Origin of the sequence: Kitasatospora sp. NPDC098652 (genome assembly GCF_044760155.1) — a bacterium.
In the GTDB taxonomy this organism is placed as follows: Bacteria; Actinomycetota; Actinomycetes; order Streptomycetales; family Streptomycetaceae; genus Kitasatospora.
The window spans coordinates 1-57,462 of sequence record NZ_JBIWAQ010000028.1 but is presented as its reverse complement, the minus strand read 5'-3'; the positions used below and the strand labels follow the sequence as shown (position 1 = coordinate 57,462).

At 74.6% G+C, this 57,462-nt stretch carries 47 protein-coding genes and 2 pseudogenes (1 of these 49 only partly in view); 27 read left to right on the top strand and 22 right to left on the bottom strand.

Annotated features, from left to right (window positions below):
• Together ACIQWA_RS36305 and ACIQWA_RS36300 are read left to right on the top strand one after the other, a co-directional pair.
• Positions 1-4,700 carry the 3' portion of a DNRLRE domain-containing protein gene (locus ACIQWA_RS36305; protein ID WP_402490182.1) on the top strand. It extends 3,352 nt beyond the left edge of the window, so only the last 4,700 of its 8,052 coding nucleotides appear in the window; its start codon lies off the left edge, out of view; its stop codon occupies positions 4,698-4,700.
• A gap of 83 nt (positions 4,701-4,783) precedes the next feature.
• The gene (locus tag ACIQWA_RS36300) at positions 4,784-5,245 is read left to right on the top strand and encodes a hypothetical protein (RefSeq protein ID WP_402490180.1); all 462 of its coding nucleotides are present in this window, start codon (positions 4,784-4,786) and stop codon (positions 5,243-5,245) included.
• A 24-nt stretch (positions 5,246-5,269) separates the two neighbouring features.
• On the opposite strand, the gene ACIQWA_RS36295 is transcribed toward ACIQWA_RS36300, so the two are convergent.
• The 3 genes from ACIQWA_RS36295 to ACIQWA_RS36285 all read right to left on the bottom strand — a co-directional run bounded on the left by ACIQWA_RS36295 (position 5,270) and on the right by ACIQWA_RS36285 (position 8,314).
• Positions 5,270-6,508 (bottom strand): GTP-binding protein, encoded by a 1,239-nt coding sequence (locus ACIQWA_RS36295; protein ID WP_402490177.1) that lies wholly within the window; start codon positions 6,506-6,508, stop codon positions 5,270-5,272.
• Positions 6,505-6,759: a 30S ribosomal protein S18 gene (gene rpsR / locus ACIQWA_RS36290; RefSeq protein ID WP_360244160.1), complete on the bottom strand. Its 255-nt coding sequence runs from the start codon at positions 6,757-6,759 to the stop codon at positions 6,505-6,507. The genes ACIQWA_RS36295 and rpsR overlap by 4 nt, the downstream gene beginning before the upstream one ends.
• 169 nt (positions 6,760-6,928) lie before the next feature.
• Positions 6,929-8,314 (bottom strand): rhodanese-like domain-containing protein, encoded by a 1,386-nt coding sequence (locus tag ACIQWA_RS36285; protein ID WP_402490174.1) that lies wholly within the window; start codon positions 8,312-8,314, stop codon positions 6,929-6,931.
• 342 nt (positions 8,315-8,656) lie between these two features.
• Between ACIQWA_RS36285 and ACIQWA_RS36280 the strand changes: the two genes are divergently transcribed.
• From ACIQWA_RS36280 to ACIQWA_RS36245, 8 genes and pseudogenes are all read left to right on the top strand, one after another.
• Complete coding sequence (locus tag ACIQWA_RS36280) at positions 8,657-8,803, top strand: hypothetical protein (protein ID WP_402490172.1); 147 nt, start codon at positions 8,657-8,659, stop codon at positions 8,801-8,803.
• Positions 8,800-9,549, top strand: a complete 750-nt coding sequence (locus ACIQWA_RS36275) for a sulfite exporter TauE/SafE family protein (RefSeq protein WP_402490169.1) — start codon at positions 8,800-8,802, stop codon at positions 9,547-9,549. Before ACIQWA_RS36280 ends, ACIQWA_RS36275 begins: the two co-directional genes overlap by 4 nt.
• An 80-nt stretch (positions 9,550-9,629) precedes the next feature.
• The gene (locus ACIQWA_RS36270) at positions 9,630-10,196 is read left to right on the top strand and encodes a rhodanese-like domain-containing protein (RefSeq protein WP_402490166.1); all 567 of its coding nucleotides are present in this window, start codon (positions 9,630-9,632) and stop codon (positions 10,194-10,196) included.
• A gap of 98 nt (positions 10,197-10,294) precedes the next feature.
• Positions 10,295-10,705, top strand: a pseudogene (locus ACIQWA_RS36265) (helix-turn-helix transcriptional regulator); the annotation flags it as partial.
• A 71-nt stretch (positions 10,706-10,776) separates the two neighbouring features.
• A complete protein-coding gene (locus ACIQWA_RS36260) occupies positions 10,777-11,520 on the top strand; it encodes an SOS response-associated peptidase (protein ID WP_402490164.1) in 744 nt (247 codons plus the stop codon).
• 155 nt (positions 11,521-11,675) lie between these two features.
• Complete coding sequence (gene fxsT / locus ACIQWA_RS36255) at positions 11,676-17,813, top strand: FxSxx-COOH system tetratricopeptide repeat protein (RefSeq protein ID WP_402490162.1); 6,138 nt, start codon at positions 11,676-11,678, stop codon at positions 17,811-17,813.
• Positions 17,814-17,819: 6 nt separating this feature from the next.
• Positions 17,820-19,079, top strand: a complete 1,260-nt coding sequence (locus ACIQWA_RS36250; protein WP_402490159.1) for a CHAT domain-containing protein — start codon at positions 17,820-17,822, stop codon at positions 19,077-19,079.
• Positions 19,076-20,128 carry a hypothetical protein gene (locus ACIQWA_RS36245; RefSeq protein ID WP_402490156.1) on the top strand — a complete coding sequence of 351 codons (1,053 nt, stop codon included), beginning with the start codon at positions 19,076-19,078 and terminating at the stop codon, positions 20,126-20,128. Before ACIQWA_RS36250 ends, ACIQWA_RS36245 begins: the two co-directional genes overlap by 4 nt.
• Before the next feature lie 39 nt (positions 20,129-20,167).
• Here ACIQWA_RS36245 and ACIQWA_RS36240 read toward each other — a convergent pair whose 3' ends face one another.
• Positions 20,168-20,713, bottom strand: a complete 546-nt coding sequence (locus ACIQWA_RS36240) for a hypothetical protein (RefSeq protein WP_402490154.1) — start codon at positions 20,711-20,713, stop codon at positions 20,168-20,170.
• Between the two features lie 164 nt (positions 20,714-20,877).
• Positions 20,878-22,119: a styrene monooxygenase/indole monooxygenase family protein gene (locus ACIQWA_RS36235; RefSeq protein ID WP_402490151.1), complete on the bottom strand. Its 1,242-nt coding sequence runs from the start codon at positions 22,117-22,119 to the stop codon at positions 20,878-20,880.
• A gap of 276 nt (positions 22,120-22,395) precedes the next feature.
• On the opposite strand from ACIQWA_RS36235, the gene ACIQWA_RS36230 reads away from it, so the two are divergent.
• From ACIQWA_RS36230 to ACIQWA_RS36220, 3 genes are all read left to right on the top strand, one after another.
• Positions 22,396-22,749, top strand: a complete 354-nt coding sequence (locus tag ACIQWA_RS36230) for a zinc ribbon domain-containing protein YjdM (RefSeq protein ID WP_360231362.1) — start codon at positions 22,396-22,398, stop codon at positions 22,747-22,749.
• 173 nt (positions 22,750-22,922) lie between these two features.
• The gene (locus tag ACIQWA_RS36225) at positions 22,923-23,987 is read left to right on the top strand and encodes an alcohol dehydrogenase catalytic domain-containing protein (RefSeq protein WP_402490149.1); all 1,065 of its coding nucleotides are present in this window, start codon (positions 22,923-22,925) and stop codon (positions 23,985-23,987) included.
• 183 nt (positions 23,988-24,170) lie between these two features.
• On the top strand, positions 24,171-25,919 hold the full coding sequence (locus tag ACIQWA_RS36220; protein ID WP_402490147.1) for a penicillin-binding transpeptidase domain-containing protein: 1,749 nt from the start codon (positions 24,171-24,173) through the stop codon (positions 25,917-25,919).
• Positions 25,920-26,143: 224 nt separating this feature from the next.
• On the opposite strand, the gene ACIQWA_RS36215 is transcribed toward ACIQWA_RS36220, so the two are convergent.
• Positions 26,144-27,421 (bottom strand): MFS transporter, encoded by a 1,278-nt coding sequence (locus ACIQWA_RS36215; RefSeq protein ID WP_402490145.1) that lies wholly within the window; start codon positions 27,419-27,421, stop codon positions 26,144-26,146.
• Between the two features lie 138 nt (positions 27,422-27,559).
• On the opposite strand from ACIQWA_RS36215, the gene ACIQWA_RS36210 reads away from it, so the two are divergent.
• Together ACIQWA_RS36210 and ACIQWA_RS36205 are read left to right on the top strand one after the other, a co-directional pair.
• Positions 27,560-28,723 carry a hypothetical protein gene (locus tag ACIQWA_RS36210; RefSeq protein ID WP_402490142.1) on the top strand — a complete coding sequence of 388 codons (1,164 nt, stop codon included), beginning with the start codon at positions 27,560-27,562 and terminating at the stop codon, positions 28,721-28,723.
• A 32-nt stretch (positions 28,724-28,755) separates the two neighbouring features.
• Positions 28,756-29,112, top strand: a pseudogene (locus ACIQWA_RS36205) (GNAT family N-acetyltransferase); the annotation flags it as partial.
• 256 nt (positions 29,113-29,368) lie between these two features.
• On the opposite strand, the gene ACIQWA_RS36200 reads toward ACIQWA_RS36205, so the two are convergent.
• Together ACIQWA_RS36200 and ACIQWA_RS36195 are read right to left on the bottom strand one after the other, a co-directional pair.
• Positions 29,369-30,079, bottom strand: a complete 711-nt coding sequence (locus tag ACIQWA_RS36200; RefSeq protein ID WP_402490140.1) for a hypothetical protein — start codon at positions 30,077-30,079, stop codon at positions 29,369-29,371.
• A 277-nt stretch (positions 30,080-30,356) separates the two neighbouring features.
• Positions 30,357-30,851, bottom strand: coding sequence for a nitroreductase family deazaflavin-dependent oxidoreductase (locus tag ACIQWA_RS36195; RefSeq protein WP_402490137.1), 495 nt, complete (start codon positions 30,849-30,851; stop codon positions 30,357-30,359).
• A 148-nt stretch (positions 30,852-30,999) separates the two neighbouring features.
• Between ACIQWA_RS36195 and ACIQWA_RS36190 the strand changes: the two genes are divergently transcribed.
• Positions 31,000-31,683 carry a TetR/AcrR family transcriptional regulator gene (locus ACIQWA_RS36190; protein WP_402490135.1) on the top strand — a complete coding sequence of 228 codons (684 nt, stop codon included), beginning with the start codon at positions 31,000-31,002 and terminating at the stop codon, positions 31,681-31,683.
• 117 nt (positions 31,684-31,800) lie between these two features.
• On the opposite strand, the gene ACIQWA_RS36185 is transcribed toward ACIQWA_RS36190, so the two are convergent.
• Positions 31,801-32,844, bottom strand: a complete 1,044-nt coding sequence (locus tag ACIQWA_RS36185) for a helix-turn-helix domain-containing protein (protein WP_402490132.1) — start codon at positions 32,842-32,844, stop codon at positions 31,801-31,803.
• Positions 32,845-32,961: 117 nt separating this feature from the next.
• Between ACIQWA_RS36185 and ACIQWA_RS36180 the strand changes: the two genes are divergently transcribed.
• Both ACIQWA_RS36180 and rox read left to right on the top strand, forming a co-directional pair.
• A complete protein-coding gene (locus ACIQWA_RS36180) occupies positions 32,962-33,858 on the top strand; it encodes an alpha/beta hydrolase (protein WP_402490129.1) in 897 nt (298 codons plus the stop codon).
• A 261-nt stretch (positions 33,859-34,119) separates the two neighbouring features.
• Positions 34,120-35,550, top strand: coding sequence for a rifampin monooxygenase (gene rox / locus ACIQWA_RS36175; protein WP_402490127.1), 1,431 nt, complete (start codon positions 34,120-34,122; stop codon positions 35,548-35,550).
• Positions 35,551-35,664: 114 nt separating this feature from the next.
• Here the strand turns inward: rox and ACIQWA_RS36170 are convergent, their stop codons facing one another.
• The gene (locus ACIQWA_RS36170) at positions 35,665-36,444 is read right to left on the bottom strand and encodes a VOC family protein (protein WP_402490124.1); all 780 of its coding nucleotides are present in this window, start codon (positions 36,442-36,444) and stop codon (positions 35,665-35,667) included.
• A 229-nt stretch (positions 36,445-36,673) separates the two neighbouring features.
• Here ACIQWA_RS36170 and ACIQWA_RS36165 point away from each other — a divergent pair, with 229 nt between their 5' ends.
• Entirely contained in the window at positions 36,674-37,315 is a 642-nt protein-coding gene (locus ACIQWA_RS36165; RefSeq protein WP_402490121.1) for a hypothetical protein, read from the top strand.
• A 13-nt stretch (positions 37,316-37,328) separates the two neighbouring features.
• Here the strand turns inward: ACIQWA_RS36165 and ACIQWA_RS36160 are convergent, their stop codons facing one another.
• From ACIQWA_RS36160 to ACIQWA_RS36140, 5 genes are all read right to left on the bottom strand, one after another.
• Complete coding sequence (locus ACIQWA_RS36160; protein WP_402490118.1) at positions 37,329-38,093, bottom strand: hypothetical protein; 765 nt, start codon at positions 38,091-38,093, stop codon at positions 37,329-37,331.
• Between the two features lie 224 nt (positions 38,094-38,317).
• The gene (locus ACIQWA_RS36155) at positions 38,318-38,689 is read right to left on the bottom strand and encodes a fic family toxin-antitoxin system, toxin component (protein WP_360231408.1); all 372 of its coding nucleotides are present in this window, start codon (positions 38,687-38,689) and stop codon (positions 38,318-38,320) included.
• A complete protein-coding gene (locus ACIQWA_RS36150; RefSeq protein ID WP_350508867.1) occupies positions 38,686-38,928 on the bottom strand; it encodes a plasmid mobilization protein in 243 nt (80 codons plus the stop codon). Before ACIQWA_RS36150 ends, ACIQWA_RS36155 begins: the two co-directional genes overlap by 4 nt.
• A 30-nt stretch (positions 38,929-38,958) precedes the next feature.
• The gene (locus ACIQWA_RS36145; protein WP_402490114.1) at positions 38,959-39,669 is read right to left on the bottom strand and encodes an ATP-binding protein; all 711 of its coding nucleotides are present in this window, start codon (positions 39,667-39,669) and stop codon (positions 38,959-38,961) included.
• A gap of 112 nt (positions 39,670-39,781) precedes the next feature.
• On the bottom strand, positions 39,782-40,438 hold the full coding sequence (locus ACIQWA_RS36140; RefSeq protein ID WP_360231414.1) for a pyridoxamine 5'-phosphate oxidase family protein: 657 nt from the start codon (positions 40,436-40,438) through the stop codon (positions 39,782-39,784).
• A 479-nt stretch (positions 40,439-40,917) separates the two neighbouring features.
• Between ACIQWA_RS36140 and ACIQWA_RS36135 the strand changes: the two genes are divergently transcribed.
• Together ACIQWA_RS36135 and ACIQWA_RS36130 are read left to right on the top strand one after the other, a co-directional pair.
• Complete coding sequence (locus ACIQWA_RS36135; protein WP_360231417.1) at positions 40,918-41,754, top strand: slipin family protein; 837 nt, start codon at positions 40,918-40,920, stop codon at positions 41,752-41,754.
• A gap of 161 nt (positions 41,755-41,915) precedes the next feature.
• Positions 41,916-43,280: an FAD-dependent oxidoreductase gene (locus tag ACIQWA_RS36130; protein WP_402490110.1), complete on the top strand. Its 1,365-nt coding sequence runs from the start codon at positions 41,916-41,918 to the stop codon at positions 43,278-43,280.
• A gap of 46 nt (positions 43,281-43,326) precedes the next feature.
• On the opposite strand, the gene ACIQWA_RS36125 is transcribed toward ACIQWA_RS36130, so the two are convergent.
• Positions 43,327-44,028, bottom strand: coding sequence for a TetR-like C-terminal domain-containing protein (locus ACIQWA_RS36125; protein ID WP_402490107.1), 702 nt, complete (start codon positions 44,026-44,028; stop codon positions 43,327-43,329).
• Positions 44,029-44,326: 298 nt separating this feature from the next.
• Here ACIQWA_RS36125 and ACIQWA_RS36120 point away from each other — a divergent pair, with 298 nt between their 5' ends.
• The gene (locus ACIQWA_RS36120; RefSeq protein ID WP_402490104.1) at positions 44,327-45,043 is read left to right on the top strand and encodes a DUF2278 family protein; all 717 of its coding nucleotides are present in this window, start codon (positions 44,327-44,329) and stop codon (positions 45,041-45,043) included.
• 61 nt (positions 45,044-45,104) lie between these two features.
• Here ACIQWA_RS36120 and ACIQWA_RS36115 read toward each other — a convergent pair whose 3' ends face one another.
• From ACIQWA_RS36115 to ACIQWA_RS36100, 4 genes are all read right to left on the bottom strand, one after another.
• Complete coding sequence (locus tag ACIQWA_RS36115) at positions 45,105-45,788, bottom strand: response regulator (RefSeq protein WP_402490101.1); 684 nt, start codon at positions 45,786-45,788, stop codon at positions 45,105-45,107.
• Positions 45,785-47,116 (bottom strand): histidine kinase, encoded by a 1,332-nt coding sequence (locus ACIQWA_RS36110; protein WP_402490098.1) that lies wholly within the window; start codon positions 47,114-47,116, stop codon positions 45,785-45,787. Before ACIQWA_RS36110 ends, ACIQWA_RS36115 begins: the two co-directional genes overlap by 4 nt.
• Positions 47,117-47,230: 114 nt before the next feature.
• On the bottom strand, positions 47,231-48,082 hold the full coding sequence (locus ACIQWA_RS36105; protein WP_402490096.1) for an ABC transporter permease: 852 nt from the start codon (positions 48,080-48,082) through the stop codon (positions 47,231-47,233).
• Complete coding sequence (locus tag ACIQWA_RS36100; RefSeq protein ID WP_402490093.1) at positions 48,079-49,026, bottom strand: ATP-binding cassette domain-containing protein; 948 nt, start codon at positions 49,024-49,026, stop codon at positions 48,079-48,081. The genes ACIQWA_RS36105 and ACIQWA_RS36100 overlap by 4 nt, the downstream gene beginning before the upstream one ends.
• 289 nt (positions 49,027-49,315) lie before the next feature.
• Between ACIQWA_RS36100 and ACIQWA_RS36095 the strand changes: the two genes are divergently transcribed.
• Entirely contained in the window at positions 49,316-49,567 is a 252-nt protein-coding gene (locus ACIQWA_RS36095) for a hypothetical protein (RefSeq protein WP_402490090.1), read from the top strand.
• A 27-nt stretch (positions 49,568-49,594) separates the two neighbouring features.
• Here ACIQWA_RS36095 and ACIQWA_RS36090 read toward each other — a convergent pair whose 3' ends face one another.
• Together ACIQWA_RS36090 and ACIQWA_RS36085 are read right to left on the bottom strand one after the other, a co-directional pair.
• On the bottom strand, positions 49,595-51,673 hold the full coding sequence (locus tag ACIQWA_RS36090) for a sensor histidine kinase (protein WP_402490087.1): 2,079 nt from the start codon (positions 51,671-51,673) through the stop codon (positions 49,595-49,597).
• Positions 51,674-51,943: 270 nt separating this feature from the next.
• On the bottom strand, positions 51,944-53,173 hold the full coding sequence (locus tag ACIQWA_RS36085; RefSeq protein ID WP_402490084.1) for a serine hydrolase domain-containing protein: 1,230 nt from the start codon (positions 53,171-53,173) through the stop codon (positions 51,944-51,946).
• Positions 53,174-53,286: 113 nt separating this feature from the next.
• On the opposite strand from ACIQWA_RS36085, the gene ACIQWA_RS36080 reads away from it, so the two are divergent.
• The 4 genes from ACIQWA_RS36080 (at position 53,287) to ACIQWA_RS36065 (ending at position 57,320) form a co-directional block, all read left to right on the top strand.
• Entirely contained in the window at positions 53,287-54,441 is a 1,155-nt protein-coding gene (locus ACIQWA_RS36080) for a sensor histidine kinase (RefSeq protein ID WP_402490081.1), read from the top strand.
• Complete coding sequence (locus ACIQWA_RS36075; protein WP_402490078.1) at positions 54,429-55,088, top strand: LuxR C-terminal-related transcriptional regulator; 660 nt, start codon at positions 54,429-54,431, stop codon at positions 55,086-55,088. The genes ACIQWA_RS36080 and ACIQWA_RS36075 overlap by 13 nt, the downstream gene beginning before the upstream one ends.
• A gap of 281 nt (positions 55,089-55,369) precedes the next feature.
• Positions 55,370-56,575, top strand: coding sequence for an AI-2E family transporter (locus ACIQWA_RS36070; protein ID WP_402490075.1), 1,206 nt, complete (start codon positions 55,370-55,372; stop codon positions 56,573-56,575).
• 271 nt (positions 56,576-56,846) lie between these two features.
• The gene (locus ACIQWA_RS36065) at positions 56,847-57,320 is read left to right on the top strand and encodes a nucleoside deaminase (protein ID WP_402490071.1); all 474 of its coding nucleotides are present in this window, start codon (positions 56,847-56,849) and stop codon (positions 57,318-57,320) included.
• Positions 57,321-57,462 lie beyond the last annotated feature (142 nt).

Sequence of the window (57,462 nt, the reverse complement as noted above, 5' to 3'; positions counted from 1 at the left end):
GCACGCTCTACCCCGAGCCCGGCGCCGAGCACCTCGGCCTCAAGGCGACCGGCGGTACCTACACGCTGTCCGAACTGGACGGCTCCACCACGGTGTTCGCCCGCCAGGGCGACTCCGACGTGTACACCGTGCAGTCCTCCACCGGCCCGGACGCCGCGTCGACCACCCGGTACGTCTACGACTCCACCGACCGCCGCGCGCTGGTCAAGCGGGTGATCGCGCCCGTGGAGCCGGGCGTGGACGACGCCAACGGCTGCGCCGTGGACCCGCTGCCGCGCGGTTGCGAGGTCACCGACTACGACTACGCGACCGCCACGACGGCCGCCGCCGGTGCCCCCGGCGACTTCACCGACCGGGTGAAGGCGGTCAAGGTCTGGTCGTGGAACCCGGCGACGTCCAAGCAGGAGGCCGTCGAGGTCGCGCACTACCTGTACGACGACCGCGGCCGCCTCGTCCAGGTCTGGGACCCCCGCCTGGCCCAGCCGTTGAAGACGGCGTACGGCTACGACGACGCGGGCCGGGTCACCCGGATCTCCCCGGCCGGGGACCTGCCGTGGGACTTCGACTACGGCAGGGCCGCGGCCGACCAGGACCCGGGCCGCCTGCTCAAGGTGCGGCGCGCCGCGCTGGCGCAGGGCTCCAAGGACCAGGTCGTCGGCGAGACCGCGACGGCCGTCGTCTACGACGTGCCGCTGACCCGCGCGTCGGGCGGTCCGTACGACCTGGCGGGCGCGGACGTGGCCAAGTGGGCGCAGACCGACGCGCCGACCGACGCCACCGCCGTGTTCGGCCCCGAGGACGACCCGGGCACCGGCACCGCCTCGGCCGCCAAGCCGGGACCGGACGGGTACAAGCCGGCCACCGTCCACTACCTCAACGCCTCCGGCAACGAGGTCAACACGGCCAGCCCGTCCGTCACCCCCGGCGGTGACATCGACACCCAGGAGTACGACCGCTACGGCCACCCCGTCCGCACCCTGGAGGCGACGGACCGCGCGATCGCGCTCGGCACCCACCCGGAATCCGAGCGCCTCGTCGCGGAACTGGGCCTGCCGGCCGACTCCGCCTCCCGCGCCCGGCTGCTGGACCACCGGACGGTCTTCTCCGCTGACGGCCTCGACGTCGTCGACACGCTCGGCCCGGTCTACCGCGCCTCGCTCGCCGAGCAGGTCGAGGGCCAGAGCGCGCCCGCGTCCGCCACGGCCGAGGGCGAGAGCCTGGTCCAGCTGGGTGCGACCGACCCGGTTCGAGTGCAGACGCTCGCCCAGTGCTGCGCGGGGGCCGGCTGGTCCGGCGGCGCGCAGGTCTTCTTCGGCGCCAACGAGGTCGGGGACAACGCCTCCTTCCGGGTCTCGGTGCCCGAGGAGGGCGAGTACCAGCTCGGCGCGCTGCTGACGAAGGCGCCCGACTACGGCATCGTCCAGCTGTCGGTCGACGGCCAGAACGTCGGCGGCACCTTCGACGGCTACGGCCCGAGCGTCACCAGTACCGCCTTCACGGCCGGGGGCACGGTCCGGCTCGCCCGCGGTGACCACGAGCTGCGGCTCACCGTCACCGGGAAGAACCCGGCCGCCGTCGCGCCGTACTACCAGGCGGGTCTGGACCGGGTCACCCTGACCAAGACCACGCTCAACCCGACCCTCCCGGCCGGCACCCCGGTCGTCGCCCGGGACCACAACACCAACACCTACGACGAGGGCAAGCCCGACGGCCGGGCCTACCACCTGGTCACCACCGCCACCGACGGCGCCCGCATCGACGGCTACGCCGACGACGTCGAACTGCGCGTCACCAGGACCGGCTACGACGCGCCGATCGGCGGCACCTCCGGCTGGACGGTGAAGGCCGCGACCTCGGTCACCACCGACGCGCTCGGCGCCAAGCTGACCGCGTACGTGAAGCACGACGCCGCCGGCCGAGCCGTCGAGTCCCGCAAGCCGGGCTCGACCGGGAACGACGCGGGCACCGTCAAGTCGGTGTTCTACACCGCCGGGGCCAACCCGGACGACGCCCTGTGCGGCAACCGTCCGGAGTGGGCCGGCAGCCCGTGCGCCACCCTGCCGGGCGGTGCGGTCACCGGGGCGGACTCGACCCGGATGCCGACGACGCTCCCGGTCAAGCGGGTCACCCGCTACTCGCCGTTCGGCGAGCCGGAGGAGACCACCGAGACCAACGCGGGCAAGTCCCGCCGGACCGTCATCGGCTACGACGCCGCGGACCGGGTCGTCTCCACCGAGATCAGCTCGGACGAGGGCCAGCCGCTGCCCCCGGTCACCACCGAGTACGACCCGGCGACGGGCGACGCGGTGCGGACCACGGCGGGCGGCAAGTCGATCACCCGCGTCATGGACGCACTGGGCCGCCTGGTCTCGTACACGGACGCCGACGGTGGCACCACCACCACGGAGTTCGACCGCTTCGGCAAGCCGGTGAAGGTGAGCGACCCGACCGGGTCCACCACGTACACCTACGACCGCGCGAAGGAACCGCGCGGCCTGGTCACCTCGGTCAACGACAGCGTCGCGGGCGAGTTCACCGCCGGCTACGGCCCGGACGGCCAGCTGGTGGAGCAGACCTACCCCGGCGGGATCGTCCGCAAGGACACCTTCAACGCCGTCGGTGAGGCCACCGGCCGTACCTACACCCGCAGTTCGGACAACTCCGTGGTCTGGGCGCAGACCAGTGACGTCTCCACCCAGGGCCAGGTGGCCAGGAACACCAGCTCCACCGCCACCCGCAGCTACGAGTACGACCGGCTCGGCCGCCTGGTGAAGGCCCGCCAGTCGACCACCACCAGCGGCTGCGTCACCCGGCAGTACGCGTTCGACGGCCACTCCAACCGGCTGTCGAAGACCACCCTGCCCTCGGCCCCCGACGGCACCTGCGGCACCACCGGGGCCGTCGCGGAGAACCACACCTACGACAGTGCCGACCGGCTCACCGACGCGGCCTTCGCCTACGACGCCTTCGGGCGCACGGTGAGGACCGCCACCGGCTCCGCCAACACCTACTGGGCGAACGACAAGGTCGCCGCCCAGGAGAAGGGGGACACCAAGCAGCAGTGGGCCCTGGACGCCGCCCACCGCTTCACCGCGTTCACCACCGCCAAGAAGCAGGCCGACGGCAGCTGGGCCAACGCCACGTCGAAGCTGAACCACTACGGCGACGACTCCGACGAGGTCCGCTGGACGGTCGAGGACACCACCCAGGGCACCGTCACCCGCAACGTCTCCGGCCCGGACTCCGACCTGGTGGCCACCACCGGCAAGTCAGGTGACGTCCAGCTCCAGCTGACCGACCTGTTCGGCTCGGTGGTCCTCACCACGGACCCGGCGCTGACCAAGCCGGTGGTGCTGGACTTCGACGAGTTCGGCATCCCGCAGGACGGCCAGGCCGCCGTCCGCTACGGCTGGCTCGGCGGCAAGCAGCGCTCCGCCGAGGCCCAGGACGGCGACGTCCTGATGGGCGCCCGCCTGTACAGCCCGGCCCTCGGCCGCTTCCTCCAGGTCGACCCGATGCCGGGCGGCAACGCGAGCCCGTACGACTACTGCACCGGCGACCCGATCAACTGCACCGACCTCGACGGCAACTGGGGCATGCCCAAGTGGCTCAAGAAGACGGTGCACGTCGTCGCCAGGGTCTCCGAGGTGGCGTCGTACATCCCCGGCCCGATCGGCTCGGTGGCCGCCGGCATCTCGGCGGTCTCGTACGCGGCCACCGGCAACTGGCGCAAGGCTGCCGAAATGGGCGTCACCGCCGCGGCCGGCCTGGTCGGCGCCAACACCGCGGTGCGGGCCGGCTTCACCGCCGCACGAGCGACCCGCGCCGCCAGCCGGACCAGGAGGTTCGCCTCCCGCGCCCGGTCCGTGTTCCGCCGCACCGGCTGCAACTCCTTCGCCCCCGACACCCCGGTGCTCATGGGCGACGGCGGGCAGCTGCCGATCGGCGCGGTGCAGGTCGGCGACGAGGTGCTGTCCACCGACCCGGCCACCGGCGAGACCCGGCCCGAGCCGGTCCTGTCGGTCATCTACGGGTACGGCACCAAGCACCTGGTCGACATCGAGACCGCGGCGGACCGAAGCGCCGAGGCGGGTCGGGGCACTGAGCCGGGTCGGGGCACCGAGGCGGGTCTCGGCACCGGGGCGCAGCGGGGCGCCGAGGCGGGTCAGGCGCTGCGCGCCACCGCCGAGCACCCGGTCTGGGTGCGCGGCCGGGGCTGGACCGACGCCGCCGAGGTGCACGTCGGCGACGCCCTGGTGACCCCGGCCGGCACCCCGATCACCGTCACCCGGGTGACCGACCTGGGCGAGGTCCCCGACCAGCTGGTCGTCAACCTCACCATCGGCGACCAGCACACCTACAGCGTCCGCTCCGGCGACGACTGGGTGGTCGCGCACAACCGGAACTCCTGCCAGATCGACCTGCCGCACATCCTCGGCGGGCACGGTGCGGGCAGCCGGATCGCGGGCAAGAGCCGCTTCCGCTCGCGTAACGTCAAGGAGGTCAAGTACCTCATCCACACGACCATCAAGAAGGGAAAGAGCCGGCCCAACACCGGTGGCCGTGAAGGCCGGATCTACGAGCACGACTTCGGCCGGATCATCGGCCGGGACGGCAACGGCCGGCACACGACCCGGCTGCGCGTCGTGGTGAAGACCAAGCGGGGCAGGAGGACGGCCAGGACGGCCCACCCCTACTGACCCTGAACCGGATCGCCGGGGGCCGCGCATCGGCCCCCGGCGATCCGCCGTATCCCCCGTCCCCTCCCGCAACGGACCGCACCATGATCGACCTCTCCTTCTCCCCCGCCGAGACCGGCGGCGCCGACCGGGGCCCGAACGCCACCATGGACTTCGCGACCGCCGACCTCTACGACCTCACCTACGAGGCCTTCCGGGGCCCGTACACCTTCCGCCTGGACGGCGCCGACTTCAGCGGCACCGGTCCGGTCCTGGACATCGCGCTCGGGCTCTTCGGCGCGGCCCGGGAGCTGGCCGACGCCAAGCGCGCCCGCTACTCCGCCGCCGGGGGCGCGGGCGAGTACCGCTTCGAACGGCGGGGCGACACCGTCCGCATCCGTCAGGAGCGCGGCGGAACGGGCACCGTGGCGTACGCCGAACTCGCCGAGGCCGCACGGGCGTTCCTGGCCGAGGTGGTGCGACAGCTCTGCGCCAGGTTCCCGGACCTGCGCCGCAACCCGGAGATCCGCCGCCTGCGCACCGCCGCGGCGGCCGGCCCCGCCTGACCACAGCTCCTGGCGGGTGGATGCCTACGCGTGGGAGTGGTCGTGCTCCTGCTGGAGCTCGTACTCGTCCCAGGCGGGGAACGGGTCCTCGAACGCCGTCCAGACGTGGGGCCCGACCGCGTGCTCGGCGTCGTCCAGCAGGCAGTGGGTGAGCGCGGTGCGCAGCTCGTCCGCCCGCAGGCCGGTGCCGATGAAGACCAGCTCCTGGCCGTTCCGCACCTGCTCGTCGCCGAGGCCCGTCAGCGCCGTGGCGTCGGTGAGACCGGCCAGGTCCGTCGGAAGGGTGGTGGTCGGGCGCATGCCGGAGGGTTCGAAGCGGGCGACCGAACCGGCCTGGGACCACAGGCCGGTGACGGCCGGGCGGGAGGCCAGCCAGAAGAAGCCCTTCGAGCGGAGTACGGTGCCGAACTCCCCCGCGTCGAGGCGCTCGCTCACCAACTCCCAGAGCCGGCCGGGATGGAAGGCCCGTTCGGCGCGGAAGACCAGGCTGGTGATGCCGTACTCCTCGGTCTCCGGCACGTGGTCGCCGTTGAGCTCGGCCACCCAGCCGGGAGCCTCCTGGGCCTTGGTCAGGTCGAAGAGGCCGGTGCCCAGGAGTTCGGCGGACGGAACCCGCCCGCCGGTCGCGCGGACGATCCGGGCGGCGGGGTTGAGCCGGCCGAGCGTGGCGGCGAGCCGGTCGGCCTCCTCGGCCGTGACCAGGTCGGTCTTGTTCAGGACCAGGACGTCGGCGAACTCGACCTGGTCCATCAGCAGGTCACTGACGGTGCGTTCGTCGTCCTCGTACTGGTCGAGGCCGCGCGCGGTCAGCTCGTCGCCGCCGCGCAGTTCGGGCAGGAAGTTCGCGGCGTCCACGACGGTGACCATGGTGTCCAGGCGGGCCACGTCGCCCAGGGTGGCGCCGTCGTCGCGGGCGAAGGCGAAGGTGGCCGCGACGGGCATCGGCTCGGAGATGCCGCTGGACTCGATCAGCAGGTAGTCGAAGCGCCCGGCCCGGGCGAGCCGGTCGACCTCCTCCAGCAGGTCGTCGCGCAGGGTGCAGCAGATGCAGCCGTTGGTCATCTCGACCAGGCGCTCCTCGGTCCGGGAGAGGGCACCGTTGCCCTCGCGGACCAGGGCGGCGTCGATGTTGATCTCGCTCATGTCGTTGACGATGACCGCGACCCGCAGGCCCTCGCGGTTGTTCAGCAGGTGGTTGAGCAGGGTGGTCTTGCCCGCGCCGAGGAACCCGGACAGCACGGTGACCGGGAGCCGGCCGCTCACCGGCCCGCCCTCGCTGCGGCCGGGGCGCCGGAGACGTACGGCAGCAGCGCCATCTCGCGGGCGTTCTTGATGGCCCGCGCCATCGCCTTCTGCTGCTGGACGGTGAGCCGGGTGACCCTGCGGCTCCGGATCTTGCCGCGGTCGGAGATGAACTTCCGCAGGAGGTTGGTGTCCTTGTAGTCGATGTACGTGATGCGGGCCTCGTGCAGAGGGTTGGGGCGGGCCTTGCGGTCCCGGCGGGCAGGGGCGATCTTGGTCACGGCTTCCCTGTTTCTGGTGAGATCTGGCGAGAGGTGCGTACGTCGGGCGACGGGGGACCGCGCGGTTCCTCGAAGGCGTCGGACAGGGCCGCCTTCCGGTCCGCAGTGGTGGAGTCGACACTAGCAGTAGATGAAAACGAAAACCATTTCGCTACTGGGTTCAGTCCTGGTCGGGGCGGGCGAGGGCATGCCAGGCGTGGTAGCCGCCGAGGAGGTCGGAGACGTCGGGGTGGCCGTGGTGGCGCAGCAGGCTGGCGGCGATGGAGGAGCGGTGGCCGCCGGCGCAGTGGACGACCAGGGGGTGGTGGGTGGGGATCTCGTCGAGGCGGGTGGGGAGTTCGGTCAGGGGGATGTGGAGGGAGCCTTCGATGGCGCCGGTTTCGCGTTCGCCGGGGGTGCGCACGTCCAGGACGGTGGGGGGCTGTGCTGCGGTGAGTGCGGTGCGGAGTTGGTCGGCGGTGAGGCGGCTGGCGGGGGTGAGGTGGTCGGCGAGGGCGGGCAGGGCGGTGTCGGGGTTGCGCAGGTAGCCGGCGATGCGGTCGAAGCCGATGCGGGCGAGGCGGGTGACGACCTCGTTCTCGCGGTCCTGGGGGGCGATGATCGCGATGGTGCTGTCGGGGGTGAGGACGGTGCCGGCCTGTTCGGCGAAGCGGCCGTCGACGGGGACGTTGACGGCGCCGCGCAGGTGTCCGGCGGCGAAGTCCTGGGGGCTGCGGGCGTCGAGGACGACGGCGCCCGCGGTTCGGGCTTCCTGGAAGCCTGCGGGGCACAGGGGCCGGGCGGTGCTCGTGGGGTCGAGCAGGGGGTGGTCCTGCCGGTTGAGGGCGGCGTCGTGGCCGAAGTAGGCGGGGGCGGCGGACTGGCCGGCGGTGACGATGCGGACGAAGGTGTCCTGGTCCATCGGCCGGCAGGCGTAGTTGGTGCGGCGCTGGGTGCCGATGGTGGAGCGCTTCTCGGTGGAGAGGTTCTTGCCGCAGGCCGAGCCGGCGCCGTGGGCGGGGAAGACCAGGGTCTCCTCCGGTAGCGCCATCAGCTTGCGGTGGACGCTGTCGTACAGCATCGCGCCGAGTTCCTCGGCGGTGACGCCGGTGGAGGCGAGCAGGTCGGGGCGGCCGACGTCGCCGATGAACAGGGCGTCGCCGGTGAGGACCCCGTACGGGACGGCGTCGTCGGGCTGCTCGTAGACCAGGACGCTGATCGACTCCGGGGTGTGGCCGGGGGTCTCCATGATCTGGAGGGCGACCTCGCCCAGTTCGATCCGCTCGCCGTCGCTGAGCTTGCGGATCGGGTACTCGGTCTCGGCCCGCTGCCCGTAGCCGATCCAGGCACCGGTGCGGGCGGCCAGTTCGAGGTGGCCGGCCAGGAAGTCGGCGTGGAAGTGGGTGTTGATGACCCCGACGACGGTCAGGCCGCGCGCCGTGGCGTCGGCGAGGTACTCGTCGACGTCCCGGCGGGGGTCGACGATCACGGCCTGGCCGGTGGTCTCGTCCGCGATCAGGTAGGAGGCCTGGGAGAGGCAGTCGAGGTAGAACTGGGCGAAGTACACGGGGTCTTCCTCCTGGGCAAGGCCGGGCGTCGTGGTGCCGACGCGGATTTCTCGGATACCCCCCTCGGTATTTCTACCAGCATCCGGCCGCCCTGGCCGGATACGGATGGGGGTATCGCCGAAGGATTTCGATAATACCCCCCGGGGTACTATGGTGGCCGTCGACGGGGGAACCGGCCTGCCGCCGCCCCGGGCATCGCCCGGGCCCGGCCGAGCCGACGAGAGGCCCGCACCACCCTGCGCACCACCGCCGCCGCCCGCACCGGGCGGCGGCGCCGTGCGAGCGCGGCACCCCCGACCCGCCGGACCACTGCGGCCCGGCCCGCACCACTGGAGAAGGCCATGACCCAGCTGCCGCCCACCCCCGGCCCGCCCACCCCCGGCCCGTACGGCCGCCGACCGGGCAGCCCCGCGCGGCTCGCCCCCGCCCGGGCCCGGGCCGGCCTGCCGGTCGACGCGCCCAACGGCGGTACCGGGCAGGCGATATGACCACGCTGCTGCTGGCGCTGGCCGCCGGCGCGGTGGTCGGGCTGGCCCTCGGCGGCCTCGGTGGCGGCGGCAGCATGCTGGCCGTGCCCGCCCTGGTCTACCTGCTCGGCTTCTCCCCCGCCCTGGCCACCACGGCGAGCCTGGTGATCGTCGCCGCGACCTCGCTGACCGGCCTGCTCGCCCACGCCCGGGCCGGACGGGTGCGCTGGCGCACCGGCGCGCTGTTCGCCGCCGCCGGACTGCCCGCCGCCACGGCGGCCGGGGCGCTCTCGGCCCGCCTGCCGGGCACGCTGCTGACCGGCGCCTTCGCGGTGCTGGCCGCGCTGGCCGCCTGGCGGATGCTGGTGCCGCCCAGCACCGACCGGCCGGAACGTTCCGCCGCCGGACCGGGCCGCTCGACCGCGGCGGGCGCCGGCCTCGGCGCCGTCACCGGACTGCTCGGCGTCGGCGGCGGCTTCCTCGCCGTCCCCGCGCTGGTCTCGGTGCTCGCCTTCACCATGGCCGAGGCGGTCGGCACCAGCCTGCTGGTCATCACCGCCAACTCCCTCGCCGCCCTGCTGCCCCGCCTCGGCGCCACCGGCTCGATCGACTGGGCCGTCGCCGCGCCCTTCACCGGCGCCGCGATCCTCGGCGCCTGGGACGGCAAACGGCTCACCGACAAGCTCAGCGGACGCGCCCTCCAGCGGGCCTTCGCGATCGCCCTGCTCGGTGTCGCCATCCTGATGCTGGTCACCACACTGACGTGACCGGCCCTCCCGCCCCGGCCGCCTCCCCCGAACGCGCCGGTCCCCCCACCCCGCCCCACCCGAGAGGACACCGCTTCCCCATGACCACCCCGCTCACCGTCGACCAGCTGGAGCCGCGCCTCGGCCGGCTCACCCTCATCGACGTCCGCTCCCCCGGCGAGTACGCCGCCGGGCACATCCCGGGCGCCCTGAACGTCCCGCTCGACCAGCTCGACCGCGCGCTGCCCGCACTGCGCACCGCCGCCGGGCGGACCGAACTCGCCGTCGTCTGCGCGGCCGGACAGCGCGCCCTGAACGCCTGCACGCGGCTCGACGAAGCCGGGATCACCGCCCTCGTCGTCACCGGCGGCACCAACGCCTGGACGGACGCGGGCCGTCCCGTCGACCGGGTGGCCGGCGCCCGCCCGGTGTGGGCGATGGACCGTCAGGTCCGACTGGTGGCCGGCTCGATCGTGCTGCTCGGCCTGCTCGCCGGCCGGGCCCGGCCGGGCGCCCGCTGGGTGTCCGCCGCGGTCGGCGGCGGGCTGCTCCTCTCCGCGCTGACCGACAGCTGCGCGATGGGGGCGGCGCTGGGCAGGCTCCCGTACAACCGCCCCCGCCCGGGCACGCCCACCCTCGACGACACCCTCGCCGTGCTCGGGCACTGAGCTTCACCCCTGAGCGGCGCAGGGCACGAGCACCCGGACGCGACCGCCCCGCCCGGACGGCCCCTGCCCACCCCCCGGGCAGGGGTCGTCCCCTTTCGGACAGCCCCGAGCGCTCCCGGCTGCGCGCCGTCCTGCTCGACCAGCTGCGTGCCTCGCCCCAACAGCCGCTGCACCTGCCGACCCCCGCCACGCCGCTGCTCCGGGCCGTGTGCGCGCTGCTGTACGCCGACCCCGCCGACCGCCGCACCCTCGCCGAACTCGGCCGGGCGGTCGGCGCCAGCGACCGGACGCTGTCCCGGCTGTCCCGCGCCGAGCTCGGCATGACCTTCCCCCAGTGGCGCACCCAGCTGCGGCTGCACCACGCCCTGGTGCTGCTCGCCGAGGGTCGGCCCGTCACCGCCGTCGCCCACCGGTGCGGCTGGTCCTCCGCCAGCGCCTTCATCGACGTCTTCCGCCGCACCTTCGGCCACACGCCGGGCCAAGCGCCCGACGACCGCCCGGCGCGCTGACCGGCCCCCTGGCCGCCTCCGTCGCGTGCCGAGCTCCCGGTTCGTCGGTGCCGGGTGGCAGGCTGGGAGGCATGTGCGGCCGCTTCGTCTCCACCACCACGCCCCAGGACCTCGTCTCGCTGCTCGGAGAGCTCCGGTGGGACCCGGCCGAGACCCTCGCACCGAGCTGGAACGTCGCCCCCACCGACGCCGTCCCGGCAGTCCTGGAACGCGTCGACCGGGAGACCGGCGAGCTGCTGCGCCAGCTCCGCCCGCTGCGCTGGGGCCTCGTGCCGTCCTGGTCCAAGGACCCGTCCGGCGGCGCCCGGATGATCAACGCCCGCTCGGAGACGGTCGACAGCAAGCCCGCCTTCCGCAAGGCCTTCCGGGCCCGCCGCTGCGTCATCCCCGCCGACGGCTACTACGAGTGGCGCGAGGTGCCCGCCACCGCCGACCGCAAGAAGTACAAGCAGCCCTACTTCCTCAGCACCGGCGCCACCATGCTGATGGCCGGCCTGTACGAGTTCTGGCGCGACCCCGCCCGCCCCGAGGACGACCCGCTCGCCTGGCTCGCCACCACCACGGTCATCACCACCGACGCCACCGACTCCGCCGGACGGGTGCACGACCGGATGCCGCTCACCGTCGCCCCCGACGACGTCCCCAGCTGGCTCTCCCCCGCCCACACCGACCCCGCCGAACTCCACCACCTGCTGCGCCGGCCCGCCGACGGCGCCCTGCGGGTACGCGCCGTCCCACCCGTCGTCAACAGCGTGCGCAACAACGGCCCCGAGCTGCTCGCCGCCGCCCCGGACCCGCTGGGTCTCGCCGACTGACGACCGCCCGGTCACCGCCCGACCACCGCCCGCCCCCACCCGGGCCCCCGCCCAACCCCGGGAGGCCGCCGATCCGCTGACAGCACGTCCGACCTGCACTACGGTAGGCGGGCAGAGCAGGACACGGGGGCGGGGGCGAGGGCGGCGCAGTGTTGATGTCCATCACGGCACACGGGCGTCCCGAGAACGGCATGCAGGGCCCGGAGCCCGACGAGCAGCGCCGCCGCCCCGGCTCGCCGTTCGCCGGCGGCCGCGACCCGCACGTCGCCGTCCTCCCGCCCGAGGCCGCCCGGGCCGCGCTGACCGTCCGGGCCACCACCCCGACCCCCAACCTCCCGCCCCGGGCCGCCGGCCGACTCATCGGCCGGGAGGGCGAGTTGCGCGCCGTCGGCGAAGCCCTCGGACACGCGGACGGCGGCGGGCTGGTCACCCAGGCCACCACCCTGCACGGGCTCGGCGGCGTCGGGAAGACCAGCCTGGCCCTGCACTACGCCTACGCCCGGGCCGGGGACTACCGGCTGATCTGGTGGATCACCGCGGAGTCCGAGGGCCAGCTCGCCGAGGCCTTCGCCGGGCTCGCCGTCCACCTCCACCCCTCCTGGGCGCTCACCGCCCCACCCGGCCAGCAGGTCGAGTGGGCCATCGCCTGGCTGCGCGCCCACGACCGCTGGCTGCTCGTCTACGACAACGCCGAGGACCCGGCCCACCTGACCCCCTACGTCGGCCGACTCCTCGGCTGCGGCCACCAGTTGGTCACCAGCCGGCGCGCGAGCGGCTGGCACCCCGGGATCCGGCCGGTGCGCGTCGACGTCCTCGACGCCCCCGAGGCCGCCCGGCTGCTGTGCGCCACGGCGTACACCGGCGACACCCTGGACGCCGCGGAGCAGGCCGAGGCCCGGGCGCTGGCCGACGAACTCGGCCACCTGCCGATCGCCCTCGCCCAGGCCGGCGCCTACGTCCAGCAGACCGGCACCACCTTCGCCGCCTACCGCGAACTGCTGCGCGCCACCGGCCCGGTGGGTCCGGGCGCCGAGTCCACCGTGGCCCGGCTCTGGCGGACCACGCTGCGGACCGTCCAGCACACCGCGCCGTTCGCCGTCGAGCTGCTGCGCACCCTGGCCTGGTACGCCCCCGAGGCGCTGCCGCGCGAGGTGCTCACCCCGTACGGCTCCCGCCGGCCCGAGGAGGTCGACCGGGCGCTGCGGCTGCTCGCCGACTACCACCTGATCACCCTCGGCGAGACGGTCGCCGTCCACCGGCTGCTCCAGGCCGTACTGCGCAAGGCCGACGGCGATCGCACCTTCCGGCAGCGGGCCGAGCACCACCTGGCGGCGGCCGCCACCCGGCTCTGGCCCTCGGGCGGCCCCGGCCTGCGGCGCGCCCTGCTGCCGCACGTCCGGGAGCTGGCCGACAGCGGCCCGTCCGACCGGCCGACGGCCGGCACCGTCGCGCTGTTCGAGCTGGCGGCGGCCGAACTCACCGACCGGGCTCAGCGGGTGTACGCCGTACGGCTGGTCGAGGCGGTGGCGGACGCCCAACGCCGGCTGCTCGGCGAGGACCACCCGGACACCCTCACCACGCTCGGACGGCTCGGCCGGCTCCAGGCCAAGACCGGAGACCCGGCCCGGGCCCTCGAACTCTGCCTGGACGTGGTCGCCCGGCGCACCCGCCTCCAGGGCGCGGACCACCCGGACACCCTCACCGACCGGCACACCCTCGCCCAGGCCCACCGCAAGGCCGGCCAGCACGAGCTCTCCGTCGCCGAGTACCGCGCCGTCGTCGCCGACCGGGCCCGGGTGCTGGGGCCGGACCACCCCGACACCATGCACAGCCGGGCGAGCCTGGCGTACGCCCTCCAGGTGGCCGGGCAGCACCGGGAGTCGGTGGCCGAGTACGAGCAGCTGGTGGCGGACGCGGAACGGGTGCTCGGCACCGACCACCCGGACGCGGTGACCCGGCGCAGCGGCCTGGCCTTCGCCCAACTCGCCGCCGGCCACTACAGTTCGGCGATCGCCCGATACGAGCAGGTGGTCGCCGACCGGACCCGGTTGCTCGGCCCCGACCACCCCGACACCCTGAACGGCCGCCGCTGGCTCGCGGCCGCCCACGCCGACACCGGCGACCACCTGGCGGCGCTCGCCGCCTACCGGGCCCTCGTCGCGGACTGCACCCGGGTGCAGGGCCCGGACCACCCGCAGACCCTCCACGCCCGCAAGCGCCTGGCCTCCGTCCTCCGCAAGTCCGGCCGGCCCGCCCTCGCCGTGGCCCGGTTCGAGGAGGTCGTGACCGACTACACCCGGGTGCTGGGCCCCGACCACCCGCACACCCTGAACGCGCGCAGCGGACTGGCCCGCGCCCACCGGGAGGCCGGCACGCCCGAGCTCGCGGTCGAGCAGCACCGCGCCCTGGTCCGCGACCGCACCCGCATCCAGGGCGAGGGGCACCCCGACACCCTGGAGGAGCGCAGCTTCCTGGGCTTCGCCCTGCGCGTCGCCGGACGGCCCGCCGAAGAGGTCGAGGAGCTGGAGCGGCTGGTCGCCGACCGGGCCCGGTTCCAGGGCCCCGACCACCCCGACACCCTGGACGAACGCTCCGGCCTCGCCCGGGCCCTGCACGCCGCCGGCCGCCCGCGCGACGCACTCGCCGTGCGGCGCCGGCTCCTCGCCGACCGGCGACGGGTCCACGGCGACGACCACTTCGAGACCTTCGACGCCCGGCTACGGCTGGCCCGCTCCCTCGACGAGGCCGGACAGCACCGGCAGGCGGCCGAGGTGTGCGACCGGCTGGTCGCGGACCGTCAACGGGCCGTCGGCCCCGACCACCCGGACGTGCTCACCACCCGCTGGTGGCAGGCCTCGATCCGCTCCAACGCCTGCGACTACCGCAAGGCGCTGACCCTGTTCCGGCTGCTGCTCGCCGACCGTGTCCGTATCCAGGGCCCCGACCACCCCGCCGTGCTGAACACCCGCTTCTGGCTGGCCACCACCCACCGCAACCTCGGCCGGCACCGCGAGGCCCTGGCCCAGTACGAGGCGCTGCTCGCCGACCGTGTCCGTATCCAGGGCCCCGACCACCCCGACGTCCTGAACACCCGCTTCTGGCTCGGCCACAGCCACCAGTCCCTGGGCGACCACCGCCGCGCCCTGGAGCTCTACGAGGCCCTGGTGGCCGACCACGTGCGGATCCACGGGCCGGACCACCCGGACAGCATCGACGCCCGGGTCAGCTGCTTCGCGCTCCATCTGAACACCAGGAACCACCGCCGGGCGGTCGAGCTGGCCGAATCCCTGGTACGGGACCGGACCAGGCTCCAGGGCGCCGACCACCCGGAGACTCTGACCGCCCGCCACTGGCTGGCGACCGCGCACCAGAACGCGGGCGCCCACCACCGGGCGGACCAGCTGTTCGCCGCCCTGGTCGAGCACCGCACCCGCGTCCAGGGCCCCGACCACCCCGACACGCTGCTGGCCCGCTACGCCCACGCGTCCGCCCGCCAAAGCGCCAACGACCCGCAACGCGCGGTTCCGCTGTTCGAGGCGCTGGTCGCGGCCTGCGACCGGGTCCTCGGCCACGAGCACCCGGACACCCTCAACATCCGCATCGGGCATGCCCTCAGCTGCCACGAGGCCGGCGAGCACGAGCGGGCGGCCGAGCTGTTCGACGCGCTCGCCGCCGACCTCGTCCGGGTCCTCGGCCCGGACCACCCCACCACCGTCCGGTGCCGGCGCAAGCGCGCCTCGGCCTGGCAGGGATCCGACGAACACCCCAGAGCCATCGCCGAGTTCACCTCGCTGGTGGCCGACCTCACCCGGGTCCACGGACCGGAACACCCGCACACGCTGGAGATGCGCGGGGAGCTCGCCCGCTCGTACTCCCGGGCCGGCGACCACCGCCGCGCCGCGGAGTCGTTCGCGGCCCTGGTCGCCGACCGCACCCGGATCCTGGGCCCGGACTACCGGGACACCCTCGACGCCCGGTGGTGGCAGGCCCTCGCCCAGAGCGATGCCGGCCACCACCGCAGGGCGGGCGAACTGTTCACCGCCCTGGTCGCCGACCGCACCCGGGTGCTCGGCGCCGACCACCCGGACACCCTGAACACCCGCTGGTGGGAGGCGGCCTCGTGCCGCTCGAACGGTGACCTCGACCGGGCCCGGCAGCTGTGCGAGCACCTGCTCGCCGACCGCCTGCGGCTCGACGGCCCGGACCACCCGGAGACCCTCGAGACCCGGTACCTCCTCGCCTGGGCCCACCGGACCGCCGGCGACCACCTGCTCAGCATCCGGCTCAGCGAGGCCCTGCTGCTCGACAAGATCCGGATCCATGGCCCCGACCACCCGGCCGTCCTGACCGCCCGGAGCGTCCTCGCCGCCGACCTCGCGTACGCCGGACTGCGCCGACAGGCCGTCACCGACCGGGAGCAGCTGGCCAACGACCACGACCGCGTCCTCGGCCCTGACCACCCCGACACCTTCGCCGTCCGCTCCCTGCTCGCCCAGGAGCTCGCCAAGACCGGCGAACCGGACCGGGCGACCGCGCTCCTCACCGACCTGGTCACCGCCCGGCGCCGGACCCAGGGGCCGGACCACCCGGACACCCTGGAGGAGCGGCACGAGCTCGCCCACACCCACCGCCTCGCCGGACGCCATCGGCAGGAGATCGCCGAGGTCCGGGCGCTCCTCGCCGACCACGAACGCGTCGACGGCCCGGACCACCCCGCCACCCTGACCGCCCGCCACCACCTGGGCCACGCCCTGCGCCACGGCTGGCAGCACGACCGCGCCGACGCGCTCTACCGGGCCCTGCTCGCCGACCGCAGCCGGATCCTGGGAGCCGACCACCCCGAGGTGCTCGACGTCCGGGACAGCCTCGCGCGCAACCTCGCCGCGGCCGGCCGTCACGCCGAGGCCACCGCCGCCTACCGCGACGCGATGACCCACGCCCTCGCCGTGTACAGGCCCGGGCACTCCTTCGTCCGCGAGCTCCGCCGCGACCTCGCCAGGACCCTGCTGCTGGCCGGTGAGACCACCGCCGCCGTCGCCGAACTGGCCCCGCTGGCGCAGGAGTGGGCCCGGCTCACCGGTCCGGGCCTGCCCGAGCTGGTGCACGCCGGCTGCGTCCTCGCCTTCGCCCGGCACCTGGACGGGCAACCCGAGCCCGCGCTCCGGCTGGCCGGCGACCTGGTCGCCACCGCGACCGCCGCCCTCGGCGACCAGGACGACGCCACCGTCCCGGCTCGCCTGACCGAGGCACTTCTGCTCGCCGACGGCCCCCGCCCGCTGCGGGCCGTGGTCCGGCTGGAGGAGCTGGTGGAGTCCTGCACCGCGAGCCGGGGCGCGCGCAGCCCGCTCACCCTGGAGGTCCGCCAGGGCCTGGCCCACGCCCGGCTGCGCGCCGGGGACGCCGACGGGGCGGTCCGGGTGTACGAGCGGATCATCGCCGACGGGCTCACCGTCGGGGACGCCTCGCCGACCACCGCGCTGCTGGCCGGGCACCGGGAGGCCGAGGACGTCGCCGTCAGCGTCGGCGCCCTGCGCACCGGGCCGGTCCCCGTCGTTCCCAGCCTCGCCGTCGGACTGGCCCGGGCGCTCGCCGCGGACGGGCGCCACGACACCGCCCGGGCGTTGCTGGCGGCGGTCCGCGGCGGGCGCGAGGCCCTGATGGGCCCCGGGCACCCGCTGACGGCCGAGGCCCGTACCGCACTGACCAGGCTCGACCGCGCGGAGCCCGCGCCCCCGCCCGTCCCCGGCGCACCCTTCCCCGTCCAGGGCGCACCGCACCCCCAGGCCGTGCCGGCCCACGCCCAGGCGGCGCGGGGCCACGCCGGGCTCGGCCGGGGCGCGCCGGAGCTGCTCCCCCGCCGTACCCGCGGCTCGGTGCACCGCGCCGTCGAACCACCGGCACCCCGGCCCGCCTGGCGGCCCCGCCTCACCCTGGTCGAGGACCCCGCCGTAGGCGTCACCACCCACGTGGAGTTCCACCTCGAACCCGCGGACGGCTCCGTACCCGCCGTCCTCCCCGAGCTGCGCCTGGTCGCCGCCGTGTCCCCCGAGGCCCTGCTCGACCCGCCCGTCGCCGACCACGTCCCCGCCGGTGCGCCCGCCCGGTTCGCGCTCACCCCGGCCGTGGCCGGCCCGCACACCGTCCGGATCACCGTCTTCGACCGGGGCCACGGCGCCGTCCTCCAGGACCTCTCCGCCGTCCTGGACGTCCCCGACATCCCCGACATCCCCGACATCCCCACCAACGTCCCCACCGACGTCCCCGCAGAAGCCGAAGACCAGGAGCAGGAGTAGATCGACGTGCCCCGGGACCTCCAAGTCGCCGTCCGCCAGAACCCCTCGGCCGACTACACCCGGCTGCCCCGGCAGCTCGGCCCCACCGACGGCGTCCCGCCCAAGGGCCCGGCCCCGCTGGACCTGATCCTCTCCCTCCGCCGCCACGGCGACGAGCTCCACGTCAGCGCCTTCCGACCGGGCGAGCGCACCCCCGGGAACCGCAGCCACCGGGCCCGGCTCACCGTCTCCGCGCCCGAACTCCTCGCCAAGGCCGCCCGGTTACGCTCCATCTGGCGCGACCGGCTGATCGGCTACGACCCCGACCCGTACCACCCCTACCCCTTCGCCACCGCCGTCGACTTCACCCCGCTCGCCGAGGTCGCCGAGCGCAAGGTCGCCGAACTCGCCGAGGAAGGGCGGTACTTCCTGGAGACGATGTTCGATGGGGGCGACCGCAGCCTGGTCCTGTTCCGCGACTACCTGAACCGCACCCTCACCGAGCACGGCTCGCTGCGGATCAGCTTCGACTCGGACCTCCACCTCCCCTGGCCGATGCTCGCCGTCGAGGGCCACCAGCCGGACGACTGGGCCGACTTCCTCGGCCACCGCCACCAGGTCGAGCAGACCGGCGCCGCCTACCCGCCGATCCAGTCGCCCTCCTCCCCCCGCGCCAAGCCCGTCACCAGCCTCAACACCGACGACCAGCTCACCGGCATCGGCCGGGCGCCCGAGGTCCGCAAACTGCTGGAGGACCGCTCCCAGCTGACCGTGCGCACCGAGTCGGACCGGCTGCTGGAGGCGCTGTCCGCGGCCGTGCTGGACGAGGACGTCATGTACTTCTGGTGCCACGGCCAGTTCGTCGCCAACGACTCACCGTACGAGCAGCTCGCCGTGCGGCTCTCCGACGACCGGCACATCGACGCCGAGCTGGTGCGCCGCCACCGCCGCCGCCACCTCGACCGGCCGGATGCCGTGTTCCGGCCGTTCGTGCTGCTGAACGCCTGCCACACCGGGCAGTCGGCAGCCGCCGAACTCGACCACCTGGGGAGGGCGTTGGTCGACCTGGGCGCAGACGGCGTGCTCGGGCCGCAGCTCCAGATCCCGCAGGAGTTCGCCGCCGAGTACGCCTTCGCCTTCCTCGACCACTACCTGACCGGCGAGTTCACGGCCGGCGAGATCACCCAGCAGCTGGTGCGGTGGTTCGCCCGCGAGTACCGCAACCCGCTGGCGCTCGCCTACTCCCTGCACTGCGGCATCGACAGCATCCTGGAGCTCAACCCGTGACCGCACGCCTGCACCCGGCCTCGACAGCCACCGTACGGCCCGCGACCGTCGACCTCGACGAGCACGGCCGGCTGCTCGTCCCCGGTACGAGCACTCCCGTCCCCGAGGCCAGGGTCGCCGACCACCTGGCCCGGCACCTGCGGATCCCCGAGTGGGCGACCGACCTGTACGTGTACGTGCACGGCTGGCAGACCAGCCCGGCCGCCGCCGACCGCTCGGCCGCCGCCCTGGTCGAGCGGGCGGTCGCCCTGCACCGCGCCGCACCCGCCGGCTACCCGGGGCTGGCCGCCGGGTTCCGCCCCTGGTGCGTGGTGGTGCGCTGGCCGTCCTCCAGCCTGCCGTCCCTGCCCGGCTACCGGCGGATCCGCGAGCGGGCGCACGCGATGAGCGCCCGGGGCCAGGCCGGGCGCATCCTCGGCCACCTGCTCGGCTACCTCGACTCCGGCCGGGGCCGACCGGACGCCCCGCGGGTGCTGGCCAACCGGCACGGCCAGTACCTCCACCTGCTCGGGCACTCCTTCGGCGGCCGCTTCCTCTGCGAGGCCGTCCAGTACGCGGCCGACCGCCCGGCCGGGCCCCCGGTGCTCAGCTGGACCGCCCGGCCCGGCGACCCGAGCCGCCCGTTCACCGTCGACAGCGCCCTGGTCTTCCAGATGGCCGCGCCCCGGGACGCCTTCACCCGGCTCTTCCCCCGGCTGTTCCTCGGCCCCGGCCGGGCCGGCGCCCCGCTGCGCGGCCCGCTGGTGCTGACCCACTCGCGCTGGGACCGCGCCACCGGCTTCTGGCACCTGCGCGCCGAGGGCCACCCCGGCATCGGCCACTCCGGCACCGGCGCCGCCCCCGTCCCACAGTTCACCACCCGGCTGCGGCCGACCGACTCCCCGTACCCGCACGCCGACCTCGACCACCCGATCGTCAACGTCGACGCCGGCCACCGCTACCGCGGCAGCCTCGCCGCCCGTCACCTCCACCCCTCCGGCGCCCACTCCGACTTCCACCACCCGGAGTCCGCCCACCTGCTGCTCAGCCTGGCCTCGCACTCCCGCTGAGCCGCGGTCCAACGCTGGTCAGCGCCGGTCCGCCGCCGGTCAGCGCTGGCGGACGGCGGTGAACCCGCAGACCGGCGTGCAGAGCGTGACGATGCCGCTGTAGCGGTAGTTGGTGCGCCCCCGCGAGATGGTGTGCACCGTCAACTTCTCGCGCAGGGTCAGCTGGTGGCAGCGCGGGCAGGCCGCGTCGACCTGCTTGCCCCAGGGGCGGTTTGGGTTGAGCTTGCTGATCGCCACCCCCATCAGCACCACCGACAGGCCGGTGCCGATGAAGCCGACCGCCTGCCACACGCCCTTCCCGGACTCGCGGCGGTCGATCATCTCGTCGTAGCTGAACGTGCCCCCGCCGCCGCGGTTGGAGATGATCTGGCAGGTGTTCTGCCTGGTCATGGTCTGGCCGTCGCAGTCCGGGGCGCTGGTCGGATCGGGCTTGCCGACGACCAGCGCCAGGAAGAGACCGAGGCCGGCCAGCAGGACCAACACCACCAGCGCCGTGGCCCGGCTGCGACCGGTCTGCAGGCGTGTGCGCTCCTTCACGGCCGTCTCTATCACCGCGTGCGCCATGTTGCTGCCGTCGACCGCCACCACGTGTCTCCTGTTGTTCGCGTTCTGTGCTCCGTTGTTCCCCGGCGGACCGAGGCCGACACGAACCCACCATCATCAGGTCGTTCCCGTGCGGTACTTGGTGAGAGCTTGACCCTGTCGTGACCCCTTCGACGCCGATGCCCGACCCGCGCCCCCGGCGGTGCTCAGCCCCGCGCCTCCAGGGACGCCAGGTAGGCCGCGGCCTTCTCCGGGTCGAGCAGCCACTCCTCGACGTCCTCCGGGTGGTCGAAGCAGTTGGCGAACCGGTCGGCCACGGCCGGGAACCGACCGGCGGCGCCGAACAGTTCGACGGCGTGCGGGGGCGCCGGGCGGAGCATCGCGTTCGACCAGTCGGTGACGGCCCGGCCGGTCTCCGCCCAGAAGCGGTCGAAGGCGGCCTGCTGGAAGTCCCGGTCGAAGGGCTTGTCGCCGTGCGCGAGGATCGCCTCCAGGTACCGGGCGGCGCACTTGGCGGCGGCGTTGGCGCCCTGCCCGGTGATCGGGTCGTTGGTGACGACCACGTCGGCGACGCCCAGCACGGCGCCGCCGCCCGGCAGTTCACCGACCGGGCGGCGGACCACCGGGGCGAAGCGGCCGGCCAGGATGCCACCGGCGTCGGTGAGTTCGACGCCGGCGCGGGCGCGGTCGTACTCCCAAGGAGTGAAGGTCTTCATCAACTCCAGCGTCACCCGCAGGTGTTCGCCCGGGTCACGGAGCCCGTCGAAGGCGTCCGCCGGACCGCCCGGCTGAGCCTCCCAGAGCAGGATGTCGCAGGGCCCGGCGGCCGTCAGGGCCGGCACGGCGAAGAACTCGCCGACGCCGGGCACCAGGTTGCAGCGCACCGCCGGGAACTCCTCGTCGGGGCGCGGCGCCAGCCCGTGCACATAGCTCGCGGCGAGCGCGCGCTGTGGACGCCGGAACGGGGAGCGTTCCTCGTCACGCTCGAACAGCGAGGCCAGGCCGCCCTTTCCGGAGGCGACCAGCACCAGGTCGTAGGAGCCGGCGAGGTGTTCGACGTCGGCGGCGCTCACCTGCCGCACCTCCAGCCGGCCGCCGCGCTCGGCGAAGAGCTCCAGCCAGGTGGACATCTTCAACCGCTGGTCGACGGACTGGGCGTGGGCGGCGAGCCGTCCGGTCCAGTCGATCACCCTGGCCGCGCCCGGGCCGCTGACCGACAGGCCGATGCCCTCGATCCGGGGCGCCGCACCGGCCCACAGGTCCAGGCCGAGGGCGCGCTCGTGGCGCAGCGCGGAGTCGAACATGCACTGGCTGGACAGCACCTGGCCGTCCCGCACCTCCTGGGCGTCACGGTTGGTCAGCAGCGTGACGTCGTAGCCGTGGGACTGCAACCCGAGGGCCAGTTGGAGGCCGGCCTGTCCGGCGCCGACGATCAGAATCCTGCGCATCGCCCCTGCTCTCCTGGTGGTCCGTCCGGCCCCGACCGCCCGCGGGCCCGGCTGCCAGGGTCTGGATATCAGTCCGGAGCGTCCGCGTCCACGGCGCGAACGGAGCGAGCGCGCGCCGGGACAACGGAGCGGACACGCGCCGGGAACGGAGCGGACACGCGCCGGGAACGGAGCGGGCACGCGCCGGGATGTTGATTTGAAAAATTCTTCAAGTTCATACAGGCTGGCGTGCCGCCGACCCCGTGCCGACCGGACAGAACAGGACAGCCCGCACCCATGAGCGACACCCTCCCGCCGTGCCCCTCGTGCTCCAGCGAGTACACCTATGAGATGAACGCCCTGCTGGTCTGCCCGGAGTGCGGCCACGAGTGGGCACCCGGCGACTCCGACGCCGAGGCCGGCGCGGGCGAGCGGGTGGTCCGGGACTCGGTCGGAAACGTGCTGAGCGACGGCGACACCGTCACCGTCGTCAAGGCCCTCAAGGTCAAGGGCAGCGCCTCGGGCATCAAGGCGGGTACCAAGGTCCGCAACATCCGCCTGGTCGACGGTGTCGACGGCCACGACATCGACTGCCGGATCGAGGGCTTCGGCGCGATGCAGCTCAAGTCCAGCGTGGTGAAGAAGGCCTGAGGCCGGCGGGGCGCGGTTCCGGGCCGTCGACGCAGCACCGACAGCACGGGCCGCAGTACGGGACCGGCAGCACGGGACCGGCCGCGCGTGGCCGACCCCCGGCGGACGCAGCAAGCTGGTGTGGTGAGCGTGCGCGGGCCCGCCCCGCGCCGACCTCCGTGAGAAGGATCGCCATGGCTGCCACCACCCCCACTCCCACCTCCACCCCCGCTTCCGCCGACGGCGTCGTGCGCGCCGTCCACGTCGCCGCCCCGGGCGGGACGCCCGAGCTGGTCGAGGTCCCGCTGCGCACCCCCGGCCCCGGTTCCGTCCGGATCACCGTCGAGGCGTGCGGCGTCTGCCACTCCGACCTGCTGATCGCCGGCGGCCTGCTGCCCGGCACCACCTTCCCGGTCACCCCCGGTCACGAGATCGCGGGCCGGATCGACACCCTCGGTGACGGCGTCGAGGACTGGCGGGTCGGCGACCGGGTCGCGGTGGGCTGGTTCGGCGGCAGCTGCGGGCGCTGCGAGGCCTGCCGCGACGGCGACGCCATCCTCTGCCCCCACCTGAAAGTCCCCGGCGCCGCCTACCCGGGCGGCTACGCCGACTCCGTCATCGTGCCCGCCGACGCGCTCGCGGCCGTGCCGGACGGCCTGACCGCGGCCGAGGCCGCGCCGCTGGCCTGTGCCGGGGTGACGGTGTTCAACGCCCTGCGCCGCTCCGCCGCCCGCCCGGGCGACACCGTGGCGGTGCTCGGCCTCGGCGGCCTCGGCCACCTGGGCGTCCAGTTCGCCCACGCCATGGGCCTGCGCACGGTCGCCATCGCGCGCGGCGCGGAGAAGGGGCCGCTGGCGCACCAGCTCGGCGCGGACCACTACGTGGACAGCACCGCCGGGAGCGTCGCCGAGGCCCTCCAGGCGCTCGGCGGGGCCAAGGTCGTACTGGCCACCGTCACCGACGCCGACGCCATGTCCGCCACCGTCGACGGCCTGGGCCGCCGCGGCGAACTCGTCGTCGTCGGCGTCTCCCCCGACCCGCTCGCCATCAGCCCGCTGCAGCTGATCGCCGCGGACCGCAAGGTCTACGCCCACTCCTCCGGTTCCGCCCTCGACACCCAGGACACCCTGCGCTTCGCCGAGCGCACCGGCGTCCGGGCCTGGATCGAGGAGCTCCCGCTGGAGGAGACCGCCGCCGCCGTGGCGAAGATGAGCAGCGGGAAGGCCCGGTTCCGCATGGTCGTCACCACCGGCCGCTGACCGGCCGGCTCCCCGCGCCATCCCCAGGTCAAGCGTTGGCAAACACCCTGCCGTCGAACGAGCGATCGACGACGCTTAGGCTGGTCCGCGCCCGAACGACCGGACAGGCGGCCGCACGGCCGGACCCGCCGGCACCGGGACGGGCCCGCGAGCACAGGAAGCGCCCAGGGGGGACACAGAACCATGCACCACGAGCACGAAGCGTACGAACCGTACGAGGGCCACGGCCACGAGGAACACGGCCACGACGACCACCTTGTCTCCGCCGACGGCCACCAGGAGTCCCCGGGCCGCCCGCGCTCACGCCGGATCTGGCTGGTGGCGGTCGGCGGGGTGTTCACCGCGCTGCTGGTCGTCGGCGGGTACGGCGCCTACAACGTGATGAGCGCCGTGACCGGCGGCTCCACCGGCACCGGGGACGAGGCCGCCCCGACGGCCGCCAAGGGGCCGCAGGCTCCGCCCACGGCCGAACAGGCCGACGCCGTGGCCAAGGACTTCCTGGCAGCCTGGGGCCGCGGCGACCTCACGGTCGCGGCCGGGCTCACCGACCGCCCGGAGGCCGCCCGGATGGCGCTCGCCTCGTTCCACGACAACGTGTCCGCCCGCGCCCTCACCCTGACCGGCACGGGCCCCGCGCCCGCCGGCACGCCGAGCGAGCCCGCCGTCGGCTACCGGGTGCGGGCGGAGTTCGACGGCACCACGCAGGCCTGGGAGTACGAGAGCACCCTCGGCGTGATGCGGGCCTCCGACGGGCGGCTGCTGGTGCGCTGGGCGCCGACCGTGGTCCACCCCAAGCTGGCTGCCAGCCGGACCATCGCCGTGAAGGCCCTGCCCGACCCGGTGTCCAAGCCCACCGACCGCAAGGGGCGGCCGCTGGACGCGTTCCCGTCGCTGCAGTCCGTGCTGCCCCAGATCGCCCCGCCCGACGGCGCCAAGGTCGTCACCGGGCAGGCCGTGGTGCTCTCCGGCGGCGGGCAGCAGACGGAGCAGCTGTTCGTGCTGACCCCGCCGAGCGCCCCGCAGGTCAAGCTCACCCTGGACGCCGACCTCCAGCAGGTCGCCGAGGAGGCGGTGAAGCAGCAGTCCGCGAACGGCAAGCCCGCCTCGCTGGTGGCCGTCCAGCCGAGCACCGGCAACATCCTGGCGATGGCCTACGCCCCGCTGGGCGGCTTCAACCGCGCGGTCGGCGGCGGGCAGGCGCCCGGTTCGACGATGAAGGTGATCACCGCGGCCGCGCTGCTGGAGGCCGGGGTCACCCCGGACACCGCCGCGCCCTGCAAGGAGACCACCAACTCCCCCAGGAGCTGGCACAACGACGAGCCCGGCAGCCACCTCGACTACACCCTCAGCGACGACTTCATCCAGTCCTGCAACACCGGCTTCATCGACAAGGGCCTGGAGAAGCTCCAGCTCGGCACGCTCAGCTCCGTCGCCCGCGACCAGTTCGGCCTCGGCCTGCAGTGGCGGATCGGCATCCCGAGCCGCGACGCCACCATTCCCGTGCCGGGGAACAAGGACGAGGCGGCGGCCGCGTACATCGGCCAGGGGCAGATCCAGGTGAACTCGCTGCTGATGGCCTCGGTCGCGGCCACCGTGCAGAGCGGAACGTTCCGCCAGCCGGTGCTCCGCGAGGACGCCAAGCGCGTGACGGCCCCCGGGAAGCTGCCCGGCGACGTCGCCCAGGGGCTGCGCTCGATGATGGCCCGGACGGCGACCCAGGGCACCGCGCGCGCCCCGATGTCCGGGCTCGGCGGCCAGATCGGGGCCAAGACCGGCACCGTCGAGGCCGGTTCGGGCCAGGCCACCAACAGCTGGTTCATCGCCTACCGCAACGACCTCGCGGTCGCGGCCGAGGTCGAGGGCGGCGGCCACGGCAACAGCGCCGCCGGCGTCGCGGCCGCCCAGGTGCTCAAGGCGGGCGGCAAGGGCTGACGGGGGCCGCGCTCGGAGCCGGTCGGCCTGGCCGGGGGCGCGGGCGGGGGTGCGCGCAGGGGGTGCGATCGCCCACCTCGGCGGTGCGCCCCCTTCGGCGGCTCCAGGAGGCTCTCCCACCACGGTCCGGTGACCTCGCCGACCACGGTGCCTCCGCGACCACGGTGACCTCCCCGACCACCGTGTCCGGCTCCCCCGCAGCACGGCTGCATCTGCATGCGACGCTAACGGTCGGCCTCCACCGGCGCGGACCCGCCCTGCCGCCGGGCCGGCACGGGCGCCCCGGGGCGGCTCCGCTCGGCCCAGGCGGCCACCGGCGGTCCGGCCGCGCCCACGGCGGCGAAGAACACCCCGAGCAGCAACCAGCCCGGCTGTCCGAGCGCCAGGACCGCACCGGTCAGCACCGCCGGGGCGAGCGCCTGGCCCGCGTCGAAGCCGATCCCGAACAGGCCCTGGTACTGCCCCTGGGCGTGGTCGGGCGCCAGGCCGAAGGCCAGCGCGTAGCCGCCCGAGGACTCCCACACCTCGCCCACGCTGTGGACGCCCACCGCGAGGACGGCGAGCACCGGCGCGACCCACACCGGGACGTCGGCGGTCAGCGCCATCAGCGGACAACTGACCAGGAACAGCAGCCCGGCGAGGCGGAAGGCGCGGCCGCCCCGCCGCGGGGTCTCCACCGTGGATCCGATCCTGCTCTGGAGCAGCGCGCAGACAGCGCTGTTGACGGCGTTCACCGCCGCCACCGTCCAGCGCGGTGCGTCGGTGTGGGCGCTCAGCCAGAGAGGCAGCAGCACCGCGACGGTCTGGTACTGGAGGCCCATGGCGCTGTAGAGCGCGACGAAGGACACGTACGGCCGGTCCGCCAGGACGGACCACCGGCGGTGCTCCGCCGGCCGGGGCAGCGGCCGGTAGTCCGGGACGCCCAGGAAGGCGATCAGCCCGGCAGCGGCGAAGCTGGCGGCGTTGGCGAGGATCAGCGCGGTGTAGGCGGCGCGGGTGTCGATCTGGATGGCGACGGCCGCGCCGAGGGTACCCATGACCACGCCGAGGTTGACGAAGGTGCGCAGCCTGGCCCGGAACGCGGCCGGACGGTCACCGCCCGCCCGCGCGACGATCGCCCCGCCCGCCGCGCTGCTCGCCGTGGCGGCCAGCCGGTCCAGCGTGGCGACGAGCGTGAACGCCGCCCAGCCGTCGATCAGCACGAAGGACGCCATGGTCACGGCCTGCAGGGCCAGGCCCACCAGCCAGACGGTGCGCGGCCCGTGCCGGTCGGCCAGGTTGCCCGCCGGTATGCCCGCGGCCAGCCCGCACAGGCCCGCGATCGTCAGTCCCGCGCCGACCTGGCCGGCGGGCAGGTGCACCACGAGCGTGAAGTACAGGATCGACGCGGTGTTGAACAGGCCGTTGCCCACCCTGCTGATGAAACTGGCCGTGATCAGGGCCCGTTGGGGGCCTGAGGTCGCGCCGTCGCCCGTCCGTTTTCCGGATCTCCGCATGATCATGCCGATCAGGCTAACAGCGGCTCTCCTGGGGCCGATCGGCCCGTCGAACGGGCGTCGCCGGAAAAGCACTTGCCCGAACGAGCCGCCCGATGCCACCATCTGAGCCATGATCACGAGAATCGAGCCGGCCACCCGCTGGTGAGCGCCGCGCACGGGCGCCCGTCGCCCGACCACCGCCCCGGACTGTACGACCACGCGCTCCGACTCCACCGGCTGACGCCGGACGGCCCGCTCCCGCGCGACGGGGAGCCGTTCCCGGACACGGAGTTGCACGAGGGTCCCGGCCCTGAACGCCCCCTCGGGCGGGGCACCCAGGGCGTCGGCGTCGTCCGCGTCCTGGACACGCACTTCGCCCGGCCCTCCGCGCCGCCCGAGGCCCTGGCCCCGGCCTTCCACGACGTCCACGTTCCGATCCATCCCGATGACGGCATCACCGCCGCTGCCCTGCGCCACGAGCCGAACCAGGTACGGGCGGCAGGCCGGTGGCTGGTGCGCCACGGCGACGACCAGTGCGCCGTCACCGTCGGCCTCGCGCTGCTCGCGGCCACGGGCACGGCCGAGGACATCCCCCTGGTCCGCACGATCGGGCTGCTGTCCAACCACTTCGGCCCGCTCGCGACCCACGCGCTGGAACGCCTCGACCCGAGCGCGCAGTCCCTGCTCTGGCTCGCCGACCGGACGGCGAGCTGGGGCCGGGTCTACGTGGTCGAGGCGCTCTGCCGCCTCGACCACCCCGATGCCCGTCCCTGGTTGCTGCGCAGGGCGATCGACGGCGACTTCCTGAACGGCTACTTCGCGGGCACCGTCGCTACGACCGCCCGCCTCCACGAGCAGGTCGAGCACTTCGCCGCCGATCACGAACTGCTGGACCACAGCGGCCGGTTGCTCGCCATGCTGGCGTACGCCTCGGGCATGGGCACGACCCTGCGCCACTACCCCCACTCCGCCACCGTGCTCCGGGCCCACCTCCGTGCGGTGTCCGCCCTGCCCCCGACCGTCGGCCGCCTCAGCACCCTCGCCGCCCTCACCCGGCAGCTCACCACCGCCCCGGCCGAGGACTCCGGGTGCACCGAGGCCCAACGCGCTTCCCTCCTCGCCGCCCACCTCGCCCTCCTCGACCGCGAGGACTGGTACCGCGCCACCTGCGCGCTGCTGGAGGAGGGCAACGACTGGGTGCACTGGTTCGCCGGCGCGAACGCGACGGAGGTGCCGCTCCGCGCCTTCGCCGGCTGGGTGCCCGACGACGACGAGCATCCGCAGCCACCGGGCCGACGCCGACGGAGCTTGCGGCGCGAACCGTGACGGTGGCCCGACCGGTCGGGCATCATGGCGCGATGCCCGAACTGATCACCCCGACCGTACGGCTGCGGACCTCGTTCCTGGCAGCGGTGGCCGAGTTCCACGCCGAACCCGGCCAGGCCGTCCCGTGGTTCGTCAGGGACGTGGACCGGGCAGCCCTGACCGGCCCCGAGGCCTTCGCCGCGTACGTCGCGCGCGTTGTCGCCGAGCGGACCGAGGCGGGGACGCGCGCGGACGCGGGGGTGCCGATGACCACCCTGTGGTGGGCCGAGGGCGACCAACTGCTCGGGCGCCTGGCGATCCGCCACCGCCTCACCCCGAACCTGGAACGCATCGGCGGCCACATCGGCTACGACGTCCGCCCCGGCGCCCGCCGCCGGGGCCACGCGACCGCGATGCTCGCCGCGGCCCTGCCGGTGGCCGCCGAACTCGGCGTCAACCGACGCGCTGTTGACCTGCGACGAGACCAACACGGCCTCCCGCCGCGTGATCGAGGCCAACGGCGGACGCCTCATCGCCACCGAGGGGAGCAAGCTCCGCTACCTCGTGCCGACCACCTGACGCACGCGCGCACGGCGGCGTCGCCCAGCCGGTTGCGGACGGATCCCTCGAGCTCCGGCCACCCCAGGGTCACCCACACGACCGCCGTCAGGCCCTCGACGATCCGGTCGGAGTCGAGGACGGGGTCAAGTCCCGTGCCCCGCCCGGGAAGCGGAACCGCTCCGCGCGGGGCTCGCCCGGGTGTCGCTCGTCGGTCAGCGAGAGGTCCAGGCCCCGGTTGAGGAGGGCGACTGCGCGGAGGCGTTCCGCCAGCGCATCGTAGGAGAACTCCGTCGCCCCGAAGATCTCGGTGTCGCGCCGGAAGGTGACGGTGGTGCCGCTCCCGGCCGTCGGCCCGGCCTGGGCGGGCGGAGCGAGCGCGACCCCGCGCGCGTACTCCTGGACCCAGCGGACCCCGTCGCGTCGCACCTCGGCCGTGAGCCGGCTCGACAGGGCGTTGGCGACGGCGGGCCCCAGGCCGAAGTTGCCGAGCACCGCATCATGACGGCCGTAGGCTCCCGGCCGGGTCAGCACGGTCTCCAGGCCGGCGTCGTCCGTGCCCCCGGCGTCGTCGACGCGGACACCCGGTCCGTCGTCGGCGATCCGTACCGCACCCCCAGGCAGGAGGGTGATGTCCACGCGGCTCGCACGGCCGTCGAGGACGTCGTTCACCGCCCGGTCGGAGACCGCGAACACCAATGCCCGCAGGCCCCGTTCATCCGTCGATCCGACGAACATCCCCGGCCGCTTCCGGACGGCCTCCGGCCATTCGTGCACCTGGATCCGCACGCCCTCGTAGGCATTGCCCTCCGCACTCACGATGTCCCCTCCGAAAGTGTCCGTCAGAACTTCCCCAGCCTACGGGAGTTCCAGAAAAACACCAGGTCAGAGCAGGTTTGCCGAAGCCACATCCGGCCGCCCGACGCCCGTCGACGGGCGTCGGGCCCAGGGTGTCGCGAGCCACCGTCGGAGCGCCGTAGCTCCCCCGGCGACGGCGTGCAGGGCAGCGTTCCGAGCGGACCCGAAGTCCCCGATTCCGTGAATTTCCGCCGCGCCACCCGCGGCTCCTCGCCACGGCTCCGCGCGACGGCGCCGCTCAGCCGATTGCGACGCGGAAGACCGGGAAGCCGGGGGCGATCCGGAGCAGGTCGGCGGTCGAGGAATCGGCGTCGATGCCCTCGAAGAAGTAGCCGACCTCCCACTTCCAGCGGCGCAGGTAGGCGCGGAGCACCTCGGGCTTGTCGGCGTCGGGGAGTTCGGTGGCGTGGAAGGTCTCGGTGCGGCGGCCGACCCGCAGTTCGCCGGTGCCGGCGGCCCGGAGGTTGCGCACCCACTGGGTGTGGCCGCGCGGCGCGACCAGGTACTGCACGCCGTCGTGGGTGAGCAGGTTGACGGGGGTGGTGCGCCATTCGCCGCTCTTGCGGCCGCGGACGGCGAGGACCCGGGAGCCCCAGAGGCTGATGCCCGCCTTGGTGAGGGCGGCGACGGCGGAGTTGAGGAGCTTGCCAGTGGCGATGCCGAGGCGGGTGGTGGGCGCCACCAGGCGGGTGGCGGGGTCGGGCGACTGGGCGGAGTGGCTGGGCTGGGACATCGGATTCCTCGTTTCCGTTCCATGACTGCCGCTTCGATTCGAGAGCACTGCTCTCATCGACAACTCCAGCATGGCACCGGCCACCCCGCAAAGCAAGAGCACTGCTCTCGAATGCGTGCACCGATCCGATCTGTGGCAGACTGCCCCCATGCCAGCGATCCGCACCGCCCGCGAACGGGCCCGCGAGGAACTCACCCGCGAGATCAAGCAGGAAGCCCGCCGACAGCTCGCCTCGGCGGGCGCCCAGCAGCTGTCCCTGCGCGCCGTCGCCCGCGAGCTGGGCATGGCCTCCTCGGCGCTCTACCGCTACTTCGCCAGCCGCGACGAGTTGCTCACCGCGCTGATCATCGACGCCTACACCGAGCTCGGCGAGGCCGCCGAGCACGCCGTCACGGCCGAGCCCGGCGCGTCCGCACGCGAGCGCTGGCGGGCCGGCTGGCAGGCGACCCGCCACTGGGCCCGGGCCAACCCGCACGAGTTCGCGCTGATCTACGGCACCCCCGTCCCCGGTTACGCCGCCCCCGAGACCACCGTCGAGGCGGCCGCCCGCCTCCCCCTCGCGCTGCTCGGCGTGGTTCGCGCCGCCCCCCTGCGCCCCACCCCCGCCGGCCCCACCCTCCGGGGTGCCCTGCCCGAGCAGCTGGCCAACCTCGCCGCCTTCGCGGCCCCCGAGCTCCCCGCACCCACCCTGGCCCGGGCCGTCTCCGCCTGGATCCAGCTCATCGGCCTGATCGGCTTCGAGCTCCACGGCCACCTGGTCGGCTCGCTCGACCCGGCCACCGACTTCTTCGCCTGGACCGCCGAGGAGACGGCCGACTCCCTCGGCCTCTGACCGACGGCCCACCCGGCGACGGCCCGTCCAGCCACGGCCCACCCAGCGGCGGCCTGCCCAGCCACGGCCCACCCGGCGACGGCGCCGCCTTGACGAACCGCCCGCACCACCCCCGCATCAGTCCCGCGACAGCCGCCAGGCGGCGAGGGCGAGCCTCGCCCGGGTCACCCCCTGGGGCTCGGCGAGGTCGAAGCCCAGCACCCTGGCGAGCTGTTCCAGCCGCCGGGCCACGCTGCTGTGGTGCAGGTGGAGCAGTTCGGCGGCCCGGCGCAGCGAGCCGGTGGCACAGTAGGCGTCCAGCGTCGCCAGGTCCTCCGGCCCGTCGGCGATCCGGCCGACCGCGACCACATCGCCGTTCGCCCGCACGGCCTCCGGCGGCACCTCGGCCAGCAGCGCCAGCGCGCCCAACTCCGCGTACCGGACGATGGGTTCGCGCGCGGTGGTGAAGCGCAGCGCGGTACGGGCCTCGCGCCAGGACCGCTCCGGGCTCCCCGCCCCGCCGACGCCGACCCGGAACCCGGCGGGGAGCCCCGTCCGGTCCGGCAGCGGCTCGCGGGCGGCCGCCAGCACGGCGCCCACGTCCGCCAGCGGCGCCGCCTTCACCGGAACGCCCGGGAAGCACAGCGCGGCGGCCCGGTCGAGCGGGAGCGGTGAGCGCACCGCGGCCACCACCAAGGCCCCGGGGGCGAAGCCCAGCAGCCGCAAGGCCCGGGCCCGGGCCGCCTCGTCGCCATCCGGGCTGATCGCCAGCTCCACCAGGGCGGGATCGGCCATGGTGGTCCGGGCCGGGCCGTAGCGTTCGACGGCGGCCGCGACGGCGATGGCCAGCCGGTCGAGCACCACCTCGTCCAACGGGCCCGCCGGGCCCGGGCGTTCCAGCCACACCGTGCCGATCTCCTCGTCGTCGAGGGTGACCGGCGCCTCGCTGGAGGCCGGTGCGGGCGCGGCGGCCGGCTCGGTCCCGTGCGGCGAGACCCTGGTGACCCGCCCGGTGCCGTGCAACCGGATCCCGGTCACGCACTCGGCGAGCCCCGCCGAGGCCCGCGCCAGGGCCGGCAGGTCCACCCGACGGCGCATCAGCGTGTCGTAGAACGTGACGATCCGGAGCGCGCCGTCGACATACGGATCGAACCCCGACAGCCGTACGGCCAGTGCTTCCATCCCAGCAGGATAGAGGGGCCGGCCCGGCGTCTCCCGCGCCGATCGGCGCGGGATCGGCGCGGGAGACGCGACGGACGGCGGATGACCGGCCCCCGGGCGGCCGCCAGGATGATCGGCATGGATCCCGAACTCGAAGCCTTCGTCCCGCTGTTCCCGAAGTCCGACCTCTCCTCCCCGGCCGACTCCCGCAGGCAACTCGCCGAACTCGCCGCCTCCGTACCGGTCCCCGACCTCGGGGACATGGTCGTCGAGGACCGTACGGTGCCCGCCGACCCCCCGGTCCCGGTCCGGATCTACCGGCCCGCCGGGGCTCGGGGAGCGGTCGTCTGGCTGCACGGCGGCGGATTCGTCATGGGCACCGTGGAGACCGAGCACCCGTGGGCGGCCCGGCTCGCGGTCGGCTCCGGCGCGGTGGTGGTCTCGGTGGGCTACCGGCTGTCGCCCGAGCACCCGTACCCGGCCGCTCTGGACGACGCCCACGCCGTCCTGCGCTGGACGGTCGACCATGCGGCGGAGCTCGGCGTCGCCCCGGACCGGATCGCGGTCGGCGGCCACAGCGCCGGCGCCGGGATCGCGGCAGGGCTCGCCCTGCGGGCGCGCGACGAGCAGGGGCCGGCGATCCGCTTCCAACTGCTCAACCAGCCCGGCCTGGACGACCGGCACGACACCTGGTCGGCGCGCAACTTCACCGACACGCCCTGGTTCGACCGCGCCAAGGCCATCGACGCCTGGCGGCACTACCTCGGAGGCCGGCCCGCCACCCCGTACGCGGCCCCGGCCCGCGCCACCGACCTCACCGGCCTGCCACCGGCCTACATCGCCACCGCCGAGTACTGCCCCAACCGCGACGAGGACCTCGGCTACGCGCTGCGCCTGCTCCAGGCGGGCGTCTCCGTCGAGGTGCACCAGTGGCCGGGCACCTTCCACGGCTCGCACGCGATCGTGTCCGCCGACATCTCCCAGCGCCAGCACGCCGAACTCGGCGCCGTCCTGCGCCGTGCCCTGGCCGACTGAGCCGGATACAGTCGACCGCCCCGCGGCGCCCGGCAACGTCCGTCAGGTGCCGTGGGCTCCCGTGGACAGCGAAGGCGGGGAGGTCAGAGCCTCCTCGCCACTGTCAAGGTACCGCGCACGGGGGGCCTTGCGGCAAGGCCCCCCTCGGGGCGCACAATCGTCGACCGAGGCCGGAACCTGGCGATTCGTACGGTTCGCACCGTACGCGGGCCGTTGTCCGAACGTCCGGCCTCGTTCGACACTCACTGGGGGAATGTTCCGATGATCGACGTGATCGTGGTCGGCGGTGGGCCGACCGGCCTCATGCTGGCGATCGAACTGCGGCTGCAAGGCGTCCGGGTGGTCGTCCTGGAGCGGCTGACCGAGCCGACCCCGGAGTCCCGGGGCCAGGGCCTGCACGTGCGCAGCGTGGAGATGATGGACCAGCGCGGGCTGCTGGACCGGTTCCTCGCGGAGGGCCGCAAGTTCCGGGTCGGCGGCTTCTTCGGCCACATCCACAAGCCGTGGCCGGAGACCATGGACACCGCCCACGATTACGGCCTGTCCGTCGAGCAGCCGGTCACCGAGCGGCTGCTCGGCGCGTACGCCGCCGAGCTCGGCGCGGAGGTCCGGCGCGGCCAGGAGGTGGCCGGGCTCGACCTGGACGAGGACGGGGTCACGGTCGAACTGGCGGACGGCACCCGGCTGCGCTCGCGCTACCTGGTCGGCTGCGACGGCGGCCGCAGCACGGTGCGCCGCCGGCTCGGTGTCGCCTTCCCCGGCGAGCCGTCCCGGGTGGACACCATGCTCGCCGAGCTGTCGCTGGCCGAGGATCCGGCGACCGTCGAGGAGGTGGTCGCCCGGGTCCGCCGAACCGAGCTGCGCTTCGGCGCCGTCCCCCGGGGCGAGGGGCTCTACCGGGTGATCGTGCCCGCCCCGGACGTCGCCGAGGACCGCGCCGACGGCCCCACCCTGGAGGAGTTCCGGCAGCAGCTGCGCGCCATCGCCGGCACCGACTTCGGTGCGCACTCGCCCCGCTGGCTCTCCCGCTTCGGCGACGCGACCCGGCAGGCCGAGCGCTACCGGGTCGGCCGGGCCTTCCTGGCCGGCGACGCGGCGCACATCCACCCGCCCACCGGCGGGCAGGGCCTCAACCTCGGCATCCAGGACGCCTACAACCTCGGCTGGAAGCTCGCCGCGGCCGTCCACGGCCGGGCGCCCGAGGGCCTCCTGGACAGCTACCACGCCGAGCGCCACCCGGTGGGCGCCCAGGTGCTGGCCAACACCCGGGCGCAGATGACGCTGCTGGGCTCCGAGCCCGGTGCGGTCGCGCTGCGGGAGCTGCTCTCCACGCTGATGGACTTCGAGGAGGTGAACCGCTACCTGACCGAGCTGGTCTTCGGCGTCGGTGTCCGCTACGACCTCGGCGAGGGTCCCGAGCTGCTCGGACGGCGGCTGCGGGACCTCCGGTTGAAGAGCGGTCGCCTGTACGAGCGGATGCACCGCGGACGGGCCCTGCTGCTCGACGCCACCGGGGGCGCCCTCTCGGTGGCCGGTTGGGCCGACCGCGTCGACCACGTCACCGACCCCGCCGAGGACTTCGACGCCCCTGCCGTCCTGCTCCGGCCGGACGGACACGTGGCCTGGCTCGGCCAGGACCAGCCGACCCTGGACGGGGCGCTCACCCGCTGGTTCGGCCCCGCCACCGCCTGACCGGCCCCCGGTCGCCGCGCTGGTCTTCCGTCCCGGCCACCCCCGGACGGTGACGCGCCCCGCCCGCCCGGGATGCCGGGCGGGCGGGGCGGGCCGCGGACAGGGCCGGGGTGGCTACATCGGGGCGAGCTTGATCATCGCGAAGATCGCGCCCTGCGGGTCGGAGACCACCGTCATCCGGCCGGCCACCATGTCGAAGGGCGGGGCGAGGACGGTGCCGGCGCGCTTGACCACGGTGTCGGCGCAGGAGTCCACGTCGTCGACCGCGAAGTAGGTCAGCCAGTGCGCGGGGGTGCCGGGCGGGTCGTTGGCGAGCAGCGAGACCCCGCCGACTGAGCGGCCGCCGACCTTCTGCTCCCAGTACTGGTCGTTGCCCTCCGCCGGCTCGATCTCGATGCCGAAGGCCTCGCCGTAGAAGGCGGTGGCGCCGGGCACGTCGCTGGTGTGCAGCTCGTTCCAGGTCAGCGCGCCGGGCTCGTTGACCACCTGGGCACCGGCGAACTCGCCCGGCTGCCAGACGCCGAACACCGCGCCCTGCGGGTCGGCGGCGATCAGCATCCGGCCCAGCGCGCCGACGTCCATCACCGGGACCAGCAGGGTGCCGCCGGCCCCGACGATGGCGTCCTGGGTGGCCTGGGCGTCGGTGGTGGCCAGGTAGCTGGTCCACACGGTGGGCGGCTCCGGCATGCCCTCGGGGGCCATCGCCGGGCCGATGCCGGCCGCCGCCTTGCCGTTGAGCTCACAGACGGCGTAGCCGCCGAACTCGGCCGGGCCGGGCTGCCCCTGCCAGCCGAAGAGGTCGCGGTAGAAGTCCAGCGCGGCCTGCTGGTCCTTCGCCATCAGATCGACCCAGCACGGGGTGCCGGTCACGTACGGGGTGGTGACTTCGGGCATGCTCGCTCTTTCCTCTTCCTCGTGAGGTCCCCCGCCAGTCACCCTCGCGTCCCGTCCGGGGATCCGCCACCCGACACTCCACCCGTCCCCCGCTCGCTCCTCACCCGTTCGGCCCAACGGAGGCTCACGAACGAGCGCGGAGGGCCCCCGACCACGGGATTTGACCGGGACCGCTCATTGTTGTGACGCTAGGTCAACACAGCGTGCAGCGCTGACCCCTGGGGGGACCGTGGGCGAACCGCTCCGAATCCGTGTCACCGACGCCGACCGAGGCGCGAACACGTCCCTGCTCGCCTGGCTGCGGGCGGAGGACGAGTTGCGCGGCCGGGTCGAGCTGGAGGCCGCGCCGCCGCATCCCGGCTCGCTGGGCACCCTCGCCGACGTGCTCACCGTCGCCGTCGGCGCCGGCGGGGCGGTGTCCGGCCTGACCAGCGCGCTGATCGCGTGGATCCGGCGCCGGGCCGGCGAGACGGTGGTCCAGGTGACCCTTGCGGACGGCAGCTCGGTCGAACTGCGGGCCACGGCGGTGCACGGCCCGGAGGACCCGGTCGTACTCGGCGAGGCGCTCACCGCCGCAGCGGAATCGGCGGACTCCCTCCGTACTGCTCGTGTACTACGTCGGCCACGGCCTGGTCGACGACGACAACGAGCTGTACCTGGCGACTCGCGTCACCGACCACCTCACCCGCGGCCTCGCCTACAAGGGGCTGCGCTACGCCACCCTGCGCCGGACGCCGGCCGGCTCCCTCGTCGCCCAGAAGCAGTTCAACCTCCAGTTCAGCCCGGACAACCGGCTGCTCATCAGCAGGGCCCTGGCCGAGCGCTCGACCCCACGGGCCGGGGCCGGTGGGAGAGCGGCGGTGCGGAGTGAACCAGGGCGTGGGCTACGGGGCGAAGGTCAGCTTCGGCCTCGGCTTGAGGCTCTTGAGGCACAGCAGGTACTTGTCGCTGCCCCGCTTGTAGGTGAAGTAGCTGTCGGCGTCGGGGTACTTCCGGCACTCCGTCTCGCCGTCGGTGGAGTTGTCCGCCCGACCGACGACGCGGGCGTCGGCCTGCGGGTCGGAGCAGGGGACCACCTTGAGGTCCGGGTTGTCGTCGTTCAGGCCGGACATGGCGAGCACGCTGCTGTTGTGGACGCAGTCGCCGGCCTTGGCGAACTCGGGGTCGTCCTTCAACAGCACGAAGAGCAGCGTGATCAGGACGGCGGGGATGAGCACACCGACGATCGCGGGCCGCAGGTAGACCGGCTTGCCCGGGTCCATCGGCGTGCCGGGGGCGCCGGGCAGCGGCTCCGCGAGCTTGTTGATCTTCGAGCGCTGCGGGATGTTGAACAGCATGACGATCGGGTTGATGATCATCGACGGGATGCCCCACCAGCCCTGCCAGAGGCTGTCGGAGGTCATCTCCCGGTGCGTGGCGATGCCGCAGTCGCGGCAGTACGGGCCCCGGCGCTTGAGGTAGCGCAGGACGACGATGAAGCCCTGGTGCCCGCGGATCGTGGCGTCCACGGCCGGGACGGAGCCGCAGACGGTGCAGGTGAGCTGCCCCTCGCCGTAACCCGCGCTCTCGGCGGACACGGCGCTCTCGGCGGACACGGCGCTCTCGGCGGACACGGCGCTCTCGGCGGGTGCGGCGGGCGCAGCAGGCACAGCGGGCGCAGCAGGCGCAGCGGCGTCGGGCAGCTCGGCAGACTGAGCGGAAATGGTGGATCCCCCGTGGTGATCAAGAAAGTGGGCTGGCGAAACCTATCGCCCCTCGAACACCAGGAACGGGCCATGGAGGCGCCAACGGACAGAAGGTCACCTAACCGTGATCCCAATTCGGTCATTCGCCGTCGAATCCCGCGGCGGCGCCCGTCCCACTCCCCTCGGGCTCAGTGGAACCAGGTGCGGATCGCGGCCGCGGTCTCCCGGACGTCGGCGTTCCCGGCGCGGATCCGGGCGGCCAGCTCGACGGCCTGCTTGGAGTCGGCCGTGACGATGACGCCGGAGGCGCTCAGGTAGGAGGCGGCGACCACGGCGGCGAAGTGCTCGTTGGCGGACTCCAGGGCCGGGACCCGGATCAGCTGGTGCATCAGGGCGGCCGCCCGCTGGTGCACGGCGCCGTAGACCGGCACCTCCATCACCTCGTCGGCGTGCCGGGCCACGGCCGCGGCCAGGGTGCCGTAGTCGGTGACGTCCGGGTCGCTCGGCAGGAACTGGTGCGCGATGTCGAGCAGCCAGACCCGGTCGATCCGCAGGATCACGCGGCGTCCGCCGTGGCGTCGCGGGTGCTGCGCGGGTACGGCCCGAACTCCTCCTCGAACGCGGGCCCCCAGGCCTGCGCGAAGTGGGCGGCGGCGGTCAGGAAGCGCTCGCGCCGCTCGTCCGCCTCCTCCGCCAGCACCTTGCGCGCGTAGTCGGGCAGGCTCATCCCGGCGGCCTCCGCGCGCTGCTCCAGGGCCTCGTGCACGGCGTCGTCCAGTCGGACGTTCAGCTGCTTCATGGCGGTGAGCGTAGCCGCAGCTACGGCTCGCTACAAGGCGGCCTCGGGACCCCACCCGCCGCCCGGGGACGCGGCCGCAGCTCCGCCGTCCGGGCCGCCCGCCGGCCCGTCGGCCGCCGCCGGGCCGTACCCGACCGTGACCTCCAGGGCCGGCCAGTGAGCCGCCCACCGGGCCAGCCGCTCCGCGTCGAGGGTGCCCGGCGGGAGCAACGCGGCGTCCGGGTGGAAGGTCACGCAGGTGCCGGTGGTGCCGTCGGGCTCGATCGGGTCCAGGCCGGTGACCGGGAGGCCGCGCTCGTAGCGCTGCGTCCAGGCGCCGTTGAGCCGGCGGTTGGTGTGCAGCAGCCGGGTGCTGAGCGCCGCGACCACGGACATGCCCCGGCGGGGGTGCCCGTCCGGGAGCAGCTCCGCCCCGGGGTCGTCGAAGAAGCGCAGGTCCTTGGTCGCCATGACCGGCTTCTTGACCACCTCGCCGTGCTCGTCGACCCGGGTGTCGGTGCCCCGCCCGTCGTCGCGGACCGAGACCGCGCCGTCGGCGTGCAGGGTGATCACGCACCGGCCGCCGCCCCGCGCGGCCGCCTCGTCGCCCGGGTAGGCGAGCACCTCCAGCACGAGGTGCGCCACCCCGCCCGGCGCCAGGCCGGCCGCCCCCGCGCGGATCCCGGCGAGGTGGTCGGCGTCCACGGCGGCCGCCCAGTCGTGGGTGGTGTTGGTCCAGGTGTCCCTCGCGGTCGCGTCCATCCGAGGAGTATGCCCCAGCGCTCAGCGGCCGCCCAGCACCTCCCACCGCGGGCCAGCCACCAACTCGCTTTGTCGGTACGGAAATTGCCGAACAGCCGGGCGGGCGCGGCGCTCAACCGGTGACGAGCCGTCGGCCGCTGATCTCGGCCGGGCGGATCCGGACCCAGCGGGGTCGGTCGCCGCCGGCCCAGGGGGCCGCCCCCGGCAGGCCGTCCAGGCGGTGCAGCTCCGCCGGGTCGTCGACGTACTCCGCCGTGCCGAGGGCGAGCACGCTCCAGCCGCGCCCCAGGTACTCGTCGATGCGGTCGACCTGGAAGGACACCTGTGCCCCCGGGTCCGGGGCGGTGGCGGTGCGTTCGCCGGTGCGGTAGGCGAAGGAGGCCTGGTCGACCACGTAGTTGACGGGGTAGACCGCCGGGCCCGGGCGCACCGGCAGGGCGATCCGGCCGATCCCGTGGGTGCCGACCAGCTCCCAGCACTCGGCGTCGGTGAGGTCGAGCAGGCGGGGCCGCGGGCCGGGCCCTTCGTGGCCGGGCGGGGCGTCCGCGCGGCCGGCCACCAGTTCCTCCCGGCTGGTGCCGAGGACGGCGGCGATCCGGACGAAGCCGCCGGGGTCGAAGGTGGGGCCGGCTTCGAGCAGGTGGCGCAGGTACTGCGGGGCCATCGCGGCCCGCTGGGCCAGAGCGTCCTCGGTGAGGCCGAGTTGCCCGAGGCGCTCGGCGATCCGGCGGGCCACGGCGGTGGGGTCGGGATCGGGGGTGTCGTTCACGGTGGTGGCTCCTCGGCTCGCCAAGGGGAGTACCCGGACCGGTGTCCGGGCGGTGACCAGGCCGGATCCATCCAAGCGCCCGGCCCACCCCGAGTCGAGGAACGGGAGGGCCCGTGCGTGTCGGAGCAGCCGGGGGCGGGCCCCCGGAACCCCGACCTTGATCACCCGTCCGCCGCCTGCGGTCGTCCCCCTGACGCAGGCTCAAGTCCGCTTCACACAAAGGGGAACAACCGGGAACAACGGGGACTCCTTCCGTGCCTGAACCACCCGCACCGGCCGACCGGGCGGCGGGGACGGACCCCCGCCGCCACCCGCCCCGGCGCCGCCGCGGATCGTCAACTCACCGTCAAGATCCCTGCACGGCCCTTACCGTGCCGCCCGGCCGGGCGCATACTGTGCTGCGCGCGGCGAGCGCCCGGCGACAGGGCCACACCGGACCCGGCCCGGCCGCACCGCGACGGGGAGCAGGTGGAACTGGCGTGGCAGCACTCGTGATCGTCGCCGTGGTCGTCCTCTTCTTGCTGACGACCGGTGTGCGGGTGGTCCAGCAGTACGAGCGCGGTGTGGTGTTCCGGCTCGGCCGGGTGCGCGGGACGGTCCGCGAGCCGGGCCTGACGCTGCTGGTGCCGGTGCTCGACAAGATGCGCAAGGTGAACGTCCAGGTGATCACCATGCCGGTGCCCACCCAGGAGGGCATCACCAAGGACAATGTGTCGGTGAGCGTGGACGCGGTGCTGTACTTCCGCGTGATCGAGCCGATCAGGGCCACCGTGGACGTGCAGAACTACAACTTCGCCATGCTGCAGGTCGCCCAGACCTCGCTGCGCTCGATCATCGGCAAGAGCGAGCTGGACGACCTGCTGTCCGGCCGGGAGCACCTCCACCACGACCTGGAGGTCATGCTGGAGAGCCCGGCCTCGGGCTGGGGCGTGCACATCGACCGGGTGGAGATCAAGGACGTCAGCCTGCCCGACTCGATGAAGCGCTCGATGGCCCGCCAGGCCGAGGCGGACCGGGAGCGCCGGGCCCGTATCATCACCGCGGACGGCGAGTTCCAGGCCGCCGCCAAGCTCGCCGAGGCGGCGGCCAGGATGTCCGAGACGCCGGCGGCCCTCCAACTCCGCATGCTGCAGACGGTGGTCGAGGTGGCGGCGGAGAAGAACTCGACGCTGGTGCTGCCGTTCCCGGTGGAGATGCTGCGGTTCTTCGAGGCCTCCGCGAACGGGCTCACCGGCGGAGCCCCGACGGCCCCCGCACCGGCCGTCCCACCGCAGGCGCGCGAGGCCGAGCCCGCCGCCCCGGCCGACGGCAGCTGACGACCGGCCGGCCCGGAAAGTTCCCGGGCCGGCCATAGCTCGGCTCTATGAGGTCATAGATCGACACCGCCTACACCTCCGCGCGACCAGCGGGTTGGCTGCAAGGGTCCAGACCATTAGGCCTGGGCCGCCCGCTCCGTCCGCCCGGAGGTTTCACCCGCATGACCCGCTCGATCCGAGTCGCCATCGTCGGAGCCGGCCCCGCCGGGATCTACGCCGCCGACGCCCTGCTCAAGTCCGACGCCGCGAAGGCGCCCGGCGTCTCGATCGACCTGTTCGAGCGGATGCCGGCCCCGTTCGGCCTGATCCGCTACGGCGTGGCCCCCGACCACCCGCGGATCAAGGGCATCGTCACCGCCCTGCACCAGGTCCTCGACAAGCCCCAGGTCCGCCTGTTCGGCAACGTCGACTACCCGACCGACCTCACCCTGGACGACCTGCACCGCCACTACGACGCCGTGGTCTTCTCCACCGGCGCGATGGCCGACCGCTCGCTCGACCTGCCGGGCATCGACCTGGACGGCTCCTACGGCGCCGCGGACTTCGTCTCCTGGTACGACGGCCACCCGGACGTGCCGCGCACCTGGCCGCTGGAGGCCGAGAAGGTCGCCGTCCTCGGCGTCGGCAACGTCGCCCTGGACGTCGCCCGGATCCTCGCCAAGACCGCCGACGAGCTGCTGCCCACCGAGATCCCCCCGAACGTGTACGAGGGCCTCAAGGGCAACCGCGCCGTCGAGGTCCACGTCTTCGGCCGCCGCGGACCGGCCCAGGCCAAGTTCAGCCCGATGGAGCTGCGCGAGCTGGACCACTCGCCCACCATCGAGGTCATCGTCAACCCCGAGGACATCGAGTACGACGAGGGCTCGATCGCCGAGCGCCGCGCCGTCAAGCACGTCGACCTGGTCGCCGCCACCGTCGAGAACTGGGCGATCCGCGACGTCGGCGACCGCCCCCACCGGGTCTACCTGCACTTCTTCGAGTCCCCGGTCGAGGTCCTCGGCGAGGACGGCAAGGTCGTCGGCCTGCGGACCGAGCGCACCGAGCTCGACGGCACCGGCAACGTGCGCGGCACCGGCCGGCACACCGACTGGGACGTCCAGTCGGTCTACCGCGCCATCGGCTACTACTCCGACGAGCTGCCCAAGCTGCCCTTCGACCCGGTCTCCGGCACCGTCCCGCACCAGGCCGGCCGCGTGCTGGACGGCGACGGTTCGCACGTCACCGCCGTCTACGTCACCGGCTGGATCAAGCGCGGCCCGGTCGGCCTGATCGGCCACACCAAGGGCGACGCCAACGAGACCATCGCCTGCCTGCTGGAGGACCACGCCACCGGCCGGCTGCCCGGCGCCACCGAGCCCGACCCGGCGGCGATCGAGGAGCACCTGCGCGCCCGCGGCGTCCGCTACACCACCTGGGACGGCTGGAAGCAGCTCGACGCCCACGAGCGGGAGCTCGGACAGGCCGAGGACCGCGAGCGCGTCAAGGTCGTCGAGCGCGAGGACATGCTGCGCCACAGCGGGGCCTGACACCCGCGCCCCGGTGGCTCCGGACGCCCGGAGCGGCCGCCCGGAGTCACCGGCGGACGATCGGCAGCAGCACCTCGTCGACGATCTCCGCCGGGTCCAGCTCCACGGCGCCCCCGCCGCACAGCTTGATCCGGTACAGCATCAGGGCCGGCACCACGTCGGTGACCAGCGGGGTGACCGCCCCGGGGCGGACCTCGCCCCGGGCGGTGCCGCGGTCGAGCACCTCGGCGATCAGCGCGGTGGTCGGGTCGAGCACCCGCTCCTGCACCAGCTCCAGGAAGACCCGGGCTCGCTGGTGGTCGATCTCGCTCATGATGGCGCGGACGGCGGCGCCCAGCTCGCTGAACATCGCGGCGCGCAACCCGGCCACCACCTCCAGGAGGTCCCCGCGCAGGCTCCCGGTGTCCGGGGCCGGCCGGGCCGGCGGCAGGGCGGCCCGCAGCGCGTCCATCACCAGCTCCTCCTTGGAGGACCACCGCCGGTAGAGGGCGGCCTTGCCGGTCTGCGCGGCGGCGGCCACGCCCTCCATGGTCAACCGGGCGTAGCCGTCGGTGGTGAGCTGCTGGAGGGCCGCCCCGTAGATGGCGCTCTCCAGCGCCTCGCCGCGCCGACGGACCGCGGCGGCCGGCGCGGCCGTGCGCGCGCTGCCGGCGCCGGCCCCGGTCGCCCCGGCCCCGGTCGCCCCGGCTCCAGTTCCGGCTCCGGCTCCGGGGGTGCCGCCCTCGGCGGTTCGGACTTCAGCGGACATCGCTGCACACCTTCCGGGGACCCCCTGTTCACCATGTCTACGACCAATGTTAGTGAACGAATCCGTTCCCTCCCAGGAGTGCTGCGCGGCCGGTCCGGGCCCACCCGGAAGGCAGCGGCGGCCCCGGCACCGGTCGCCCCGGCCTGACGCCTCTGTTCGGAGCCCTCCTCGGCGTTCGGGGCCGCGGGTACCCGTCCGGGGGACGGAAGGTGAACAATCGCCGATTCCCCGGTGCCGCGCCCGGCCCGTGGGCGATAACGGAGGAGCTCCTGGCCGACCCCACCCGAGGAACCGCCCCATGCCCATCGCCAACTACGGCGTGCTCGCCGCCACCGCCGTCGACCGGCGCCGCGAGGGTGCCACCGGCACCCCGCACTACCAGATCCACCTGCGCGACGCCGCCGGCGCCGACTACCGCGCGGCCGTCAACGTGCTCTCCCAGCAGGCCCCTTCGAACCTGCTCTACCTCGCCGACGAGGACTTCCGACACCCGGTCACCGAGCTGCTCCCGGCCCCCGGCAGCGGCTGGACGGCGCTGGACTCCCGGCCGGGCACGGCGAGCCTGGACTTCGTCCGCGGCAAGCTCCTCGACCACTCGGCGATGCACGCGCTGCCGCCCGACCTCCCCGGCCCGCACAACGACCTCGCCGATCTGCTCGACGACCACGTGCAGCGCGCGATCGCCGACCGGGCCGCCGCCGTCTACGTGTTCGGCCAGCGCTTCGGGCCCGAACCCGGCGTCCCGGACAAGGTGTTCGGCTTCCTGCCCGGCAACGGCGTGCACGACGTCCACATGAACCAGGGCAACAGCGGGCAGTTCCGCAAGGACGACGGGGTGTACCAGGACGGCGCGCTGCTGATCCACCTGCCGGCCGAGAACCGCTGGACGGCGGTGTTCCTCGCCTTCCAGTCGCAGTCCTGGCACACCGACGACCGCACCGGCCACGGCCTGCCGGGCTCCGTGCCGCGCCCCGCCCGGTCGGCGCAGGACGCCCCCAGCAGCAGCCAGGCGTAGCACGGCAGCCGGTGGCGGGGCTCCCGGGCCGGTGGCGGGCCCCCGGGCCGCCGCCACCGGATCAGTTCGCGATCGGCGGATTGGGCCGGGTCAGTCCGCGGTCGTAGGCGAAGATCACCGCCTGCACCCGGTCCCGGGCGCCGATCTTCGCCAGCACCCGGCTGACGTGCGTCTTGACGGTCGATTCGGCCAGCACCAGCCGCTGGGCGATCTCGCTGTTGGTCCAGCCCTGGGCGATGGCCACCAGGATCTCCCGCTCGCGCTCGGTCAGCGCCTCCAGCCGCGGGTCGTCCACGGGCGCGGCGCCGACCGGGCGGACCGGCAGGTGGTGGGCGTAGGCGTCGAGCAGCCGCCGGGTGATCGCCGGGGCCACCACGGCGTCGCCCTCGGCGACGGCGCGGATCCCGGCGAGCAGTTCCTCCGGCCGCGCGTCCTTGAGCAGGAAGCCGCTGGCCCCGGCGCGCAGCGCGGCGTGCGCGTACTCGTCCAGGTCGAAGGTGGTGAGGACCAGGATGCGCGAGCGCCCGCCGCCGGCGACGATCCGGCGGGTGGCCTCGATGCCGTCCATGCCGGGCATCCGGATGTCCATCAGGACGACGTCGGGCCGCAGGTCGGCGGTGAGCCGGACGGCCTCGGTGCCGTGCGCGGCCTCGCCGACCACCTCGGTGTCGGGCTGGCTCTCCAGCAGCATCCGGAAGCCGTACCGCTGGAGTGGCTGGTCGTCCACGATGAGGACGGTGGTCACGGGTGGCCGCCTGTCGGGTCGGGGGTGAGGTCCAGTACGGCCTCCACGGTCCATCCTGCCCCAGGGCCGGGGCCCGCCGTGACGCTCCCGCCGTACAGGGCCGCGCGTTCGCGCATCCCGGCCAGGCCGTGCCCCTCGCCGTCCGGGCGCGTCGGCGGGCGGGTGCCGCCGGGCGGGCCGGCGTCCTGGACGCGCACCCGCAGCCGGGTGGCGTCGACGGTCAGGGTGACGTGCGCCCGGGTGTCCGGTCCGGCGTGCTTGAGGGTGTTGGTGAGGGCCTCCTGGACGATCCGGTAGGCCATCAACTGGACGCCGCGGTCCAGCCGGTCCGGGTCGCCGGAGACGGTGTACACCACCTGCGGTCCGGCGGCACGGATCCGGGCGCACAGGCCGTCCACGTCGGCGATGCCGGGCTGGGGGTTGAACTCGGCGGCCTGGTCGGCCTGGTCGCGCAGCACGCCGAGCATCCGGCGCAGCTCGCCGAGCGCCTGGCGGCTGGTCTCGCCGATCAGTTGCAGCGCCTCCCGGCCGCGCTCGGGGGAGGTCTGGGCGGCGTAGGCGCCGCCGTCGGCCAGGGTGACGATCACGGACAGGTTGTGGCCGATGATGTCGTGCATCTCGCGGGCCACCCGGGTGCGTTCGGTGGCGGTCGCCAGCCGGCTGCGCTGGTCGCGCTCGATCTCCAGCCGGGCCGCCCGCTCGCGCAGTCCGGCCAGCTGGGCGCGGCGGATCCGCACCGCGATGCCCAGGGCGACGCCCGCGGTGGCGGCGCTGACCAGGAAGAACAGGGCGTCCCCGACCGGCAGCCCGCCGCCGGAGACCTCGACCGCGGCCAGCGCCATCGCCCCGACCATCAGCAGGCAGGACCAGGCCAGGTTCCGCAGCCGGCCGTGCAGGGCCAGGCTGTAGAGCGCCACCAGCAGGGCCGCGTCGGCGCGCAGGCCCACGCCCAGCGACCACTGCAGGACGAACACCGCCATGATCACCGCGAAGGCCGCCGTGGGCCGCCGGCGGCGCCACAGCAGCGGCAGCACCAGGCCGGCCTGGAGGAGCAGCGTCCACGGCAGCGGCAGCCGGACCAGGTTGAGCCGGTGCTCGTGCGGCCCGGTGTCCCCGTGTCCGACGTCCCCGTGGCCGGGGAACAGGTCGGGCAGGCCGAACATCAGGAACACCACCGCGACCACGGCGGCGTCCAGCACCCACGGGTGGGCGCGGTCCGCCTCGCGCAGCCGCTGGCCGATCCGGGCCAGCCGGACGAACAGCGGGTGGCCGGACAGCGCGTCGGTGGCCGCGAACGGGCCGGCGGAGGCGGAGTGGTCCTCGCTCACCGGGGGTTCTCCCTGCTGGTCGGGGGCGGACGGACGGAGACGGACGGAACGGTGCGGCGCCGGTGGAGGACCGGCGCCGCACCGCGAGTTTCCCAGGCGCCGGAGCGCCCGGGCTCAGGCGTCGCTGCGCACCAGCCGGACGGCGGCACCGGCGAGCGCCAGCACCGTCCAGCCGAGGAAGACCAGCAGGCCGGCCGTCGGCGAGAGGGTGGTCGAGTCGTGGTGCAGGGCGAACATCGCCTCACCGGCGTGGCTGGGCAGGTACGGGCTGATGTGGCTCTGCCAGGACGTGGGGAGCAGCGAGGTCAGGCCGGGGATCAGCATCAGCGAGGCGACCAGCACGGCGATGCCGCCGGCCACCGAGCGCAGCAGGGCGCCGAGGGCCACCCCGATCACGCCGACCAGGCCCAGGTAGAGCCCGGCGCCGAACAGGCCGCGCACCACGCCGGAGTCGGAGAGGGTCATCGCCGCCCGGGTGCCGGACAGGATGCCGCTGTCGGCGGTGAAGGCGGCGAAGACCCCGACGGTGCCCAGCACCAGCGCGATCACGCCGTACACCGCCGCCTTGGACCACAGCACCGGCAGCCGGCGCGGCACGGCGGCCAGGGTGGAACGGATCATGCCGGTCGAGTACTCGCCGGCCGCGACCAGCACGCCGAGGACGCCGAGCGCCAGCTGGGCGAAGTTGGTGCCGAACAGGGAGAGGCTGAGCGCGCTGGAGTTGGCGAAGTCCCGGTCCATCGGGCGGCCGGAGGTGATCCGCGACTTGAACTGGAAGGCCGCGATCAGGCCGAAGGCGACCAGGAACAGCAGCGCCAGGCCGAGGGTGATCCAGGTGGACCGCAGCGACCACAGCTTGGCCCACTCCGAGCGCAGCACGCGCGCGGCCGTCACCTTGTAGGCGGGGCGGGCGGGGCGCTGGCCGGAGGCCGTGGACGGCGTCTGGCTGGGGGCGATCGTGGTCATGCCGCGCTCCTCTGGGTGTCGACAGTGCTCTCGACGGTGGTGGTGCCGTGGTACTCGACGGCGTCCCGGGTCAGCTCCATGAACGCCTCCTCCAGGGAGACCGTCCGCGGGGTGAGTTCGAACACCGCGATGCCGTGTTCGGCGGCGGTGAGGCCGATCTCGCGGGCCGTCCGCCCGGTGACCAGCAGCTCCTCGGAGCCGGAGCGGCCGGTGACCTCGACGCCCGGTCCGGCGAGCGCCGCACGCAGCCGGGCCGGGTCGGCGCTGGCGACCTTGACGACGTCGCCGCCGGCCTGCTGGACCAGCTCCTGCACGGTGGTGTCGGCGAGCAGCCGGCCCCGTCCGACGATGATCAGGTGGTCGGCGACCAGCGAGACCTCGCTCATCAGGTGCGAGGAGACGAAGACGGTGCGGCCCTCGGCGGCGAGCGAGGTGAGCAGGTTGCGGATCCAGAGCACGCCCTCGGGGTCGAGCCCGTTGACCGGCTCGTCCAGCATCACCGTGGCCGGGTCGCCCAGCAGGGCGGCCGCGATGCCGAGCCGCTGGCCCATGCCGAGCGAGAACGCCCCGGCGCGCTTGCGGGCCACCGACTGGAGGCCGGTCAGCTCGATGACCTCCTCGACCCGGCGGCGCGGGATGCCGTGGGTGTGGGCCTGGGCCATCAGGTGGTTGAACGCCGAACGGCCGGGGTGGATCGACTTGGCCTCAAGCAGCGCGCCCACCTCCTGCAGCGGAGCGGCGTGCTCGGCGTACCGGCGGCCGTTGACCCGGACCGACCCGCCGGTGGGCGCGTCCAGTCCGACGATCATCCGCATCGTGGTCGACTTTCCCGCCCCGTTGGGGCCGAGGAACCCGGTCACCGCGCCCGGCCGGACCGTGAAGTCCAGCCCGTCCACGGCGGTCTTCTCCCCGTACCGCTTCGTCAGCTGGTGCGCCTCGATCATCGCTAGCCCTTACGTTCAGGGGCCGGGCCATCCCGGCCGCCCACGGTTCCACGCTAGGGCCCGGCGGGGCCCGAAGCGCGGCACTGCGGACTGATCATCGGACGCCGCGTAGTACCGCGGTACCACACCGTTGCCCTACCCGCGGAAATGCGGTTCGGCCTGGGAGCGGGACGGAGCGTAGCCGTGCCGGGACCGGGACGGGACCGTGGCCCCATGCGCATGGGTCAGCCCCGGCGGTGCCATGGAGGGGCGGGCCGACCGGCCCGCGCAACCCCTCCCGGAGGACACCATGAGCGCCAGATCGGTCAACCCGGTGGCCGTCGCCGCCGGAGCCGCCGGAGTCGTCGTCCTCGCGGCCGTGGTCGCCTGCGCCGCCCGGTGCTGCAAGGCCCGGGCCGAGGACGAGGCGGCCGGCGCGGAGCAGCGCGGAAGCCGCGCTCACGCTCACGGTCACGGCAGGGGCCGCGGTCCCCGCAAGGGGCACGGTCACGGCAAGGGCCACGGTCACGCCCCGTGCCCGAACCCGCCGAACTGCAACTGACCCGCGCCAGGGCCGCGACGGCTCCCGTCAGCCCGCCGCCGGGTGGCGCGGCAGCACCGCGTGCACCCGGGTCCCCCGGCCGAGGCCCCCGGCGGGGTGGACGGTGCAGCAGCCGCCGATCTCCGCCGCCCGCTCGCTCATCGAGCGCAGCCCCACCCCCGGGTGGCCCGGGTCGCCGCGGCCGGGGCCCTGCCCGTCGTCCTCGACGGTGAGTTCCAGCCGCCCCGGGTCGACCAGCACGGTCACCGTGGCGCTGGTCGCCCGGGCGTGCCGCAGCACGTTGTTGAGCGCCTCGGCGGTGATCCGGTAGACGGCGACCTCGACCGCGGCGGGCAGCTCGGGCAGCGGGTCGGGGGCGAGCAGGGCGGTGACGGTGAGCTCGTCGCCGCTGAAGGTGTCGGCGAGGCGGCGCAGCGCGCGGCTCAGCCCGTAGTCGCCGAGCACGGTGGGCCCGAGCCGGTCGGTGATCCGGCGGACCTCGCGGACGGCCGTGGCGAGGTCGTCGGCGACGTCCTCCAGGGCGGCCGCGAAGCGGGCCGGGTCGTCCACGGCGGCCGCGCCCTGGAGGCGCAGCCGCAGGCCGGCCAGCAGCGGGCCGAGCCCGTCGTGGATGTCGCGGCGCAGCTGACGGCGTTCCTCCTCCCGGGCGGCGACGATCTGCTCGCGGCTGGCCCGCAGGTCCGCCATCAGCTGGAGCGAGGCCACGGCGGGCGCGGCCTGGTCGGCGAGGGAGCGCAGGATGTCGCGGTCGCTGTCGTCGAGGGTGCGCTGGCCCGGGCGCGGGGCGACGGTGAGCCGGCCGATCTCGCTGCCGCGGTGGACCAGGGCGAAGCGTTCGCCCTCGCCGGGGTGCTCCCCCACGGCGGCGAGCCGGCGTTCGCCGCCGCGGGTGGAGACGGTCAGGTCCACGCCGGGCAGCCGTAGTTCGTCGCCGACGGTGGCGCACAGCACGGCGGGCACGTCCTGCGGGTCGACGGTCTGGCTGACCCGCCCGGCGAGGCTGCGCAGCACCTGGTACGGCTGGGCGCGGGCGCCGTAGTACCAGCGGTCGACGATGCCGGAGGCCCAGCGCACGCCCCTGGGCAGGCCGCCGGCGAGCAGGAAGACCAGGGCGACCACGCACAGGGCGCCGAAGCCCCGGCCGGGCAGCAGCATGGTGGACAGCAGTCCGGCCAGCAGGACGAAGACGACCGCCAGCCCGGCGGCGACCAGCAGTCCGACCAGGATCCGGCGGGCCGAGCGGTCCAGCCGCCAGGAGCCGTCCCGCACCACCACGGCGGCGAGGGTCAGCGTCCACAGTGCGGAGGCGGCCGCGTAGGCGGCGTAGGAGGCGGTGCTCTGGCCGTTGAAGTAGTAGCCGGCCTCGGCGCCGGCCCAGAGCAGGTAGACGGCGATCGCGAGCAGCACGTGCTGACGGCGGCGCCGGGGCACCCGCCGGGTGCGGGCCAGCGGGACGAGCACCACCAGGGCGGTCAGGGCGACCCATACGACCAGTTGGGTGATGTGCAGGGTGCCGTTGAAGTGCCGCAGCCAGTCGGCGACGGTGCTGTCGGCGAGCGGGTTGGGGCGGCCGAACACGGTCGGCTGGTAGACGTAGTAGCTCGCCTGGGGCAGCATCCACAGGCCCACCGCGCCGATCGCGAGCCACCAGCGGCGGTCGGTCAGCCGGCCGTACGGGAGCCAGAGCGGCAGCGCCTGCCAGATCGTGCCGCTGACGGTGTAGCCGACGGACTTGAGCACGACCACGGCCCCGACGTAGCGCGGGTCGCTCACCTCCGTCCAGACCGGGGTCTCGGCGGCGAGCGGCAGGAGCAGCGCTCCCCCGTACGCCAGCAGCACCCAGCCGAGCTCCAGACCGGGCCGGTGGGCGTGCAGCAGCACCCCGCCGGCGACGGCGGCGAGGCCGTAGCCGAGCACCGCCAGGTGCCGGGTCGGTTCGGCGATGCCCGGCGTCCCCAGGTGGCCCAGCACGTACCCGGCCCACAGGCCGCCTGCGGCCAGGCAGACCAGCGCGCACAGCCCCGCGGTCGTCAGCTGCCGCTCCGCCCGGCCGGGGCGGGGCCGCCATCGGACGCTCCCCGCGTTCTCCGCGCTCTCCGCACCCATGACCGACCTCTCTTCGCCCACGACCGGCCGCATGGGAGCAGTCTCGTCCACCCGGTGTCCCGGGCGCATGGGGCAGCGGCCCCGCGAGTGACGGACTGCGGGCGACCGGCGTCCCAGCGTCACCGAGCCGTCCGGGCGTCGGTGCGGCCGCGTCGGAGGGGCCGCGTCGGCGGGCCCGCATCGGGGGTGGGGCGTCGGGGGGTGGGAGCGTCGGGGCCGTCGGCCTCGGTTCGGCCGACGGCCCCTGGAAACCGCCGACGGCCGGGGGCCTCAGTGCCGTCGGTGGGCGCCGGTCGGGGCGCCGCAGAGGGCGTCGTCGACCAGCGTGGTCTCCGCCTGCTCGATCCGGCGGACGTCGTCCGGGGTGTCGGCGCGGACGCCCGAGAGCGAGAGCGTGACGCTGCGCCGGCCGTCGGAGGTGACGCCGGTCGCGGTGATCCAGCCCGCGTCGCCGCCCTCGTGGCCCCAGTACACCCCGCCGCAGGTCAGCGGGCGGGAGAAGAGCCCCAGCCCGTCCTCGGCGCCCGGCATGAGCGCCCGGAACTCCTCGCCGACCGGAACGGTCTGCTTCATCAGGGCGAGTTGGGCGGGCCGCAGCAGCCGGCCGCCCAGCAGGGCCCGGAAGAAGCGGTCGAGGTCGGCGGTGGTGGAGACCAGCCCGGCCTCCCCGTTGATGCCCACGCCGACCTGCTCGGTGACGTCGACGGCCGGCTCGCCCGGCTTGAAGCTCTGGTAGGTCCGGGCGTGCGGCCGGGGCAGCGTGGGGGACGTCCCGGGCCAGGAGGTGTGGGCGAGGCCGAGCGGGCGGACGATCCGGTCCCGCACCTCCTGGTGCCAGGCCTGCCCGGTGGCCCGCTCAATGATCATGCCGAGCAGGACGTAACCGGTGTTGCTGTAGCGCCAGTCGGCGCCGGGCCGGAAGTCCGGCGGGTGGCGCAGCGCCCGGTCGACGCTCTGCTCGGGCGTGGAGCTGTCGTAGCGGTGCCGGCGGAAGTCCTCCGCCGAGCTGTAGTCCGGGTAGTCGTCGTGCAGTCCGCTGGTGTGCTGGAGCAGTTGGCGGACGGTGATCGCGCCGCCGTCGTTCCCGTTCCCGGACACCACGCCGGGCAGCCACCGCTCGACCGTGTCGTCCAGCGAGAGCCGGTGCTCGCCGACGAGCTGGAGGACGACGGTGGCCACGAACGCCTTGGTGACGCTGGCGATCCGGAAGTGGCCGTCCGTCGGCACCGGCTGTCCGGTCGTCAGGTCGGCGACCCCGCTGGTGGCGGTCACCGCCCGGCCGTCGGCGGTGAGCAGCCGGGCCTGCACCCCCGTCACGCCGAGTGCGGTGAGCGCGGCCGCGTCGCGCCGGAGCAGGCCGCGGTCGTCGTACGGCCGGGCCGCCGCGGCGACGGCGGGCACGGTCGTGGCGAGGGTGCCGGCCAGCACGGCGGCCGACACCAGGGTCCGTCGTACGGAACGGCCGCGCCGCCGTACGGCATCAATCGGTGGTCTCTTCATGGGAGTTGACGCTAGGCCCGGCCGCCGCGCCCGGTCGGTACCCCGAGCCGGTCGGAAAACAGGGTAGTGGGCTGTAGTGCCGGGCCGGTTCGCCATGATCCAGACTTGGGCGGATGAACCTCCATCGGGCCGAAAGGCTTTGGGCGACCTGGCGCGCCCTGGGCTACCTGCTGGGCGGCCTGCTCGCCGCCGCGCTCGCACTGCTCGTGCTGCCCGTCCTCCTCGTCCCGGCGGTGGCGCGCGCCTGGGCCGGCCGGCAGCGCCGCCGCGCCGACGGACTGCTGGGCGCACCCGCCTCCGGCCCCGTCCGGGTCGGCACCGCGCGCCTGCTCGGGTGGCTCGGCGCCTGGCTGCTGACCGGCCTGGCGTTCGGGCTCGTCGCGGTGGTGTGCGCGGGCAACACCCTGACCACGGCCGTCACGGTGCCCCTGTGGTGGGCCCTGCCCGCCGGCACCCGGGCGGGCGGCTTCGCCGCCGGTGCTCCGCTGACCGGGTGGGGCCCGGCGCTGACCCTGGGGACGGCGCAGCTGCTCGCCTTCGCCGCCCTGACCCACTGGCTGCTCCCCCGGCTGGCCCGGCTGCACGCCCGGACCTGCGTGGCCCTGCTGTCGCCGTCGGCCTCCGCGGAGCTGGCGCAGCGGGTGGAGACGCTGACCGAGACCCGGGCCGGGGCGCTCACCGCGCACGGCGCGGAGCTCCGCCGGATCGAACGCGACCTGCACGACGGCACTCAGGCCCGGCTGGTGGCCATCGCGATGCGGCTGGGCGTGGCCCGGGAACTCCTGGACGAGGACCCGAGGACGGTCGCCACGCTGCTGGCGCAGGCCCACCGGACCACCGAGGAGGCCATGGTGGAGCTCCGCGCGGTGATCCGCACGATCTACCCGCCGATCCTGGCCGACCGCGGGCTCGCCGGGGCGCTGTCGGCCCTCGGGGCCGACGCGGCGCTCGACACCACCCTCGACGTCGGCAGCCTCGGCACGCTCCCCGCCGCCGTCGAGGCCGTCGCGTACTTCACGGTCGCCGAGGCGCTCACCAACGCCGCCAAGCACAGCGGCGCCACCCGGACGGCGGTACGGGTGGCCCGCACCGGTGACCGGCTGTCGATCGAGGTCACCGACGACGGAGCCGGCGGCGCCGACGAGACGCGGGGCACCGGCCTCGCCGGGATCCGCCAGCGCGTCCTGGCGCTCGACGGCACCCTCGACCTCCGCAGCCCGGTCGGCGGCCCGACCACGATCACGGTGGGTGTGCCGTGCGGGTCGTGATCGCCGAGGACAACGTCCTGCTCTCCAGCGGGCTGGAACTGCTGCTCACCGCCAAGGGCTTCCACGTCGCCGCGATCGTCCAGGACGCCCCGGGCTTCCTCGCCGCCGTCGCCGAGCACCGGCCCGACGTCGCCGTCGTCGACGTCCGGCTGCCGCCCGCCTTCCGCGACGAGGGCATCCGGGCCGCCATCCGCGCCCGCCGGGAGCAGCCCGGCCTGCCCGTGCTCGTCCTCTCCCAGTACGTCGAGCAGCAGTACGCCGGGGAGCTGCTCTCCGACGGGCGCGGCGGCATCGGCTACCTGCTCAAGGACCGGGTGAGCCGGGTGAGCGAGTTCACCGACGCGCTGCGCCGGGTCGCCGCCGGGGGCACCGTGATGGACCCGGACGTGATCGGACAGCTCCTGACCCGGCACGCCCAGGACCCGACGGCCGCCCTGACACCGCGCGAACGCGAGGTGCTCGCGCTGATGGCCGAGGGGCACGACAACACCACGATCGCGACCCGGCTCGTCATCACCGACAACGCCGTCCACAAGCACATCGGCAACATCTTCGCCAAGCTCGGCCTCTCGCCCGCCGACAGCGGCCACCGCCGGGTCCTCGCCGTCCTCACCTACCTCAGCGGGCGGAGGGCCGTCGGGCGGTGAAGGCGGTGGGGCGGTGAAGGCCGTTGGACGGCGGGACCGGCGCAGCCCGGCCCCGGCTCCGACCCCGGCTCCGGCTCCGGCTCCGGTACGCCGCCGAGGTGTGCGAGTCCGGGGGCCGGGGAGACGCTGGGAACAGGCCGAGGACGGAGGAGGCGGGCCCCATGAGCGACTCGCGCACGACCCACGGGCCGGAACCGCACGAGACCCCCGGCTGAGCCCGCCGTGAAAAGCCCCGAACACCGTCCCGCGCGGTACCCCGGCCGGCCGCCGGGCGCCGGCCCGTGGGCGTGACCGGCCCCGGGCCGGGCCGGCGCCCCCGGCCGCTCGGCAGCCGCCCGCCCCGGGTGGCGGTGCGGCGGGCACGGCCCGCGGCGCCCGCCGAGCACGTGCCGACCGGGCTGCGCACCGCCGCCGGGTACGTCTGGCGGCTGGGGCTGCTCGGGGTGGCCGCCTACCTGGCCGTCGGGGTGCTCGGCGAGCTGGAGATGCCGGTGATCGCACTGTTCGTGGCGCTGGTGATCACCTCGGTGCTGCGCCCGCTGGTCGACCTGCTGGCCCGGACCCTGCCCCGCTCACTGGCCGTGCTGGTGGCGTTCCTGTGCGCGCTCGCGGTCGTCGGCGGGGTGCTGGCGCTGGTCGGGACGAACGTCGCCGACGAGTGGAACCGGATCGGCGACGAGCTGCGCGGCGGCCTCGGCCGGATCGACCGCTGGCTCACCGGCGCCCCCTTCCACCTGCGCGCGGGTACGGTCACCGACCTGCGGGCGAAGGTCGGCGCGTTCGTCTCGGCGCACCGCTCGGCGCTGCTGACCACCGCCCTCAGCGGCGCGAGCCGGGCCGTCGAGCTGGTCACCGGGCTGGCCCTCGCGGTGTTCTGCTCGGTGTTCTTCCTGTACTCCGGCGACCGGATGTGGAGCTGGGCGCAGCGCCAGCTGCCGGCCCGGGCCCGTCCCGTCTGGAGCCGGGCCGGGCAGGCCGCCTGGCGCACCTTCGCCGGGTACACCCGCGGGGTGCTGATCGTGTCGGCGACCAACGCGGCGCTGGTCGGCATCGCGCTGGCGCTCCTGCGGGTGCCGCTGGTGCTGCCGCTGATGGTGGTGGAGTTCGTCGCGGCGCTGGTCCCGCTGATCGGCTCCCCGATCGCGCTGGCGATCGCCGCGCTGGTCGCCCTGGCCGCGCGGGGGCCGGTGGTCGCGCTGCTGGTGCTGGCACTGATCGTGGTGATCGGCCAGATCGAGGGCCACCTGCTGCACCCGCTGGTGATGGGCTGGTCGGTGCGGATCCACCCGGTGGCGATCGCCCTGTCGGTGATCGGCGGCGCGGTGCTGGCCGGGGTGCTGGGCGCGGTGGTCGCCGTACCGGTGGTGTCGGTGGCCTGGGCGGTGCTCACCGAGCTGCGCGACCACGGCCCGCCGTCGGCGCGGGGGCGGACCGGGTCGGGCAGCGGCGCTCCGCCGGAGGGCGATCGCCCGCGCCGCCGCCGGTAGAGCCGCCCGGGGCCGGGTAGTTGAAGGAGGACGTCATCGACTTCGCCGACGCGCTGCCCCTCACCGACACCGGCAAGCCGGACAAGAAGGAGCTCCGGCTCCGCGCCACCGCAGCGGCCCCGTAGGCGCTCCGGACCGCCGGTGCCGGGGCGGCCCGGCACCGGCGGGGTGAGACTGGTCGGGGGGGACGGAGCCGAGCGGCCACGGCGTCGCCCGCCCGGCGGCACAGGTCTGTCCTCCGTCCCCGTTCGCACCGCCCGAGGAGACCCACATGGCCGACCACTCCCCCGACCACCTGCTCGCCGCCATCGAGCTCGGCGCCTCCGCCCGGGCGCACGGCAACCACCCCTTCGGCGCGCTGCTCACCGACCCCGACGGGAAGGTCCTGCTGACCGCCGAGAACACCGTCCTGACCGACCACGACGTGACCGCCCACGCGGAGATCAACCTGGTCCGGCAGGCCTCCCGCACCCTGGCCCCGCACCAGCTCGCCGACGCCGTGCTCTACTCCAGCACCGAGCCGTGCGCGATGTGCGCCGGGGCGATCCACTGGAGCGGCATCCGCCGGGTCGTCTACGCGCTCGCCGCGACCGAACTGAACGCGATCGCGGGCGTGGACCCGGACGAGCCGGTGCTGGACCTGCCGTGCCGCACGGTCTTCGCGGCCGGTGGCAGCACGGTGGAGGTGTCGGGGCCGTTCCTCTTCGAGGAGGCCTCCGCGGTGCACGTCGGCTACTGGGGTTGACTTCCGCTCCCCGGCCTAAAGGCCGGGGATTCCTACCACGGTCGTCCGACCGTCTCGGTGGGTTCCTGCTTCGCTGCGCTGTGCGGGCACGGATGCCCGGCTTATCTGCGCTCCACAGGCTGACACCGCCAGTCCGGCGGCC

Coding starts and splice junctions, on each gene's coding strand:
- ACIQWA_RS36300 (WP_402490180.1), top strand. CDS start 4,784: ATGATCGACCTCTCCTTCTCCCCCGCCGAGACCGGCGGCGCCGACCGG.
- ACIQWA_RS36280 (WP_402490172.1), top strand. CDS start 8,657: ATGACCCAGCTGCCGCCCACCCCCGGCCCGCCCACCCCCGGCCCGTAC.
- ACIQWA_RS36275 (WP_402490169.1), top strand. CDS start 8,800: ATGACCACGCTGCTGCTGGCGCTGGCCGCCGGCGCGGTGGTCGGGCTG.
- ACIQWA_RS36270 (WP_402490166.1), top strand. CDS start 9,630: ATGACCACCCCGCTCACCGTCGACCAGCTGGAGCCGCGCCTCGGCCGG.
- ACIQWA_RS36260 (WP_402490164.1), top strand. CDS start 10,777: ATGTGCGGCCGCTTCGTCTCCACCACCACGCCCCAGGACCTCGTCTCG.
- fxsT (WP_402490162.1), top strand. CDS start 11,676: ATGTCCATCACGGCACACGGGCGTCCCGAGAACGGCATGCAGGGCCCG.
- ACIQWA_RS36235 (WP_402490151.1), bottom strand. CDS start 22,119: ATGCGCAGGATTCTGATCGTCGGCGCCGGACAGGCCGGCCTCCAACTG.
- ACIQWA_RS36230 (WP_360231362.1), top strand. CDS start 22,396: ATGAGCGACACCCTCCCGCCGTGCCCCTCGTGCTCCAGCGAGTACACC.
- ACIQWA_RS36225 (WP_402490149.1), top strand. CDS start 22,923: ATGGCTGCCACCACCCCCACTCCCACCTCCACCCCCGCTTCCGCCGAC.
- ACIQWA_RS36220 (WP_402490147.1), top strand. CDS start 24,171: ATGCACCACGAGCACGAAGCGTACGAACCGTACGAGGGCCACGGCCAC.
- ACIQWA_RS36215 (WP_402490145.1), bottom strand. CDS start 27,421: ATGATCATGCGGAGATCCGGAAAACGGACGGGCGACGGCGCGACCTCA.
- ACIQWA_RS36195 (WP_402490137.1), bottom strand. CDS start 30,851: ATGTCCCAGCCCAGCCACTCCGCCCAGTCGCCCGACCCCGCCACCCGC.
- ACIQWA_RS36190 (WP_402490135.1), top strand. CDS start 31,000: ATGCCAGCGATCCGCACCGCCCGCGAACGGGCCCGCGAGGAACTCACC.
- ACIQWA_RS36185 (WP_402490132.1), bottom strand. CDS start 32,844: ATGGAAGCACTGGCCGTACGGCTGTCGGGGTTCGATCCGTATGTCGAC.
- ACIQWA_RS36180 (WP_402490129.1), top strand. CDS start 32,962: ATGGATCCCGAACTCGAAGCCTTCGTCCCGCTGTTCCCGAAGTCCGAC.
- rox (WP_402490127.1), top strand. CDS start 34,120: ATGATCGACGTGATCGTGGTCGGCGGTGGGCCGACCGGCCTCATGCTG.
- ACIQWA_RS36170 (WP_402490124.1), bottom strand. CDS start 36,444: ATGCCCGAAGTCACCACCCCGTACGTGACCGGCACCCCGTGCTGGGTC.
- ACIQWA_RS36150 (WP_350508867.1), bottom strand. CDS start 38,928: ATGAAGCAGCTGAACGTCCGACTGGACGACGCCGTGCACGAGGCCCTG.
- ACIQWA_RS36145 (WP_402490114.1), bottom strand. CDS start 39,669: ATGGACGCGACCGCGAGGGACACCTGGACCAACACCACCCACGACTGG.
- ACIQWA_RS36130 (WP_402490110.1), top strand. CDS start 41,916: ATGACCCGCTCGATCCGAGTCGCCATCGTCGGAGCCGGCCCCGCCGGG.
- ACIQWA_RS36125 (WP_402490107.1), bottom strand. CDS start 44,028: ATGTCCGCTGAAGTCCGAACCGCCGAGGGCGGCACCCCCGGAGCCGGA.
- ACIQWA_RS36120 (WP_402490104.1), top strand. CDS start 44,327: ATGCCCATCGCCAACTACGGCGTGCTCGCCGCCACCGCCGTCGACCGG.
- ACIQWA_RS36105 (WP_402490096.1), bottom strand. CDS start 48,082: ATGACCACGATCGCCCCCAGCCAGACGCCGTCCACGGCCTCCGGCCAG.
- ACIQWA_RS36100 (WP_402490093.1), bottom strand. CDS start 49,026: ATGATCGAGGCGCACCAGCTGACGAAGCGGTACGGGGAGAAGACCGCC.
- ACIQWA_RS36095 (WP_402490090.1), top strand. CDS start 49,316: ATGAGCGCCAGATCGGTCAACCCGGTGGCCGTCGCCGCCGGAGCCGCC.
- ACIQWA_RS36090 (WP_402490087.1), bottom strand. CDS start 51,673: ATGGGTGCGGAGAGCGCGGAGAACGCGGGGAGCGTCCGATGGCGGCCC.
- ACIQWA_RS36085 (WP_402490084.1), bottom strand. CDS start 53,173: ATGAAGAGACCACCGATTGATGCCGTACGGCGGCGCGGCCGTTCCGTA.
- ACIQWA_RS36080 (WP_402490081.1), top strand. CDS start 53,287: ATGAACCTCCATCGGGCCGAAAGGCTTTGGGCGACCTGGCGCGCCCTG.
- ACIQWA_RS36065 (WP_402490071.1), top strand. CDS start 56,847: ATGGCCGACCACTCCCCCGACCACCTGCTCGCCGCCATCGAGCTCGGC.